We start from the raw sequence: 57,671 nt of genomic DNA on the forward strand, positions 1-57,671 counted from the left end.
CGCAGGCTTTTCTCCATCCTTTGTTGGCCAATTGAATTGCGTAAGGCAAAGTCGCATTGGTCAATGCTAAAGTTGAAGTGTAAGGCACTGCACCTGGCATATTGGCCACACAATAGTGAACAATATCATCAATGATGAACGTTGGGTCTTCGTGAGTGGTTGGTTTACAAGTTTCGATACAACCTCCTTGGTCAACAGCTACGTCTACTACTACGGTTCCAGGGCTCATTAATTTTAGCATATCGCGAGTGATTAAGTGAGGCGCTTTCGCTCCAGGAATTAATACACCACCAATTACTAAATCGGCAGTTTTGATCGCTTCGCAAATGTTGTAATGATTTGACATTTGAGTTACTACGTTAGCTGGCATTACATCAGACAAATATCTCAAACGTGGTAAGCTTACGTCCATAATGGTTACTCTTGCTCCGAAACCAGCGGCCATTCTAGCTGCTTGAGTTCCTACGATTCCACCACCTAAAACTACTACGTTCGCTGGAGGAACACCTGGTACACCACCTAAAAGGATTCCTTTTCCTTTCATTGGTTTTTCTAAATATTTAGCTCCTTCTTGGATAGACATACGTCCCGCTACTTCAGACATTGGCACCAATAAAGGCAAGCTACGATCTGCTTTTTCTACCGTTTCGTAAGCCAAACAAACTGCTCCACGCTCTAACATTGCGTGTGTTAAAGGCTCAGAAGAAGCAAAGTGGAAATAAGTGAATAATAATTGGTCTTTTTTAATCAAAGGATATTCAGAAGCGATTGGCTCCTTTACTTTTATGATCATTTCAGCAATGTCATACACTGCTTCGATAGTTGGAAGAATGGATGCTCCTGCATCTATATAAGATTGATCAGCAAAACCGCTGTTGATTCCAGCATTGGTTTGTACATATACAGTATGCCCTTGTTTTTTGAATTCGGCTACACCAGCTGGTGTAAGAGCTACGCGGTTTTCGTTATTTTTGATTTCTTTTGGAACACCAATAATCATATGAGAGAGATTTAAATTACTACTTGTTTGAAAGGATAAAAGTAATTTAAAAAGAAAAAGTTTTTACATACTACCATTAAATAGGAAAAAATTAATTTATTTGTGTAATTTAGCCTTAAATATTTCTTTACGAAAACGTTTTTTTGGATTTAAAAAGAAAAATTATCTAAAGAATCCCATCTAGAAAAAATACCTTGATTATGAATATAGATGAAACCGACAAAAAAATCTTACGGCTTTTGCAAGCGAACGCGCATTTGACGCTAAAAGACATTGCAAACCAAATTAATTTGTCTTTAACACCAGTTCACGACCGAGTGAAACGTCTTGAAAAAGAGGGAGTTATTGATAAATATGTTACGGTGCTCAATAAGAAAAAGTTAGGGAAGAACTTGACCGTTTTTTGCCAAGTTACTCTTGTAAAACAAACGTTTGATATCTCGGAAGCCTTTAATGAAGCGATTCTGAATTTACCTGAAGTAGTGGAATGTGATTTTGTTTCGGGTAGCTTTGATTATTTGCTAAAAGTGGTCTTGCCTGATATGGAAAGTTACCATCATTTTCATCAAAAGAAGTTATCGGTGTTGCCCGAGGTTAGTTTGATCAATAGTTTCTTTATCATCTCTGAAGTGAAAAGTACAACGGTATTACCGATTTAAAAAATTGTTTGTTGTTTATTGTTTGTAGTTTATAGTTGTTGTCTTGGCCTTTGCGAACTTTGCGTAAATCTTTGCGAACCTTGCGGTTAAGTTAACTGTGTATTGTTGAATTGCTACTTTCTTTCATCTTAGTTAAAAAAAACCATCAAAAGTTGCCTCTTGATGGTTTGTTGAATTATAATTAACGTTGGTTTTATCTACTAATAGTAAGTATAACGTCTTACTTTTGAAATGTATTTGGCCAAACGAATTACTTGATGGCTGTAGCCGTATTCGTTATCGTACCAAATGTACAATACTATGTTTTTTCCGTCTTTAGAAACAATAGTGGCATTGCTATCATAGATTGAAGGGGCTGTAGTTCCCACAATATCCGAAGAAACCAATTCGTTGTTCAACGAGTATTTGATTTGCTCTACCAATTCGCCTTCTAAAGCGTATTTTTTCATAATGTTGTTAATACCTTCGACAGAAGTTGCTTTGTTAACTTCAAGATTCAAAACCACTAAGGAGCCATTTGGAACAGGAACACGAATCGCGTTTGAAGTTAATTTTCCTTCTAATGATGGTAAGGCTTTGGCAACCGCACTACCAGCACCTGTTTCAGTAATTACCATATTTAAGGCAGCAGCTCTACCACGACGGTATTTTTTATGCATGTTGTCAACCAAATTCTGATCGTTGGTGTAGGCGTGAATGGTTTCTAAATGTCCTTTTACAACTCCCAAAGTATCTTCGATAGCTTTCAAAATTGGAGTGATGGCATTAGTTGTGCAAGAAGCCGCTGAGAAAATAGACACTTCGTCTGGATTGTATTCGTTTTGGTTTACCCCGTGCACAATATTTGGTACTCCTTTTCCAGGTGCTGTAAGCAATACTTTATCGGTTCCTTTTGAAGTCAAGTGACGACTCAAAGCTTCTTGAGTAGTGAATGCTCCCGTGTTGTCGATTACTAAGGCATTGTCAATATTGTAAGCAGTATAATCAATTTCTTCTGGAGTATTGGCAGTAATCATATGAACGGTAGTCCCGTTGATGATTAAAGCATTGTTGGCTGGATCGGCAATAACAGAACCATTAAAATCGCCATGAATGGAATCGTAACGCAATAAAGAAGCTCTTTTTTCTAAGCTAGTAGCATCGTTTTTATCTCGAGTTACAATGGCTCTCAAACGCATTTGGTCTCCTTTGCCTGTTTTAGACATCAATTCTCTAGCCAATAAACGCCCAATTCTTCCAAAACCATACAATACAACATCTTTTGGTTGAATTTCATCACTTGTTTTGGCTTCTTTTAATTTGTCAATGACAAAATGTCTAGCATCTGGATATTTTTCGTCCAAAAGACCGTATTCGTAAGTCAATTTTCCGATATCTAATTTAGAAGGTGGTAAGTCTAAAGATAGAATTACACTAGCGATTTCTACAGAATCAGAAATTGAAATGGGTTTTCCAACAAATTCTCCTGCATATTCGTGCAAGTTTAGAATTTCGCTCACATTTCTGTCAATCAAATGGTTTCTGAATAAAACCAATTCGATGGATTTGTCATACCATAAGTCGCTAATAATTTTGATTAATTCTACTCCAGACCGTCTTCTGTCGGCTTGTAACGTAACTTCTTTTTCGTATAATTGTGTTGTACTCATATGGGTTTTTTGTAAAAAAATAAAGTTGTGTTTTTTAAATTTTTTGCAAAAGTACCCTATTTCAATCGATTTCGTAAACTGTTTTGCAATTTTTTTTTATAAAAAAAAGCCATCATGCTTTGGAGCGTGATGGCTATTGGATTTCTGCTATGTAGTGTTAGATAATTATTCTGAAAATTTCTCCATTTCGGTTAATCATTTCAATTCGGATGCTTTGTTGCTCCTCTTTGTTTTTCATGATTTTTGAAACAGTTTCAACATTCGTAGCTTTTACATTGTCGATACTCAAAATGATATTGCCTTGTAATTCATCCGCATATTGTTGGTAACGTTCATTGGTGATGGCTTTGATTTTTACACCATAATCAATTTTGAATTTCTTTTTGTCGGCAGCATCAATATTTTCTACCTCGATTCCTTTGAACTCTGAACTAAAATATTCGTTTTTGCTCAAGGTTACTGTAGTCGATTTATTTTTACCCTCACGAATATAGTTGACAGCTACTTTGTCATTCGGGCGTTTAGTATTAATGTATCCTGACAAATCCGCAAATGTTGCTATGTTTTGGTTGTCAATTTTTACAATGATATCTCCTTTTTGCAAACCAGCTTTTTCAGCTCCCGAGTTTTTACTTACTTTATTAATGTAAAAACCTTGAGTTTCATTTACGCCTAAATCTTTTGAAGTTTTGCTGTTCAATTCGCCACCTTCTACACCAAGAATGCCTCGTTGCACGTTACCGAATTCCATTAAATCTTCAATGATTTTTCTAGCATTATTAGAAGGTACAGCAAAAGAATAACCCGTATAACTTCCAGTTGGTGAAGAAATCATCGTATTGATTCCGATTAATTCTCCTCTTGCATTTACCAACGCACCACCTGAATTTCCTGGATTTACAGCGGCATCGGTTTGAATAAACGACTGTATGCCTCTTGCGTCTAAGTTTCTAGCTTTGGCGGAAACAATCCCTGCAGTTACTGTTGAGTTTAAGTTGTAAGGATTACCAACAGCCAAAACCCATTCACCTACTTTTACGTTATCAGAGTTAGCAAAAACCGTGTAAGGCAATTTTTCATCGGCAGTGATTTTCAACAAAGCAATGTCCATTTTAGAATCGGTTCCGATTAATTTGGCAGGATAGGTCTTTTTATTGTTCAGTGTGATTTCGATTTCTGAAGCGTCTTTGATTACGTGATTATTCGTCACGATATAACCATCTTCAGAGATTATTACTCCTGAACCTGTTCCTACTTGTTCTTGTAATTGTCCGCCTCCATAGCCGTAGAAAAATTCCATAATAGGATTACTTACGGTTCTACGAGATACATTTTTTACGTGAACTACTGAGTGAACGGCTTTGTCAGCTGCTTCAGTAAAATCGACTGCTTCTGCTGAGAGACCTACATTTCTTCCGTAATTTTCTGATGCGACTGTTACAATGCCTTTTTTGTCATTAGAAAAATACCCATTGCCCTCAAATAAAAGCTTGTAAGCTCCCAAAGTGGTAGCACCACTAAGTAACGATACCAAAAATAAGGATGAAAATTTTTTCATAATACAATTTAGTTTTATTAGTTATTTGGTCACAAATTTAATAGATGTCTTTTTGCTAAAAAAGTAGTTTAACGCACTTTAACAGTGTTTAACTTTTCATTATTAATCGTACTTTTGTGCATTAAAATTACTAAAAAATGCTACTAGATTTTTATAAGTACCAAGGAACAGGAAACGATTTTGTGATGATTGATAATCGCTCTCTTTTTTTTCCAAAAGAGGATGTTACTCTAATTGAGCGTTTATGCGATAGACGATTTGGAATTGGTGCGGATGGTTTGATTTTACTCGAAAATGATAGCGATACGGATTTTCGTATGGTTTACTATAATTCTGATGGGAACGAAAGTTCGATGTGCGGAAACGGAGGCCGTTGTTTGGTGGCTTTTGCAAAACAATTGAACGTTATAAATAATGCCACAACTTTTATCGCTACCGATGGGCTACATCATGCTACCGTTGCTGCAGATGGATTGGTTTCTTTACAGATGATAGACGTAAATGAATTAAAAATCACTCCAGAATTTTCTTTTTTGAATACAGGTTCACCGCATCACGTTCAAATTGTAGATGACCTTGAGCATTATAATGTAAAGGAAAATGGTGCCGCAATTCGTTACAGTGATTTGTATGGCAAGGCGGGTAGTAATGTTAATTTTGTTTCTCAAATAAACGAAGATACGTTTGCAGTTCGCACATACGAACGCGGAGTAGAAGATGAAACTTTGGCTTGTGGTACAGGGGTTACAGCAGTCGCGATTGCTATGAATGCAACGGGAGTTACCGCTTCTAATGCGATTCATTTGAAGGTAGAAGGAGGAAAGCTTGAAGTATCTTTTGAGCAATTAGGAGGTCAGTATACCAATGTATTCTTAAAAGGACCTGCACAATTCGTCTTCAAAGGTCAAATCGAAATCTAATTATTCTAACATCTTGATGAATACATTAAAAGGGAAAACAGTTTATTTACGAGCTTTAGAACCCAATGACTTGGAGTTTGTATATGCTATGGAAAACGACCAAAGTATTTGGGAAGTGAGCAACACGCAAACGCCCTACAGTCGTTTCTTGGTCAAGCAGTATTTAGAAAATGCCCATCAAGACATCTACGAAGCCAAACAATTGCGGTTAGCAATATGTAAAGACCAAGATTTTCCAGCTGTTGGACTCATTGATTTGTTTGAATTTGACCCCAAAAATAATAGAGCAGGAATTGGAATCGTTATTCAGTCAGCAGGGAATAGAAATCAGCAAATAGGTTCTGAAGCTTTAGAACTTTTGATTCGGTATTCTTTTTATGACTTGAATTTACATCAGCTTTATGCAAATATAAGCGTTGAAAACACCGCTAGTATTGCTCTTTTTACTAAATTTGGCTTCGAAAAAATTGGAACAAAAAAAGATTGGATTTTAGTAAATGGTTCCTACAAAGACGAGGCTATCTTTCAGTTAATTAATCATAAATTTTAAAATTTTATATTTTGAACGTAAAAAAAATCATTTCAATCGGAGCTGTAGTAGTTGCCGCTGTGTTATTAGTGTACGGTTTTGTATTGATTCGTCAAATTTTTAGTGCCAATACTAAATTCACAGAAGAGAAAGTATATGTTTATGTTCCAACGGGTTCTGATTATGAGGCAGTCAAAAAACTCATTTCACCTTATGTTGAAGACATGCAACGATTTGAATTGGTAGCTGGGAAAACGAGTTATCCAGAAAACGTGAAGTCAGGGCGATTTTTACTTAAAAACGGAATGAGTAGTTATGATTTGGTAAAAACCATGCGAATCAATGATCCTGTGAAATTGGCTTTCAACAACCAAGAGCGTTTAGAAAACTTAGCAGGTCGTGTGGGCTCACAAATCGAACCAGATAGTTTGTCTTTATTGACTACGTTCAAAGATTCTACTTTTCTTAAAGAAAACGGTTTTACAGAGGATAATGTTTTTGTAATGTTTATTGCCAATACTTATGAAGTATATTGGAATATTACAGCTGAAAAGTTCCGTGATAAAATGATCAAAGAATACCGTACTTTTTGGAATGAAAAAAGAACCCAACAAGCGGCTCAACAAGGTTTAACTCCTGTTACAGCAACGATTTTAGCTTCTATTGTTCATAAAGAATCGGTTAAAAAAGACGAAAGACCTCGTATCGCAGGAGTCTATTTGAACCGAATGAAACAAGGAATGCCTTTGCAAGCAGATCCCACTGTGATTTTTGCTTTAAAAAAGAAAAGCAATGATTTTAATCAAGTAATTAAGCGCGTGTTTTACAATGATTTGTTTTTAAACTCGCCTTACAATACCTATAAAAATATAGGTTTACCCCCAGGTCCAATTGCTATGCCTGATATCACAGCACTTGAAGCGGTTTTGGCACCTGAAAAGCACAATTACCTTTATTTTTGTGCAAGTGTAGATCGTTTTGGATATCATGAGTTTGCTGCTACCTTGCCAGAGCATAATATTAATGCTAAAAAGTATTCAGATTGGATCAACAATCAAGGAGTAAAACGATAATCAATTCCTTTCGAAATACGATGTTTCGATTGCTACTTTTTTTTTGGAGCACTTTTGGGCTTTTTGCACAAGAGGCTCCAAACTCTTTTTTTACCCCATCCGATTCTTTAAATATTCAAAGAAGAAACGCTGTTATCATTACCGAAACGGTGTTGGGAGGTGCTACTTTGTTAGGACTGAATCAACTCTGGTACGCGGATTATCCTAAATCAAATTTTCATTTTATTAATGACAATGCCGAGTGGTTGCAGATGGACAAAATAGGACATTTGTATTCTGCTTATCATTTGGGACGTTTTGGTGCCGAAGCTTTACATTGGAGTGGCGTTCGAAAACAAGATCAGCTGATTTATGGTGCTACTTTAGGTTTTGCTTTTTTGTCTATAGTTGAAGTGATGGATGGCTATTCTGCTGAATGGGGAGCTTCATCTGGAGATATTATAGCCAATGCACTTGGCACTGGATTTTATGTTTCGCAAGAGTTGCTTTGGAAGGAACAACGAATTATCCCAAAGTTTTCTTTTCACACGACTTCATTTGCAGCACAAAATCCCAATAAATTAGGGAGTACTTTTTCAGAGCAGTTACTGAAAGATTACAATGGACAAACCTATTGGTTATCGGCGAATATGCATTCTTTTTTCAAAGGATCTAAAATTCCAAAATGGTTGAACCTAGCATTTGGATACGGGGCTGACGGGATGCTCTCAGGAATTGATCCAAAAGATCAACGATACAGACAGTTTTATCTTAGTTTTGATATTGATTTAACGAAAATTACTACTAAAAATTCTTTTTTAAAGACCCTTTTTTCGGTTTTTAACACCATAAAAGTACCTGCTCCAACTTTGTCATATAGCACTCACACTGGCTTTAAGGTACACTCCTTGTACTTTTAACAATTTTTAACTTACTGTTTTTCAGTCTCCTTTTTTAAAGTGGTATCTTTGCGTGTAGAAATTTCACAAGGTGACAGCGCGTGAAGAAAAACAATTTATGATAAAGAAATGGTATTTTTTCTTGAGTTTAATGGGTATTGTTGCCTTTTTAAGCTTAGGTTTTAAAAACGAAAAAAAGAGCCTCAGTCCAGTGGTTCAACCTGTAGAAAAGGAAACTACAATTTCAGCTTTTCCTTCCAACGAAACGTCTATTGCAGACATTCCCTTTACCAAGAATTTATTTGTAGGCTTCAAAGAAGCTATTGCTCACAAAGAATCTAGAGGTAAATATCAAAAAGTAAATTCTTTTGGTTACTTAGGGAAATATCAATTTGGTGTGCAAACACTTCGAGCGATTGGTGTACAAAATCATCACCATTTTTTAAACAATCCAGCATTACAAGAAAAAGCCTTTATTGCGCTTTTGTCCAAAAACAAATCCTTGTTGCAATCGGTTATCGAGAAACACGAAGGAAGCGTTATTGATGGAATTTTAATTACCGAGTCTGGTATTTTGGCTGCTGCACATTTAGCAGGAGCTGGTACGGTAAAGAAATTTTTTAGACACAAAGGAAAAAGGTATTTCCGTGATGCTTATGGTACTTCATTGCGAAGTTATTTAAAAGCTTTTGGAGGCTATGACACCTCGGTTATTGTTGCTAACAGTAACGCAACGGTACATTCGATTTAAGTATTTTACAATTATTTTAAAGAAAGCTATGATTCAATTCATAGCTTTTTTTGTTGTAAATCACTGTCAAATAATATTTTTTTTGATTTTAATTAACTGTTTGTTAATGTCTTAGTGTTTTTTATTGCTTAAAAAATAGAATTTATTAGGAAAATTGAAAAATAAAAATAAATCTTTGTGCCAGAAAATTAGTAACCTTTTAACAGCGAAGAAAATGTTTGTATTTAAATCATTACCTCAAAGCGACGCATCAGTTGGAACTGGTGTAGCTTTTCTTCGTGGCTTCTCACAATCATAGATAAAACAACATATATGAAAAAGCCCGAAGACATTTAGTTTCGGGCTTTTTTTTGTTTATTCTAGAACCTTCAAAAACTTTCCCGAAACGTATTCAAAAAAAATGCAATGTGCTATTGCTTTGCCTTCTTGGTAAGTTTTTGCGCATTGTTATGAATCATTTTTAAAATAATCATGGGAAATAAACTATCCGGGAAAGACTTAATCAAATTAGGCTTCCCAAAAAATAATGCCATAAATATTGCCTTAGGGCAAATCAACAGATATCGAAAAAAAGAGAAAAAGGAAAGTATTTTAACTGAAGCTAAACAAGTATTGCTACATCCAGAAAAATTCAAAGGAGACGGTACTTGGGGAAAAGTAGCTGAAGGTTTAGTCAATCCCGTTCAAGTAAAATTCAATCAATTGAAAACGACTCGAGCCCCTTTTTCCATCTTTGGAGAAAACGAAATTGACGAGCAAGCAAAGTTTCAATTGTATGACGCTTTAAAATTGCCTATTTCGGTAAAAGGTGCTTTAATGCCGGACGCACATTCTGGTTACGGATTGCCAATTGGGGGTGTTTTAGCCACAGATAATGCGGTAATTCCGTATGGTGTAGGAGTAGATATTGGTTGTAGAATGAGTTTATCGATTTTCGATTTGCCTGCGTCTTTTCTTAAAGGGAAAGACCATCAATTGCAAGCCATTTTGAAAGACAATACCAAATTTGGAATGAGTGAAACGCATAAGATTAAAGCCGATAATGAAGTCTTTTACCGAGACGAATTCAAAACCATTCCAGTTGTGAAACAGTTGTTAGACAAAGCGTACAAGCAATTGGGCTCATCTGGTGGAGGAAACCATTTTGTGGAATTCGGAATTGTGAAATTAGACAATCCCTTACCTGAATGGAAGTTGGAAGCCAAAGAATACGTGGCAGTTTTATCGCATAGCGGTTCACGCGGCTTGGGTGCCAATATCGCCAAACATTACACGTATTTGGCAAGTAAACAATGTCCGTTACCCAAAAATGTACAGCATTTGGCTTGGTTGGATTTGAATACACATGATGGTCAAGAGTATTGGTTGGCTATGAATTTAGCAGGCGATTATGCCAAAGCTTGTCATGAAGATATTCACAGAAGATTGGCTAAAGCGCTAGGAAAACGCATTGTGGTAACCATTGAAAATCATCACAATTTTGCTTGGAAAGAAATGGTTGATGGCAAAGAATGTATAGTGCACCGAAAAGGAGCCACGCCTGCTGCTAAAGGACAATTAGGAATCATTCCGGGTTCGATGACAGCGCCAGGATTTATTGTATTGGGTAAAGGAAATGAAGAAAGTTTGCAATCGGCTTCGCACGGAGCGGGACGTTTGTTTTCGAGAGCGAAATGCAAAGCTACTTTTACACAAAGTCAGATTAAAAAAGTTTTGGCTGACAACGATGTTTCTCTAATCGGGGGCAATATTGACGAAGCACCAATGGCGTATAAAAACATTCATACGGTGATGAATTTACAAACGGAATTGGTGGATGTGTTAGGCACTTTTACACCAAAAATTGTTAGAATGGACCGATAAGATGGAAAAGATAATACAAATAACATCGGGAAGAGGACCAGCAGAATGCACTTGGGTAGTGGCTCAAGTCCTGAAAAAAGTGTTGCAAGAAGCGGAAGCTTTACAAATGAAAGCAACTGTTTTGCAACACGAAGCAGGTTCCGAAAATGGAACAGTAGCTTCGGCAATGGTCCAAATTATTGGAAAAGATGCTTCTGAATTTAAGGATTCATGGGTGGGAACCATTCAATGGATTGGGAAAAGTACCTTTAGAAAGTTTCACAAACGTAGTAATTGGTTTATTGGAATTTTCGAAATAGATACGATTCCATCTCGTGCTTTTTCTGAAAAAGACATTCAGTATCAAGCGATGCGAAGCTCGGGAGCTGGTGGACAACACGTGAATAAAGTAAGTTCGGCGATTCGAGCGACACATGTACCAACGGGAATTAGTGTAGTAAGCATGGATTCACGTTCGCAACATCAGAATAAAAAATTGGCTATGGAGCGTTTGTTGCTTAAACTAAATGAAGTCCAATTGCAGCTTTTGAAACAACAATTTCAAAGTCAATGGACAAATCAACTAGCAGTGGAACGCGGAAATCCAATTCGAACTTTTGAAGGTTCTGATTTTAAAAAACTCAAAACTGAGAAGAAATTTAAAGCTGTACGACAGCAATTAAAAAACGAATTAAAAAATGAAAAATACAGATAAATATTTGTTTCAGGCCTTGGATAACTATCCTTATTCTTTAGAAGAAACAATTGAATCTTTGGATTATGCAATGTCATACGATGCAAAAAACACAACTGCTTTGTGTTTGTATGCTAGAATTCAGACAGAGCAATTGCAAAATTATGAAGCTGCTAAGACTTATTTTCAAGAAGCATTGGCTATTAATATAGATGCCGTAACGGTGTATCCATATTATTTAGAAACCTTGCTTTTGAATGAAGATTATGAAGAAGCTTCTAAATTAATTGATTTTGCCTTAACGATTAAAGGGATTAATAAAATGTCGATTTTATTAAAAAAAGTGCAATTGTTGGAACGTCAACACAAGATAGAAGAGGCAATAAAAGTAATGAAGGAGGTAAAATTAGCCTCTTTTGCAAACGATTCTTTTGAAATAGATGAAGTGGACAATCGATTGAAAGCCAAAAAGGACTTGCTAAAGCCAAAGAAGAAATCGAAGAAGAAATCGGATAAAATTGTCAAGAAGAAATGAAAGAACCAGCTTTAGAGCTGGTTTTTTTATGATTCATGCAATAGAATCAGATTTCATAACTAAAAAGTTGGGCTTTAGTACATCTAAGATTATGATGCATTTTGCATTTGTTATATTTGATATAGCGTTAATGATGTACTTATGAATACCAATCACTTACTTGTTGCTTTCAGAAATCGAGCCTTAGGAGTCAAAGAAACGACTGGAAACTGGACACATGAAATAGAATATTTATACAAAAGAGGAGTCGGAATTGATGAAGCTTTGCATTATTTGTACTTTGAAAAAGCTTCTATTGAAGAATTTGAAAGTTGGGTGCAAGAAAAAGAAGGAAAACTTATTCAATCGGTCACTCAAGAAACTTCAGTTTTAAGTGATGACGAATTGCAGTTTTTTGAAACCAACGGGTATCTTATTTTACCTAATGCGATTTCAAAGGCGGATTGTGTTGCAACCCAACAGCTGATTTGGGAGTTTTTGGGAATGCATCCAGAACAACCCGAAACTTGGTACCAAAGCCATCCCCAACAACGCGGAATGATGGTTAATTTTTTTGACCATCCGTTGTTAGAAAAAAACAGAGCTTCGGCGAGAATCAAGAAAGCTTTCGAACAACTGTATCAGTCTGAAGCTATTTACAAAACCATCGATAAAATAAGTTTTAACCCACCAGTGACTCAGAGTTATTCTTTTAAGGGTAGTGATTTACATTGGGATGTGAGTTTGCAATTACCCATTCCGTTCCGATTGCAAGGCTTGATTTATTTATCTGATTGTGGGCCACAAGATGGCGCTTTTCGTTGTGTGCCTGGTTTTCATCATCAGATTGCTTCTTGGATGGAGCAGGTTCCAGAGGGTGTTCATCCGAGAGCACACGCTTTAGCAACACTCAAACCCCAAGCCATTACCGCCTCTGCTGGCGATATGGTGATTTGGCATCAAGCACTGCCACATTGCGCAACACCAAATTACGGTACTTCACCACGTATGGTGCAATACCTAAGTTATATTAGTGAAGCGTATGTAGAAGCTAAAGAGTGGGTTTAGAATTGTTTAAACCTGACTGGTTTAATCAAAGAAAATAACACAGTTTCTTCTTTAAACCTGACAGGTTTTTAAAACCTGTCAGGTTTGAATCCAATTTTCAATTTCAAAATAATTACCTTTTTGTAGGTGAGTGTTTTTAAAATTATCTAAATCATTAAAAATTTCTATTACTTCTTTTCTTTTAATTTTTGTTGGCTTTTCTGATAAACAACTGAGATATGAACTCCATGAATATTCAATTGGATGGTTGCAGATTTTATGATGTACAGGATTATTATGTATGTAAGCAATTACATTTTGTAAATAGGGATTATAATTAATTTGTTTTCTTTTAAAAGGTCTCTCAAATAAGGCACCATGTCGATTATATCTTTTGTTATAAGCTTTGGTGTAAGCATTAAATAAATTTGAAAAGGATTGAGAAGGTAAAATACTTTTCTCTGTATTTTTTTCAGAAAGTTCTTTTATTCGAACTAAAAAATGAAAGTGATTCTTCATTAAACACCAAGCAAAGGTTTCTGCAATTGGGTTTATATGAGTTTCGAATAGTCTAAGGAAATGTTCGTAGTTTTCTTTTTCGTTAAACAGTGTTGTGCTATTTATTCCACGATTATAAATATGGTAATACTTACCATGTTCTAAGGCTTGAAACATAATTAATTGGCTTATATATACTTACAAATATATAAAAAGATTTATATAACCAAAAAAATTAAACCTGACAGATTTTTAAAACCTGTCAGGTTTAATTATGTTTTATTCCTCCATCAAAATCTCCAAAATACTAATCGCAGCCTCACTAATTTTGGTTCCAGGACCAAAAACGGCAACAGCTCCTGCGTCAAAAAGGAATTGGTAGTCTTGCACTGGTATGACGCCACCCACTACGACCATAATATCTTCACGACCGTATTTTTTAAGTTCTTCAATCACTTGTGGGACTAAGGTTTTGTGACCTGCTGCCAAGGATGAAACGCCAAGAACATGTACATCGTTTTCAACGGCTTGTTTGGCTGCCTCTTCTGGCGTTTGAAACAAAGGGCCAATGTCTACGTCAAAACCTACATCGGCATAACCTGTGGCTACAACTTTGGCTCCACGGTCGTGTCCATCTTGCCCCATTTTGGCAATCATGATTCGGGGTCTTCTTCCGTCTTGTTTGGCAAAAGCATCGGCAAGTTGCTTGGCTTTTTCAAAACTTTTGTCGTCTTTAATTTCTTTGCTATACACGCCACTAAAGGATTTAATTTGTGCTTTGTAACGTCCAAAAACCGTTTCTAAGGCATCGCTTATTTCGCCAAGTGTTGCTCGGTTTCTTGCGGCTTCTACGGCAATTTCTAACAAATTGCCTTCATTGGTTTTGGCACAATGAATCAATTTTTCGAGACTACTTTTTACTTTTTCGGAGTCTCTGTTGGCTTTGATTTTTTCCAATTGCGCTAACTGTTGTTTTCGAACCATTTGGTTGTCTACATCCAAGATTTGCAAAGGGTCTTCTTTCTCCAATCGGTATTGATTGACACCTACAATAATATCTTGTCCGCTGTCGATTCGCGCTTGTTTTCTAGCGGCAGCTTCTTCAATTCTCAATTTTGGAATACCGGCCTCAATGGCTTTGGTCATTCCACCCAAGGCTTCCACTTCTTGAATCAATTGCCAAGCTTTTTCGGCAATTTCATTCGTAAGACTTTCTACATAGTAACTGCCTCCCCAAGGGTCTACGGTTTTGGTAATTTGGGTTTCTTCTTGTAAATAGATTTGGGTATTTCTTGCAATTCTTGCGGAGAAATCAGTTGGTAGAGCAATGGCTTCGTCTAGTGCGTTGGTATGTAATGATTGAGTGCCTCCAAAAGCAGCTGCAGCCGCTTCGATTACGGTTCGTGCTACGTTATTAAAAGGGTCTTGTTCGGTTAAACTCCAGCCAGATGTTTGACAATGGGTTCGCAAGGCCAATGATTTTTCATCCGCAGGGTTGAATTCTTTTAGCAGTTTAGCCCAAAGCATTCTACCCGCACGCATTTTGGCAATTTCCATAAAATGATTCATTCCAATGGCCCAGAAGAAGGATAATCTTGGTGCAAATTCATCAATTTTCATTCCGGTTGCTAAACCTGTTCTGATGTACTCTAAACCATCGGCTAGGGTGTAAGCCAACTCAATATCTGCGGTAGCTCCCGCTTCTTGCATGTGGTAACCAGAGATGGAAATCGAGTTAAACTTTGGCATTTTCTTGCTGGTAAATTCAAAAATATCAGCAATAATTTTCATAGAAGGAGTAGGAGGATAGATGTAGGTATTTCGCACCATAAACTCCTTTAAAATGTCATTTTGTATCGTTCCAGAAAGTTGTTCTGTAGCTACGCCTTGTTCTTCTGCTGCTACAATATAAAAAGCCATAATTGGCAAAACTGCACCATTCATAGTCATCGATACCGACATTTCTTGCAGTGGAATTTGGTCAAATAACACCTTCATGTCTTCCACGGTGTCAATGGCTACACCTGCTTTTCCAACGTCTCCAACCACACGTTCGTGATCAGAATCATAGCCTCTGTGCGTAGGAAGATCAAAAGCAATGGACAATCCTTTTTGACCCGCAGCTAAATTGCGTCGGTAGAAAGCATTGCTCTCTTCTGCAGTAGAAAAGCCCGCATATTGGCGTATCGTCCACGGTCTACGAACATACATAGTCGCATATGGTCCACGTAAGTTGGGCGCAAAACCAGCCCCAAAGTCCAAATGCTCTAAGGTTTCAATGTCTTTTTCGGAATAGGTAGGGGGAATCGTAATGCCTTCCGCTGTTAGGAAAGGCTCGTGACTAGGTAAACTAGCACTTTTTGTGGAATGGTCTAAGGTAATATGTTGAAGGTCTTTTCTTTTCATGGCTCGAATAGTAATGGTGAATCGTTTTGGTTGGAATAAGCTTACTCTAAGGCGAGTCGTTCTTGTTCGATTTTTTCGGCCAAACGTTTTTCGATTATTGGGGTAATCAGTGTTTTTCGTGGATTGATTTTTACAAAAGGAAACAATTCCAAATCGTGCTTCATTCGGTCAGCTTGGTTGGGATGTTTGTTGGTTCCTAATAATATTTTTTTACCAGTATCAAATAAAGCTTGTTCCTTGTCGGCACTTTCTTGGATTTTTCTTTTGACGGTACCTTCTTTCAATTGCTTTAAGAAACCTCCGTTTTTTTCGATGTCTTTAAACAATTGAAGTGCTTTTTCTGCTAACTGTTGTGTGATGCTTTCTATATAATAACTTCCGTCAGCTGGATTGTTGACTTTGTCGAAATACGATTCGTTTTTCAGAATCAACAATTGATTTCTAGCAATACGATCTCCAAATTCGTTGTCTTTGTGATACAAGGCGTCATATGGCAAATTAGCAACTGCATCTGCTCCTCCCAAAATGGCACTCATGCATTCTGTAGTAGTTCGTAACATATTGACATTGTAGTCGTAAATTGTTTTGTTTCTTTTAGTTGGAGTGGCTAGAATATGACAATCTATATCCAATTCATAGGCATTGGATACGATTTCAAAAAGTTGACGTAAGGCTCTTAATTTTGCAATTTCGAAGAAATAGTTACTACCTATGGCGACTTGAAACACCACACTTTTCTTGCCATTCGGGATATGGTTGAAATACTCATTGGCATGCGCTAAACCATAGGCTAATTCCTGAACCATAGTGGCTCCTGCATTTTGATACAATCCCATATTGACACTCAATAATGAGCAATTTTGGGTACTTTTAAAAAGCGATTTAAGGGTTTCGAAATTGTCTTTTTCTGCTGATGAAAACCAATTGCCGTCTTGGGCTAATTGTCCGATAGGATCCAATAAGCAGAAAATAGTAGCTTCTTTTTCTTTTGCAATTTGGTCAATTTTTGCAACGAAATCGATTGAAAGAAATTGGAAATGAAAATAAAGAGTTGTTGTTGCTAAAGGAAGTGCTGCAAGTAATTTTTCTACAGCAATATTTTCATTAGGAATCGTAAATCGGAGGCTAGTTGCTCCGCGTTGTAGTGTATCTAAAGCTCTTTCGATGGATTTGTCTAAATCGTGTACAAAGATGTTTTGGCAAATACTGAAGGCAGTTGCTTGGGTACTAATGCTAGCACTACCTTTTAAATCTTCTTTGTCGTAGAATGGTTTTACTTTTATTTCCTCTGGGGAATTCCAAATCACTGTTTCGTTGTAATCGGCACCTTTGAGTTCAAATTGGATTTTTTGTTTCCATTGTTTTGCCGAAACAGGATTGAAATCTTCAAATAGATTGTTCGCCATTGTAGTTGTATTAGTTTGGGTCGTTTTTAGTAATGCTATCGCCTTCAAATTCTATGATATAGATGTCTTCGCTATCTTTTTTCATATAGTATTTTTCGCGAGCATATTTTTCTACTTGCTCAGAATTATGCAATTGTTGGATGTGTTCTTTGTCTTTTTTGATTTCTTGTTGATAGTATTCTTTGTTTTCTCTTAACTCGTTTATTTCTTTATCAAGAATTCGGTGATCAAAATAGGAATAATTGTCTAGAAAAGTCATCCAAACAATAAAAAACAAAGAAACCCAAATGTATTTGTTACTGAGTATTTTGAACCATCTTTTGTCTTTGTAAGGATTATTCATTGTTAAGGTTTTATGTAAGAAATTAAATTTTACAAGATACGTTGGTTAATAACCGCACGAACGACATCAATAGCTACGGTGTTGAACTTGTCATTAGGGATAATGATGTCTGCGTAGGCTTTTGTCGGCTCGATAAATTGTTCATGCATCGGTTTTAGCGTGTGTTGGTAGCGGCTCAAAACTTCTTCCATATCACGTCCACGCTCAGAAATGTCTCTGCGTAATCTACGAATTAATCGCTCATCAGAATCTGCATGCACAAAAACTTTGATATCAAACAAATCCCTAAGTTCTGGATTGGTAAAAATTAGAATACCTTCAACAATCATTACTTTTCGTGGATGAGTCACTATGGTGTCGTCTGTTCTGTTGTGTTTGATGAATGAGTAAACAGGTTGATTAATGATGTTGCCTTGTTTTAGTTCTTTTAAATGCGTAACAAGCAGTTCAAAATCTATAGCTCTAGGATGGTCAAAGTTAATGTTGGAACGCTCCTCGTAACTCATGTTTTTGTTCTCTTTGTAATAAGAATCTTGAGAGATAATACCTACTTCAGCATCAGGTAGTTCGTTCATGATTTGATGTACTACTGTTGTTTTTCCACTTCCGGTTCCTCCCGCAATTCCTATAATGAGCATACTAACTTTACTTTTAAAATTTGTTACAAAAATAAGAATTAAAAGAGATACCTATTTGTTTTTGCGGACTATTTTTGAAAGACTTGCTATTTAAATGATTAGTAAATAAATTGTGAAAGAGTGTTTTTTTACTGCTTGCAAGAATGCCTTTTTTTTGCCTTTTAGCCCCGGGAGGAGTGGCATCCTTTGCTGACATGGTTTGGCAGCAAAGATAGAACGGATCACGGGACGATGTTTCCTGATAAGCCTATTTTTTCTGCTCCTAATACAAACAAAACTACTAGATATGTTGGCTTATTTACATTTTGTGCACAATAAAAATAGTAGGGCGTTTGTGTAAGTCTACTTTTTCTTTTTTCCAAGCCGCTATTTTTTTTGTTTTGATGTATTCGGTGGGCAAAGTGATATCGGTGGCTACGCAAAGATGGGTCTCTGGATGTAGGATTTGAATTAAATCTTCGAGTAGTTTGTTGTTGCGATATGGGGTTTCGATGAAAATTTGCGATTGGTTTTTGTCGAAAGATAATTTTTCTAAAAACTTTAATGCCGATTTTTTCTCTTCTTTTTCAATAGGTAAGTAGCCGTTGAAGGTAAAGCTTTGACCGTTCATTCCAGAAGCCATAAGGGCTAGTAGGATAGAGGACGGGCCAACCAACGGAACGACTTGTATGCCTTTGTCGTGTGCGATTTTTACAATGACTGCTCCAGGATCAGCTACGCCAGGGCAACCGGCTTCACTCATTAATCCCATATTTTTTCCCTCAAGCAAGGGTTGAATCATAGCCAAATGTTCTTTGTTTTCGGTATGCTTGTTTAGGGTAAAAAGCACCAACTCGGATTGCTTTTTTTCAGGCTGTACCATTTTGATTGATTTTCTGGCCGTTTTTTCGTTTTCTACGATGTAATGGTCAATAAAATCGATACTTCTTTTGATGGTTTGCGGCAAAACATCCATAGGGTCGCAATCGCCCATAGTGGTTGGAATTAAATACAGTTTGCCGAAAGAAGAAGTTGTAGTCATGGCCTTTTTGCTAATGGTGATAAAAGGGAATTTGAGAAAGTGTTAACCGTGTTTTGCGAGCAATTTAGTAGCAATTACGTCGCAAACTTCGTCTAGCATTTGGTATACATTTTCAAAACCATTGGCTAAGCCGTAGTAAGGATCGGGTACATCGACATTTTCTCCTGGAAATAATTCGTTCAAAATCATTTGAACTTTGTTTTTCTGGGTGTCGTTTTTGGCCATTTCAATCACAGTGTCATAATTGGAGGCGTCCATTACATAGATATAATCGAAGGTGTCGAAATCTTTTGTGCTAAATTGTCTCCCTTTTTGGTGAGCAATCGAAAGGTTATGGTGCTCTGCTACTGCAATGGAGCGTTTGTCTGGCGAATGGCCGATGTGCCAAGAGCCTGTTCCGGCAGAATCAACAAGGAATTGATCCTCTGGTAGTTTTGAGGCTAATATTCCTTCTGCCAAGGGAGAACGGCAAATATTGCCTAAACATACCATTAAAATCTTTACAGGCATAATCCGCGTTTATAGCGTTAATTTTGAATTGATATCGTCAACAAATTTTTTGAATTGTTTGTCTGTCGCTACTAAGTTGTCTACTGTTTTACAAGCGTGTAAAACTGTAGCGTGATCGCGATCGCCTATTTGTGAACCAATATTCGCTAGTGAGGCTTTAGTGAATTTTTTGGCAAAAAACATTGCTAATTGGCGGGCTTGAACCACGTGTCTTTTTCTGGTTTTAGATTGTAGGGTTTCTAAGTCCAGTTGGAAATAATCCGAAACAATTTTTTGAATATAATCGATAGAGATTTCTCTTTTGACGTTTTTGACAAATTTCTCCACCACACTTTTAGCCAACTCGATGGTTACTTCTTTTTTGTTGAAAGAAGATTGTGCGATTAACGAAATGATAGCGCCTTCTAATTCACGAACGTTTGATTTGATATTTCTAGCAACATACTCAATGATGTCATCAGGAATGTCAACACCGTCACGATACAAAATGTTTTTAAGAATTGAAATTCTAGTTTCGTAATCTGGTTGGTGTAATTCTGCGGATAATCCCCATTTGAAACGAGACAACAAACGTTGCTCAATATCTTGCATATCAACAGGAGCTTTGTCCGAAGTCAAAATTACTTGCTTACCGTTTTGGTGCAAATAATTGAAGATGTGGAAAAATACATCTTGAGTTCCTGATTTTCCAGATAAAAACTGAACATCGTCTATAATTAACACATCGATTAATTGATAGAAGTGAATGAAATCGTTACGGTTGTTTTTCTTAACCGAGTCGATATATTGTTGTGTGAAAATTTCGGCTGAAATGTATAGAACCGTTTTTTCAGGATATTTGTCTTTAATCTCTACACCAATAGCGTGAGCTAAGTGTGTTTTTCCTAATCCAACGCCACCAAAAATTAATAACGGATTGAAAGATGTTCCACCCGGTTTGTTAGCAACAGCCATACCCGCAGAACGAGCCAATCTATTAGAATCTCCTTCTAGGAAATTGTCGAAGCTGTAGTTAGGATTTAATTGTGATTCAATTTTTAAATTACGAATACCAGGAATCACAAAAGGATTTTTTAATTCTGGATTCAAATTTTTGATAGGAGCATCTACTTCCTGTGGTTTCATAACCACACGATTGGCACTTGGTAACTGTTCTGTAAACGGTTGCTTGTTGCCATAAGTGTTCTCCATTTTGATTTTGTAAAGCAATTTGGCGTTCTTACCTAGTTCTTTGGTAAGGGCAACTTTTAATAATTTCACGTAGTGTTCTTCTAGCCATTCGTAGAAAAATTTACTAGGTACCTGAATGTATAAAGCATTGTCGGTTAGCTCAACTGATTTAATAGGCTCAAACCAAGTTTTGTATGCTTGCTCTTGGATATTGTCCTTTATAAAAGATAAACAGTTTTCCCATACCGATTGTGCAGTTTTATTCATAGATTTGGCGAAATTATTTTAGCTTTAATTGTTATTTTGAGCAAAAAAACGTGTCTGTTTTTTGCATTTTTCAGGTTAACAAAAGTGTGAATAATTTTTTGTATAAAAAAATATATTGGACAATTATTTTAGAAAAAAATGTCGTAAGGGGCATTTTAAAATTTAAATTTTTTAAAGCATAACTAATGAAAGATCACCAAGTAGAAGTACGTGTTCGTTATTCAGAAACCGATCAAATGGGAGTCGTTTATCACGGCAATTACATCCCTTATTTTGAGATAGGACGCGTGGAATGGCTTAGAAATAAAGGGGTTTCGTATAAAGTCATGGAAGAAAATGGAATTGCACTTCCAATTGTTTCTATGAATATTAATTACAAAAAATCGGCGCGCTATGATGATTTACTAACGGTACACACTCGTTTCAAAAGTCAGACGTCTGTGAAGATAGAATTTGATTGCGCAATTTATAACGAAGCACAAGAGTTATTAACAACTGCCGAATTTGTGTTGGTTTTTGTGTCCTTAAAAACGGGTCGTCCAGTCGCTCCTCCAGATTATATTTTGGAATTATTGAAAACCATCGATTAACGACAAAAATCATCGACGAAAAACACTATTTTATCCTTTTTTTGCGATTTGTATTTCAAACATATTTTCAAAAATGTCGAATACCATTTCGGCATTTTTTTTTCGAATACAGCATTCAATTTTGCCAATCGGTAAATTTGTTTCGGCATCGATTTCCATTTCTTGATTTACAATTTGAAGTTGCTTTTCTTTAATAACGCGCATGACTTTGTTCATGTTCTTATAATCGAAAGTGATTTCGAAAAAAACATCAATGGTTTTCTCTACAATTTCACTCGCTTCTATCGCTAATTGAGCTGTGGTTTTGTAGGCCGCAATCAATCCGCCAACTCCCAATTTGGTGCCGCCAAAGATGCGAACCACCACAATCAATATATTCGTTAGACCAAACGATTGAATTTGCCCATATATTGGCGTGCCAGCTGTGTTACTCGGTTCCCCATCGTCATTGGCTCTAAAAATCACCGATTCGGTCCCAATTTGATACGCATAGCAATAATGCACCGCATGCGGATGTTCTTTTTTGAGTATTTCAATGATGGGTTTTACTTCCTCCTCGCCGCTAATCGGAAACGTATAGCCAAAAAACTTACTGTTTTTCTCCTTAAACAATATGGGTTCGTTCGGTGCAGCAATGGTTTGGTAGGTGTCTTTCATTAGGTGTACTTCTCCAAAAGGGATATTTTTTGATGCAAAAGTAGTTTTTTTTGGAGCCCAACCCAAGGCATTTTTAGTAGGCAAGGGTTCCCGCTATCCGCTATATCTTTTTTTATACCCTTGTCGGAAGTATTGTCATTGGTCAAGGGTATAAAAAAAGGATGCCGCTACTATCGGGGCTAAAGGAGCAGCAGTTGGCTTTTTTGGATACATTTTAAAGTTTTATCCCAAGCTATTCTTTTCAAATAAATCGACTACATCTTCTTTTCCTACTTGCAGGTTCCAGACCTGAAGTCCGAGAGCTTGAGCTGCATCAGTGTTTTCTTTTTTATCGTCTACAAACAAGGTTCTTTTGGGTGACAAATCATTTTGTTGCAAAACGTGCAAGTAAATTTCAGCATCGGGTTTTCGCATTCCTACTTCAAAAGAAAAATACACTTTTTCAAAACATTGGTAAAAAGCGCCATAAAACGAACTTCCTGTTTTTTGCTCAAAAGTGTCAATATGAATAGCATCAGTATTGCTCAACAAAAACAAGCGGTATTTTTGCGACAATAATTGTAAAAATTCTAAACGATACAAGGGAAAATCAAGTAAAACTGCATTCCAAGCTGCAAGAATTTCTTCGTGACTCGCATTGGGAATTTGTTTTTGAAAACCGTTTAAAAAAGCTTCTTGTGTACAATCGCCTTTTTCAAAAGCAATATTTAAAGCGTCCAATTCTTCATTCCAAGCTTTGAGACCCAATGCTTGTAATTGGTCTTGCGTGGCTTGCTTGTCTAGATTGATAAATACATCTCCAAAATCAAAAATGATGGCATTAATCATGATTGCTAAGTATTAAAAGTTCGTCAGTTGCAATAGTAGACTTATTTGGATTCTTTTTTTGGAGTATCGGTGCTTTTATTCCAGAATGAAAAGAAATCGCTCCAATAAAAATCCGTGCTTCATCCCACATATTCAAATCGATAAAATGCTGAATGGTAGTGGTGCCACCTTCAATAATAACAGATTGAAGACGGTGCTCGTATAACCTTTGCAGGAGTTGTGGTACAATGTTTTGATTGAAATCTAGGATTTCAAAAGTACAATTCTCCTTGTTTTCATTGTGTTTGTTTGCTGTGAAAATCAGTGTAGGAACACTTTGGTCCAAAACAAAACTTTCCTTAGGTAGGCGTCCTTCTCGGTCAATAATTACTCGAGTTGGATTTTGTCCGTGCCAATCTCTAGTGTCTAACTTTGGATTATCAGCAAGCACCGTTTGTGTTCCCACCAAAATTGCCTGCTCTTCGCTGCGCCATTTGTGCACCAATTGACGTGAATAGGTATTGGTAATCCAAATCGGGGCGCGTTCTTGATTTGGTTTTGGCGATGGAGCGATGAAACCATCTTGGCTTTCGGCCCATTTTAAGATAATGTAGGGGCGTTTTTGGTTGTGAAATGTGAAAAAGCGTTTGTTGAGTTCTTGGCATTCTTTTTCGAGTACACCAACAGTCACTTCAATACCAGCATTTTTCAAACGTTCTATGCCTTTACCTGCCACTTGATGGTTGGGGTCAACGGTTCCTATAACCACTCTAGGAATTTCACTTCGAACAATTAAATCAGCACAAGGCGGTGTTTTTCCGAAATGACTGCAAGGTTCAAGACTTACATAAATAGTAGCGTCTTTCAATTGCGATTTGTCTTTTACGCTATTAATGGCGTGCACTTCTGCGTGAGGTTCTCCGGCTTTTCTGTGCCAACCTTCGCCAATAATTTTTCCATTGGCAACAATTACGCTGCCTACCATCGGGTTAGGGTATGTAGTGCCTAAACCATTTTTGGCTAGTTCGATGCAACGTTTTATATAAGTTTCATTTGTGTTCACTATGCAAAAGTACTATTTTTTGGGAGTTAGATTTCGCTAATTTGTCAATTAACAATGCTATTTTTGTCAGACTAACCAAAGAAGATAAAGTACAATGACATCTTGGACTATTAGAAAAATTGAAAAGAAAGACAATCCTGCCGTGGCCCAGTTAATACGAGCTGTTTTTGATGAATTGGAAATTCCAAAAGTAGGCACTGCTTACGAAGACCCTTATTTGGATTTGATGTTTGAGGAATACAACAAGCCACGTTCTGTTTATTTTGTGGTGGAGCAAGAGGGAGAAGTAGTAGGTTGTGCAGGCATTGCACCTTTGGCTAATGAAAAGGAAACCATTTGCGAATTGCAAAAAATGTACTTTTTGCCTGCTACCCGAGGGAAAGGAATTGGAAGCGAAATGATGGCTATTTGTTTGCAAGCCGCCAAAGACTTTGGGTTTGAGCAATGTTATCTAGAAACGATGCCGTTTATGCATTCAGCTCAAAAGTTGTATAAGAAAACAGGCTTTGAGTACTTGTGCAGTGCTATGGGCAATACGGGGCATAGTAGTTGTCCGGTTTGGATGCTGAAAGATTTGTAACAGCTCAATAATATGATTCGATATTTAGTACTATAAATTATGACAATAAGAGCCTACAGAACTCATTTTATTCAGGAACTTTCTTCTATTTATGAGGAAGGCGAGGCCGAAAGTTTTTTCTATCTGATTTTGGAAGCCAAGCACCAACTCAAACGAATCGATTTGGCATTGCAACCTGATTTGACTTTTTCGGAGGTCGAACTCGTGGTTTGGAACAGCATTTTAGAAGATTTAAAAAAAGAAATCCCGATTCAGTATCTTTTAGGAAAAACCAGTTTTTACGGATTGGATTTTGAAGTCAATGAAAATGTGTTGATTCCAAGACCCGAAACCGAAGAGTTGGTCGAATGGATTCTTGAGGATTGTGGTAAAACAGATACAACAGCAGAATTTTCAATTCTCGATATCGGGACGGGAAGTGGCTGCATTCCGATTAGTTTGAAAAAACAGTTGCCTCAGGCCAAAGTTTCAGCTATTGATGTATCGGAAAAAGCATTGGAAGTCGCTAAAGGCAATGCGAAGTTAAATGGAGTGGAAGTGCATTTTATGCTGCAAAACATTTTAGAAACAGCCGATTTGTTGGAAAGTTATGATGTGATTGTCTCGAATCCACCCTATGTTCGGAATTTGGAAAAGCAAGAAATCAAGAACAATGTATTGGAATATGAACCGCATTTGGCTTTGTTTGTAGCCGATGATGATGCTTTGATTTTTTACAGAAAAATTGGTGAGTTGGCATTGAAAAGTTTGTGTCCCAACGGGAAGTTGTTTTTTGAAATCAATCAGTATCTCGGTAAAGAAACGGTTGATTTATTAAAAGATTTAGGCTTTCAAAACGTAGAGTTGAAAAAAGACATTTACGGAAATGATAGGATGATTTTGGCTTCTTTGTAAGTCGAGTTGTTGAACTGTATTTTGATTTTCGAAGGAGCACAATGTTGTTAAGTGTCATTTCGATGAAGGAGAAATCACATAAGTTGTTTACATTATTTGATTCTTCGTTCCTCAGAATGACAAAAAAAGTCATGATGTAGTAGGATTTCGCGTGAGGGATAGCAGCTAACTACCGAAGTAGTGCGTATAGCCCGACCGCATAAAAAAAGGGACCGACTAGCACGATTGCTGAGTAGGTCCCTTTTTTTATGGGGTCACGCCCAAATACTTATTCATATCGCAACGCCTCAATTGGGTCGAGTTTGGAAGCTTTTACGGCAGGATAGAGTCCAGAAACAATGGCGACCATAAAACTTGTAGCAAAGGCAGCGAATATGGCGCCCCACGGAATAACAAAGGCAAAATCCATTGCGCTAGCGATACCAAAACCTATTAGGATTCCGAAGATAATACCCACTAGTCCGCCAATTTGTCCAATGAGTAGCGTCTCTATAAAAAACTGAAAAGCAACGGTCGATTTCTTGGCGCCTAAGGCTTTTCGAACGCCAATTTCTCGGGTTCTTTCGGTTACGGAAACAATCATAATGTTCATCAAGGCGATAGAAGAACCCAAAATGGTAATTACCCCAATGAGCCACGATGCCAATCCAAGATATTGCGTGATACCTAGAATACGGTTAATCAAATCATCGCTTCGTACCACGCCAAAGTTGTTGTCTTTGACAGGGCTTAGTTTTCGAACGCGGCGCATTACGCTAGTGGCGTTGTCTATTGCTTGGTCTAGCAATTCTTTTTTGCCCACCATTACACTCACACTGTAATTGATATTGGGAGCGCTGAAAAGCGAACGCGCGACTTGAATCGGTATCAACACACGTAAATCCTGACTGTTACCAAAAGTTGAACCTTTTTCTTTAAGTACACCAATGACTCTGAATTTGGCTCCGCGAATCGAAATAATTTTATCAATAGGGTTGACATCTTTTAAAAGTCCTTTTTCGAAATCCGAACCTACTACACAAACAAACGCATTGTTGTTGATGTCGAAACTCGTAAAATTACGCCCAGCACTGAATTCCAATCCCGAATTCACGGCATACATTTCGTCGACGCCTACGATTTTGTTCTCGGGGTCGGTTTTGGTATTCAAATACTTGATTTCGGCGGTAGAGGTAGCCGTAAACGAAAGCGAAGTCTCGGTAAATGGATATTTGTATTTGTTTCTAAACGCCACCGCATCTGGGTAGGAGATAATCGGGTTGATGATTTCTCGTTCGCCGCCGCCACGGTTTCGCGTTACATTTTCGTATTGATTGATGTTGAAGGTATTGGCTCCCATCGAGGCAAAATCGGATGAAATGGTGTTCTCTAAAGCCGCCACCACGGTCAAAATTCCCACCAAAGCCGTGATTCCAATAGCAATAATCAGTACCGTAAGAATGGTACGCAGCAATTGCGTTTTGATAGAACCCAACGCAATCTTGATATTTTCTTTTAATAATTTTAGCATCATACAAGTTTGTCACGAAAATACAATTTTTGTTACAAGTTTGGTTTTCAAAAAACACTAAATTTCAAATCCACAAACCTTCTGTTTTTTTTAAAACCATATAAGGCATATTAGGATATTTAGTTTTTTCTTTCCTAACTCGGCTGACATCCTTGTGTGCTTTGCGGTTAAATTTTACAGCTTCAAAATAAAACTTATATGCCCTTACATTCCTTTATGGTTCAAAATAAAACTTCAAAAAAAAATCCCTATTTCTAGGGATTTCTTATCATTTTGCAGCAAAAATAGCGTTTAGATTTTGAGTAAACATTTTCGCATTGTTTTCTGGTATTATGTAAACAACTTCTTTACCCGCGTGAAGAATAATTTTCTTTATTGATAACTTGACAGGAGCTTTTATCAAATCCATTTTTAGGGTACAGGCGCCATCAAAATAGCCATCATTTTCAATTGTTTGTTTTTGCGTGGTGATTGTTCCGTCCGATAATTCTGCAGAAATAGACATTTCACTATTCAATACATTAGTATAAAAACCATCCATAACCATTAAAATTCGGTATATATTTTTTGGATTAGCATCTTTGAACTCATGTCGGGTAATAGTGTATCGCAACCCTTTAGCTAGAATTGGAAAGTTTTGACTACAGTCGAGTTCATAACTAGTAACATCTCCTGCATCGTTAGTATGTTTGATAACTTTTTTTACTTGTCCTTGCATTTGAAAAAAAGAGATAAAAAAGAATAGCAATAAAAATTTTTTCATAATGTGATTTTCTTTAATAAATTAGGATTATATGCATTAAATTTAGTCATAATTTATTTATTTTTTGGGCACTTAACTCTTTTTTAGGTATTTATTATTGTTTTTTTAATCATGCTATTTATGAGACAATCCTAAAAAGGATTCGTTTTCTAGAATGATGACCTAATTTTAAGAAGTTCTGCCAATGAGGCTAGAGCAGTAGGAGTACCAAAACGTTTGGTTGGAATTATAGCCCGACAAGGTATTATTTTTATCAATTTTTGTAAGGGAATAGTGTTATATTTGGGGAAATATAGCGAAGCAAACTTTCGATTATTTAACCGATTATCGGTGTGTAGCTAAAATTTGTTTTGCCTAACATACTTTGATATTCGTCATTTCAGAACCAAAATCCAACCAAATGTCACACGTACGACTCAAACCTTCAAAAGAATTTGAAATAGATTTTCATCCATCTGAATTGGATTACTCAAATATTCCAAAAGAAAGTAAAAAATATAGCCAAGAGTATTTGAGTTCGAATAAATTGGCCGAGCACGAAAATTTCGATATTATGATAATGTTGGAAAGTAAGGTAATTTATGGCTATGATTATATATACCAAAACAAAAAGCTTATACTTCCCGAGGTAGATCCAATTACAATTTTCTTCTCAAATGCTGTAATGTCTTATGGACGGCTACAACATTATAAGATTAAGCTTTTAGAAGAATCATCAAAAGCTGATGAAACTGGAATGAGTTTAGATTTAAATTTATCAGGAGATTTTTTTCAGCCAGCCATTAATTGTATAATAAATCTTCAGGCCTCATTGGAAAGTTTTGCTAATAGGATAATTCCAGAAGATTATTTGTTTATCGATAAAACCGGAAATAAAATTTTTCCTACTGTTAGTTACAAACTTTATAATGTTGTTCCAAAAATTAAACTTATCGATTTCAAGCAAGCTAAAAATAAAAAACATAATAAAGCCATAGACAAGTTAATACAGTTAAGAAATGATATTATACATCTAAAGCCCGCAGAAAAAACTAATACTGGTTATAAAGGAACTTATAGAGAAATCCTAGATTTTGATTTTATTAGAGCATTTAATGCTGTGAAATCTTATATCAATTTCTATCAAGAAAACCTAGTTTCAGAATGTCCTTGTGGGAACGATTATTTTTTTGACAAATTTAAAAGTGAATAGAAATGGCTTATAAAATCTACAACGGATTTGGGCAATTGACTTAATTGAAAGTTTGTTTTGTTTCCCTAAAGCTAGTGTTAAAAAAGCTAAATAAGTTAGAATTGAAAAAAAAGCAATTATTTTATTTACAGTATTTTATATTTTTAGTTCTTTTAAAATTCCATCAGGATTTTTATAATCATTAGTATTAGTTTTTATGAAAAGAGAAATTTTATTGAGCATCTCTATAATTAAATTATTATATTCATACATGAAATAATTGTTTTCGGTTTTGCGAGTTACTAACATTATAAACGTATTGTTAATAATGTTACCTTGAGGATATAAATGAAAAATTTTAGTTGCTTCTTTTTCATTTATTCGATAATCAGAGACCCATTTTTGGAACTTACTAAAAATATATTCATTTTGAAAAACTAATAGTTTTAAATTAGTTTTTTTTAATCTTGTTTGGTCGATGTAATTTAAAGGAATCAATAAGTTGTCATAATTTATTTTTAAAATTTCTTCAAATTGATCATTGTTGTAATTTTCAGTAATGTAAGATCCTTTGGCTTGTAATTCAGAAAATAATTGTCTCATATTTAGTTTTTTATTGTTTTATTTCTGCTAAATTAACCAGAATAGTTCGTTTAGCCAATTTACTTAAATTTCAGTTCCATTAATTAATTATTAGTTAAGACTCTAGTATTCACACCAAAACAAAATGACACCACCCACCCAAAAAAAAATACAATTCGACAACTTTGTTTGGATAGACATTTGCCAACCCAACCAAGAAAATCTAGACCAAATCGCCAAAGAATACCAGTTGGATTATTTTCAAATTAAAGACAGTTTGGAGCGAGGGCATTTGCCCAAATTTGAAAAACAGCCCAATTATAATTTTTTAATTCTGAGAGCTTTTACGCCAAGAATGGCTAGTAAGGCGACTACTATCAATGAATTGTCTCATAAAATCGCCTTTTTTTACAACGGACACAAAATCATTACGGTGCATCGCAGTCCGTTTGCGTTTTTGGAAACCGTAAAAAAAGACCACAAAACGCCCGAAGCCATTTTGATTTATCTCATCCACAAAATGGTTGAAACCTATCAAGTGCCTTTGAACGACTTGGACGAAAAAATCATTCAAATCGAAAAGACGATTTTCCTGCAAGACTATTCCAAAATATCCTTGGAAGAACTGTATTTCTTGAAAGCGCAAACCCGTATCACCAAAAAGTTATTGCAGATTTTTCAAAATGTCATTCACCAACTCGAAGTGAGTGAGTCTTCCAAAACCGCTTTGCAAGACATCAAAGACAAGTTGCTGAGTTTGCTGCTCAATTATGACGAAGTGCTTGAAAACGCCAACAATTTACTGAATACCTATCTTTCGGTCAACGCACAAAAAAGCAATGATGTAATGAAATTGTTGACCATCTTTTCGGCTTTCTTTTTGCCGCTGACTTTTATCGCAGGTATCTATGGAATGAACTTTGAAAATATGCCCGAATTACAATGGCCTTTGGGCTATTTTATGACCTTGGGCGTGATGGCGGTCATTGCTTTGGTCATCTATTTTTGGTTCAAAAGAAAACGCATTCTTTGATTTAGTAGTAAGAAATCAAAAGTTGACCTGATAAAACCCACTTTTTTTGGATAGGATTTCTTTTAAAAAGTAAGATATTTGCAAACCTAATTGAAAATTCATTTTACAATGGCTTCAAAACCCAGTATACCCAAAGGAACGCGCGATTTTTCGCCAGCCGAAGTGGCCAAAAGACAATACATTATTCAAACGATAAAAAGCAATTTTGAAAAATTTGGCTTTCAACCTATAGAAACTCCATCCTTCGAGAACTCAGATACTTTGATGGGAAAATATGGTGAAGAAGGCGACCGCTTGATTTTTAAAATCTTGAATTCTGGAGAATATCTAAAAAATGTTCCATTACATTTTTTAGAGTATAAACAAGAAAAAGCTATAACTCCACAAATTTCTGAGAAAGCCTTGCGTTATGATTTGACCGTTCCTTTTGCGCGTTACGTGGTACAACACCAAAGTGAAATCGAGTTTCCGTTTAAAAGATATCAAATCCAACCTGTTTGGCGCGCCGACCGTCCTCAAAAAGGGCGTTTCAGAGAATTTTTTCAATGCGATGCCGATGTGGTAGGTTCCAAATCATTGTGGCAAGAAGTGGAGTTGGTACAATTGTATGATACGGTTTTTACGGCTTTAGGATTAGAAGGCGTGACCATCAAAATCAATAATCGTAAAATTTTATCTGGAATTGCTGAGGTGATTGGCGCTTCGGATATGCTGATTGATTTTACCGTGGCATTGGATAAACTGGATAAAATTGGCGAAGACGGCGTAAAGAAAGAAATGATTGAAAAAGGCATTTCTGAAGAAGCGATTGCTAAGGTGCAACCTTTGTTTAGTTTTACAGGAACGATTACAGAGAAAATCAACCAATTGTCACAATTGCTTTCTGCTTCGGTAGAAGGAATGAAAGGTGTTGAAGAATTGCAATTCATTTGCGAAAAAGTGACCCAACTTGGATTGGCTACAGCTCAGTTGGATTTGGATGTGACTTTGGCAAGAGGATTGAACTATTATACGGGTGCTATTTTTGAAATTGCTCCACCCAAAACTGTTGCTATGGGTTCCATCGGTGGCGGCGGAAGATATGACGACTTAACGGGTATTTTTGGCTTGAAGAATATGAGTGGTGTGGGGATTTCTTTCGGCTTGGACCGCATTTATTTGGTAATCGAAGAATTGGGATTGTTCCCAGATACGGTTGCTGCTACTTCAAAAGCGTTGTTTGTGAATTATGGCGAAACCGAAGCTTTTGCTGCAATGCAAACCATTCAGAAATTAAGAGCCGAAGGCATTAAAGTAGAATTGTATCCCGATGCTGTCAAGATGGGGAAACAATTGCAATATGCTGACAAAAGAGGCATTCCGTTTGCAGTCATTATTGGGACACAAGAACTAGAATCGAATACTTTTTCAGTCAAAAATTTAGTGTCTGGTGAACAATTAGTACTTGATTATGAGTCTCTTAAGTCTTATTTATCATAAAGAATACCAACAAAAAAAGCTTCGTTTTGATAAACGAAGCTTTTTTTATTATAAACAATGCTGAATTAATAATTAACTAAAAACGGGAATAATTCTCTGTATATAAATTATTAGGTTGAAATAATAGATTGACAAATTTAGGCAAACTATTTCGTGATAGTCTTAAAATTATATTAAATTTTTAAGAAGTTCGTAAAATCGTTAGAAGCTGTATTTGTTTGATGCTAAAATCGTTTTGTTTTATATATGACAATTTGACATTTTATTAGTTTTGGCAACACTTTTGACAATAGATGAAAAGAATCAAAAATAATGTTTAAAAAATTTTTTAAAAATAAAAGCAATATGACTACTGAAAATACAGAGTTCGATCAAGAAATAGATGATGCAACGTTGGAGAATAATGCAAATGGAGAGCAACTAATCATTGAAGAATTAAGTGTTGAGGAACAATTAGCACAAGATTTAGCCAAAGAAAAAGATAAATTCTTGCGCTTATTCGCTGAATTTGAAAATTACAAAAGACGTACAACAAAAGAGCGTATTGAGTTATTCAAAACAGCTAGTCAAGAAGTTTTATTGGCTTTGTTACCTGTTTTAGACGATTTTGATCGTGCTATGGTTGAAATCAACAAATCTGAGGATGAATTATTAGCTAAAGGTGTGGAATTGATTCACGAAAAGCTAAAAGGAACTTTGGTAACCAAAGGATTAGAGGTAGTTGACGTAAAAGCTGGAGATGCTTTTGATGCTGATTTTGCTGAAGCCATCACTCAAATTCCTGCGCCATCAGACGACTTGAAAGGTAAAATTGTAGACGTATTGGAAAAAGGATACAAATTAGGCGATAAAATTATTCGTTTCCCAAAAGTGGTAATTGGACAATAATCAGAATTCAAAGTAGCGCATTTATAGCTAAATGTAATAGCACCATATAAAATGAAAAAAGATTTTTACGAAATATTAGGGATATCTAAGAGTGCTTCGGATGCTGAAATCAAAAAAGCGTACCGAAAAAAGGCATTAGAGTTCCATCCTGACAAAAACCCTGACAATCCTGCAGCCGAGGAGCAATTCAAATTGGCTGCTGAAGCCTATGAAGTGTTAAGCGACCCACAAAAGAAAGCCAAGTATGACCAGTATGGTCACCAAGCTTTTGATGGAGCTGGCGGATTTGGTGGTGGTCACGGCGGTATGAATATGGATGATATTTTTAGTCAATTCGGAGATATTTTCGGAGGTGGCTTTGGTGGTTTCGGAGGCGGAGGCGGAGGTCCTCGTCGTGCCAAAGGAAGCAACATGCGAATTAAAGTCAAATTGACATTGGAAGAAATTGCCAATGGTGTTGAGAAAAAAGTAAAAGTAAAACGTAAGGTACAAGCGCCTGGCGTTTCCTATAAAACCTGTTCAACTTGTAACGGTCAAGGTCAAGTGATGCGTGTGACCAATACTATTTTGGGTCGTATGCAATCGGCGTCTACTTGTCCGTCTTGTGGAGGTTCTGGACAAATTTTGGATAAAAAACCAAACAATGCCGATGCGCAAGGAATGATTTTAGAAGACGAAACAGTTTCTATCAAAATTCCAGCAGGTGTAGTTGACGGTATGCAATTGAAAGTTTCTGGAAAAGGAAATGATGCTCCTGGGAATAGTATTCCTGGCGATTTGATTGTAGCGATTGAAGAGTTAGAGCACGAGTTCTTGAAACGTGAAGGAGAGAATTTACACTACGATTTGTACATCAGTTTTGCTGAAGCGGTTTTGGGTATTTCTAAAGATATCGAAGCGGTAAATGGCAAAGTGCGTATCAAATTAGAAGAAGGAATTCAATCTGGAAAAATATTGCGTTTAAAAGGAAAAGGAATTCCAAGTATCAATGGTTACGGAAGTGGTGATTTATTAGTTCACGTGAATGTTTGGACACCAAAAACATTGACCAAAGAACAAAAACAATTCTTTGAAAATGCGTTGAATGACGATAATTTCACGCCGCATCCTGAAAAATCAGACAAATCATTCTTTGAGAAAGTTAAAGATATGTTTTCTTAATTTTTTTAATCTTATTTTATACTAATCCCTGTGTTTTTGTAGCACGGGGATTTTTTTGTCGTTTAGTTTTTTAAAATTGGATTAGCGCAAATTCGCAAATTATTTTTTTTAAGTATATTTTTTGATTACCGCAGATTCGCAAATTTTGAAAGTGTTGATGGAGTAAGACCTTTTATAGTTGAGGTAATTTGCGAATTTGCGGTTCAAATCTGGTTGGTATTAAAAAGGTAATTGAAATAGTAAAAAGTACTTTTTAGCCCCGATTGTAGTGGAAATCCTTTGATGCCGGGGTTCGGCAGCAAAGATTGTAGCGGAAAGCGGGACGACTCGTGCTTGAAATATCGACTCGTGCTGCTCCTAAAAAATTGGAAACGACTTCAAGTTTAGAGTTGAAGTTCGTCTAGTTTTATTGCTGTAAAAAGCGGCATTTTCTGTAACAATTGGGCGTTGTTGACTACTAATTACCTATTTTTGCAATTCTAAAAATTAAGCTATGAGTAGTATTCTCGAGGTAAAAAATGTAGTGAAGCAATATGGCGATTATGTGGCGCTTAATTCCGTTTCGCTTTCGATACCCAAAGGCAGTATTTATGGTTTATTAGGACCTAACGGAGCCGGAAAAACCTCTTTAATTCGTATCATTAATCAGATTACGTTGCCCGATAGTGGTGAAGTGCTTTTGGATGGCGAAAAATTACAACCCCATCATATTCAACACATCGGGTATCTTCCCGAGGAGAGAGGTTTGTACAAATCGATGAAAGTAGGCGAGCAGTGTTTGTATTTGGCACAACTGAAAGGGCTTTCTAAAAAAGAGGCTAAAATTCAGTTGGATTATTGGTTTGAGAAATTAGACATCAAAGGCTGGTGGAACAAGAAAATCGAGGAGTTGTCTAAAGGAATGGCACAAAAGATTCAGTTTGTGGTGTGTGTGTTGCATCAACCCAAATTGTTGATTTTTGATGAGCCGTTTTCAGGTTTTGACCCTGTGAATGCGAATATTATCAAAGATGAGATTTTAGGATTAAAGGAAAAAGGTACGACCATTATTTTCTCGACCCATAGAATGGAAAGTGTAGAGGAATTGTGTGACCATATCGCTTTGATTCATAAATCGAATAAACTCATAGAAGGAAAATTAGAAGAAGTAAAACGCCAATACCGCTCTAATAGTTTTGAAGTGGGCATTTTGACGGATAATGTCGAAGGCTTAATGTATGATTTGACGCAAAAATTTACCGTGGGTCCAGCCAATTTCAAGTCTTTGAATCAAGAATTAAAATTAGAAATTCAGCTAGGTACAGGTACACCCAACGAATTGTTGCAAGTCCTTACGCAACGTGGTCAAGTGACGCATTTTGTGGAAAAAATTCCAAGTGTGAACGATATCTTTATTAAAACTGTAACCGAGTAAATTCTATAAAAATAATGAGCAAATTATCCCTTATCATAAAAAGAGAATTTATAGCCAAGGTGCGCAACAAATCGTTTATCGTAATGACTTTTTTGAGTCCGTTATTATTTGTTGGAATTGCTGTTTTTGTTAGCTATTTGGCGTCTATGAAAGCCGATACTAAGCAAATTGCGGTTCACGACGAAACAGGTTTGTTTGTTGCCGATTTTATGGCTAAAAATAAAAAAGATAGCGAATACCAGTATTTGGATTTGTCGGTTTTGGACGTAAAAGCCCTTAAGGATAGCATTACACAAGAGCGTTTTGAAGGCGTGTTGCAAATTCCTAAAACGGCATCTATTGCCGAGTTGGATAAGAAGATTCAATTCATATCCAATGATAGTCCAAGTATCACTTTTATTGAGGAAGTTCAGGATATTTTGGATAAAAAAATCACCCAACTCAATTTTCAATCCGCAAAATTGGATACTGTGGCGATACATAAAGCGCAGTCCAATATTAGCATCAGTTTGAGTAAAGCCTCAGGCGAGGAAAGTTTGAAAGGATTGAATGAAATTAAAATTGCTATTGGCGGTGCCTTTGGGTATTTGATTATGATGTTTATCGTGATTTATGGCAATATGGTGATGCGAAGCGTAATCGAAGAAAAAACCAATCGTATCATCGAAATCATTATTTCTTCGGTAAAACCTTTTCAGTTGATGATGGGGAAAATCATTGGAACTTCATTGGCAGGTATTCTTCAGTTTTTAATTTGGGCGATTATAGGTTTGGGATTGTTTTTGGGTGCTTCGCTGTTTTTCGGTGTCAATTTAGGGCCTACTTCCAAAGTTCCACCCGAAGTGATGCAAGCAGCACAACAGGAAATAGCAAGTACGGCGCAATTGTATTTGGCTGAATTGTGGAATCTTCCGATTGGGACTTTACTGACTTGTTTTGTGATTTATTTCATTGGAGGCTACTTTTTATACAGTTCCTTTTATGCTGCCATCGGTGCTGCGGTTGACAACGAAACCGATTCACAACAGTTTTTGCTACCGATTATTATGCCTTTAATTTTGGGCGTTTACATCGGGTTTTTTACGGTAATCAATGACCCTCACGGCACGGTAGCCACCATTTTCTCGATTGTGCCTTTGACATCGCCAATCGTGATGCTAATGCGTATTCCTTTTGGCGTACCTTTGTGGCAAATTTTACTTTCAATAGTACTTTTATTCGGAACGTTTTTATTGGTAGTTTGGTTTGCTTCCAAAATTTATCGCGTGGGTATTTTGATGTACGGTAAAAAACCAAGTTGGAAAGAATTGTATAAGTGGTTGAAGTATTAAATTCCAAAAAGTAAATCCCAAAATCCAACTATTGGAATTTGGAATTTTTAAAATTTGAAAATTGTTAAGAATGAGTAAAATATTAATTATAGAAGACGAAGCAGCGATTCGTAGAGTTTTGGTCAAAATTCTTTCAGAGGAGAATGATTCGTATCAAGTAGACGAAGCTGAAGACGGCGCTGTAGGTTTAGAGAAAATAAAAAATACCGATTATGATTTGGTGCTTTGTGATATCAAAATGCCAAAATTAGACGGAGTTGAAGTGTTGGAAGCTGTCAAAAAAATCAAACCTGAAATTCCAATGGTGATGATTTCAGGACACGGCGATATGGAAACGGCCATCAATACGATGCGTTTGGGAGCTTTTGATTATATCTCAAAACCGCCTGATTTGAACCGATTGTTGAATACGGTTCGCAATGCTTTGGACCGAAAAAAATTAGTAGTTGAGAATAAAATTCTAAAGAAAAAAGTCAGCAAAAACTACGAAATGATTGGCGAGAGCGAAGCCATTAATCATATAAAAATGATGATTGATAAAGTAGCTCCTACCGAAGCTAGGGTGTTAATCACAGGACCTAACGGAACTGGAAAAGAATTAGTAGCCCATCAATTGCACGAGAAAAGCGAACGCGCAAGTTTCCCTTTAATCGAAGTGAACTGTGCTGCTATTCCGTCAGAATTGATAGAAAGTGAGTTGTTTGGACACGTCAAAGGCGCTTTTACATCAGCTGTAAAAGACCGTGCAGGAAAGTTTGAAGCAGCAGATAAAGGGACAATTTTCTTGGACGAGATTGGCGATATGAGTCTTTCGGCTCAAGCCAAAGTGTTGCGTGCATTGCAAGAAAGTATGATTACGAGAGTGGGAGCCGATAAAGACATTAAAGTCGATGTTCGTGTGGTTGCTGCAACCAACAAAGACTTGAAACAAGAGATTGCCGAAGGTCGTTTTAGAGAAGATTTGTACCACCGTTTGGCGGTTATTTTAATCAAAGTTCCTGCATTGAATGAACGTCGCACCGATATTCCGATGTTGGTTACACATTTTGCAGAGAAAATTGCTTCAGAACAAGGGAATGCTGTTAAGAAATTCTCAGAGGCAGCCATTAGCTTGCTTCAAGAATACGATTGGACAGGAAACATACGAGAGTTACGCAATGTAGTGGAACGCTTAATAATTCTGGGAGGAAGTGAAATTTCAGAAACCGATGTGAAGTTATTTGCATCAAAATAAATGTAATGATTTAATGATTGATGCAAAAAGAGATTAATAAATGTTTCAATCATTCAATTTTTTAATAACGACAAATGAAACTAAAAAAAATAAACGAGAATCTTCAAAAAGCCTTGATAGAAAATGGTTTGGTAGAAGCCAATGCTATGCAACAGGAGACTTTTTCTACGCTAAAAAGTGGTGCAGATTGTTTGATTATTGCACCAAAAGCAAGCGGAAAAACAACGACTATTGTTATCAATGTAATTCAGCGTTTGGCGGGAGCCAATGAAGAATCTCCAAGGGCTTTGATTGTAGTTGAAGACAAAGCCAAAGTGTTGGCAATGGAAGAGCTTTTTGATAAATACAATCAATACACCAAGTTAGAAGTATACGGTGTACACGATAAAGGCGATATGGACTATGATAAAAATTACATATCCACAGGTATCGATGTTTTGATTGGTACACCTAGTCGATTGAATGAAATGTTCTCTTCTGCAGGTTACAATGTCAATCGTTTAAAAATGTTCATCATTGATGACACTGACCCTATATTGAAATTACGTCACGAAACCAAAATTATGCGTATTTCAAACAGTATTGCCAAAACGCAGCGTATCATTTTTGCAGAACAAATTACGGAACGAATTGATTTGTTGGCAGAGAAAATGCTAATCGAACCTTTTGAGTTTGATTTCGATGAAGAAGAGGAAGAGGAAGAGGACGAAGAAGATACAGAATAGATTTTAGACGTTAGATTTTAGAAAGCAGCCCTCAGAATTGAGTCTTTGCGGTTAAATTTAACTCAACAACAACCCTCAACAACAACCAACTAACTAACTAACTAACTAACTAACTAACTAACTAACTAACTAACTAACTACAAACCATAAACCACAACCAATCAACAACCAACCCTCAACAACAAACATAAAACAGTATGGGATTAATGAAAGTGTTTTCAGGCAGTGAAATATTAGCACTAGCCTTACAAGAAAAATTAGAAACAGCGGGAATCGATACCGTAAAAAAAGACAATATTCAATCGGCTCGTTTGGGTGGATTTGGTGGTTCCGATTTGGCCATTGAAATTTTTATTCAAGAAACAGATTTTGCTAAGGCGAATCCAGTTATCGAGGATTTTAGAATGAGTATTTAAATTGTTTCCATAAGTTATGAAATACAAAATGCTAGTTTTAGATATGGATGACACGCTGTTGACAGACAATCATACCATTTCTAAAGAGAATCGAGCCATGATTGCTATGGCACAAGAAAAGGGTGTTGAAGTGGTTTTGGCATCAGGAAGACCTACGCCAGCGATGACACATTATGCAAAAGACTTGCAAAATAGTTATATGATTTCGTTCAATGGTGCTGTAGTTACCGATTTAAAAAAGGATACCGTAATTTTTGAGCAATCGTTGACTAAAGAGCAAATTCATGAGCTACATGATTATAGTTTGAAAATGAAAACGCATATCATTACGTATATTAATGATACGATTGTAAGCGAAACCCACTCTGAATTTATTGAGGTAGAACGAAGCATAACGGGTATGCCGCACGAACTAGTTCCTGATTTTAAAGCAGCTGTAACTTCTAATGCAGTAAAATGTATTTTACTTGAAGACCCTTCTTATTTGAAAACGGTAGAAACCGATTTGAAACAAGCAATGCCAGATTTAAGTGTGTCCATGTCGAAACCTTTCTTTTTGGAAGTTGCACCTAATGGCATCGACAAAGCCGCAAGTATTGCATTTTTGGCGAAGAAATTAGACATTGACCAAAGCGAAATTATAGCAGTAGGAAATGCAGGAAACGATTTGACTATGATTCAATATGCGGGATTAGGCGTTTGGGTGGATAATGTAACTCCCGAATTGAGAGGTTTTGGAGATGTTATTGTAGCTTCGAATAATAATCACGGCGTAGCCGAGGTTATCGAACGATATATATTGAGTTAAAACTTTTTAACCGAAAAAAAACGGGAAAGTATTCATTGTACTTTCCCGTTTTTATTTTTATAGCTAGTGATTATATTTTGGCTACTGATACAAAATATTTGTTTCCGTCACCCATTGTTAATTTTACGCGTTCATCACAAAGGTCAATAGCGTGTGTCTTGCTTTCATAACAATTGCAAGAGGTGTTTTTGTCTTTTGCCATTGGGGTTTCACATTTTACATTTTTAAAAGCTGTAAGTTGTGGGTTGTATAACGTAACCAAATCGGTAGAGGCGGTAACCAAAGTAATGATACTCGCACTGTTATCGTTGGTAATTCTATAGACAATTCTGTCGGTGTAGTTTACACCGTCAATCATCACTTTTCGGATGTAAGTGTACGCAATAGAGCTAGTTTCGGCTTCTTTTACTTCGAATTTAAATCCTAAAGCTCGAATTTCTAAATCAAATTTTTGTTGTGAGTTGTAATTGGCCCAATTGGTTAGGGTCGCAACTGTAGGAAAAGTGTTTGTTTTGCTAGTAGTATTTTGGCCGTAGCTGCTCAAAATAGCCAATAGCATGAAGTAGATTGTGGGGAAAAATGCTTTCATGTTGGTTGTACTAATTTTTTTGCCTACTCTAGTTGGTTTTCGGCTTACCCATTTTCTTAATTTATTGATTGTAAGTGCAATAGGTTTTTGTGTTTACTGCAATGCAATATAGAATTTAAATTATCATCTGCAAAATTTGAGGTAGGAAATATAGTATTCTAGTTAGGTATAGGAGAGGTGTACTTTTTGCTTAATATAAAGTATTGGTATTTAATGAGTAATGGTAATTTTTACTTTCAAAAAAAAATATTTGATTCGAAAATTATTCTAAAGCATTGTTTTTCATATCCTGATTTTTGTTTGTAATTTTGCAACCTCAATTTTTTGACAACGATTTCATTAATTGAGCTATCTTATGGAAAATAAAAAACGAGTTGCCTTCTATACGCTGGGTTGTAAACTGAACTTTTCAGAAACTTCAACCATAGCGAGAAATCTTCAGGAAGAAGGCTTTGAAAGAGTTGATTTTGAAGAAGTAGCAGATATGTATGTTATTAATACGTGTTCTGTTACAGAAAATGCAGACAAACAATTCAAGCAAGTCGTGCGTAAAGCGATGAAGCTGAACGACAAAGCTTTCGTGGCCGCCGTTGGTTGTTATGCACAATTAAAACCAGAAGAACTCGCCGATGTTGACGGTGTAGATTTGGTTCTGGGTGCCACAGAAAAATTCAAATTAGCAGATTACATTAACGATTTATCCAAAAACGATTTTGGTCAAGTGCATTCTTGCGAAATTTCCGAAGCCGATTTTTATGTAGGCAGTTATTCAATTGGCGACAGAACAAGAGCTTTTCTTAAAATACAAGACGGTTGCGATTACAAATGTACCTATTGCACGATTCCACTAGCGAGAGGAATTTCTAGAAGTGATGCTTTAGAAAATGTATTAAAAAATGCTTCCGAAATTTCAAAACAAGGGATTAAAGAAATAGTGCTTACGGGTGTGAATATTGGCGATTACGGAAAAGGAGAGTTCGGGAATAAAAAACACGAGCACACCTTCCTTGATTTGGTAAAAGCACTCGACGAAGTAGAGGGAATAGAACGCCTTCGTATTTCGTCTATCGAACCTAATTTATTGAAAAACGAAACTATTGATTTTGTTTCCAAAAGCCGAACATTTGTACCGCATTTTCATATTCCTTTGCAATCTGGAAGCAATGAAATTTTGGGTAAAATGAAACGTCGTTACCAACGCGAAGTGTATACTGATAGAGTAGCAAACATCCGTCAAGTAATGCCACACGCTTGTATTGGTGTGGATGTTATCGTTGGATTTCCAGGAGAAACCGATGAGCATTTCTTAGAAACCTATCATTTCTTGAATGATTTAGATATTTCTTATTTACACGTTTTTACCTATTCAGAACGAGATAATACCGAGGCAGCTGTGATGGAAGGTGTAGTTCCTAATAACGTTCGCGCCAAACGTAGCAAAATGTTACGTGGTTTATCGGTGAAGAAACGTCGTTCGTTTTACGAAAGTCAATTAGGAACCCAAAGAACGGTTTTGTTTGAGGGCGAAAATAAAGAAGGCTACATTCACGGTTTTACTGAAAATTATGTAAAAGTGAAAACCCCTTGGAATCCTGAATTAGTGAATACTTTACACGAGGTACAATTGACCCGAATGGACGAAGACGGAAGTGTTCGTATGGAGTTTTTGAATGTAACAGTGTAATTAAAGCACTTTTTTGTAATAGCATAAAGCGAGTAAGAATAATATCTTACTCGCTTTTTTTTAGTTCCAAATTGCTTTTGAAATTAAAAGCAACCCTTAATTTACAGCTTCTACCAAGCGAATGAATTCGGCTTTGTATCCTTCAGAGTCGTTCGCCAAGCCTTGTTTTGCCAAAGCAATAATGTCTTTTGAAGAAGAATTCCCAATCAGTTTTGAATCTCTTAATTTTAAACCGAACCAAGCAACGGCATTGCTAAATTTAAAATCATCGGTGGTGTTTTGTAGCAAGCTACTTTTGTTTTCTATGGTTTGTACCATTTCGATGCTTTGGTCTCCATCTGGTTTTTTGTAACGGAATTTTATGGTGGCTAACTCGTTAGTGTATTTATTTTCTGTTGGAGTAGTGGTGGTGTATTTTAGTTCATCCGCTTCTGTATAAAATTTACTTTTGCTGCCCGCTGGTATAATTTCATACAAAGCTGTTACCGAATGATTGCTTCCTAATTCTCCCGCATCAATGGCATCATTTTTAAAATCTTCGGGTCTTAGTTTACGGTTTTCATATCCAATCAATCGGTAAGCTTTCACTTGGTTGGGATTGAATTCAATTTGAATTTTTACATCTTTAGCAATTGCAAACATCGAGCCTTTAAATTCTTTACCCAAAAAACGATTCGCTTCTTGAATGGTATCAATGTAAGCATAATTGCCATTTCCTTTATTGGCTAAAATTTCCATTTTACTGTCTTTATAATTCCCCATTCCGTAGCCTAAACAAGTTAAGAATACACCAGATTTTCTTTTTTCTTCGATGAGGTTTTCCATATCAGCATTGGAAGAACTTCCTACATTAAAGTCGCCATCAGTAGCCAAAATCACTCTGTTGTTGCCTCCTTTGATGAAGTTTTCTGCCGCAATTTTGTATGCAAGCGTAATGCCTTCACCACCTGCTGTACTTCCTCCTGCGTTGAGTTTTTCTAATGCATTATTTATGGATTCTTTTTCATCTCCCGAAGTTGGAGGTAATACTAGACCTGCCGCTCCAGCATATACTACAATCGATACTTTGTCTTTGGCTCTCAACTCATTTACCAATATTTTCATAGACTGTTTTAGTAAGGGCAATTTATTAGCATCACTCATAGAACCTGAAACATCAATTAAGAAAACCAAATTCGAGGCTGGCAAATCAAGGGTCGGAATGTTTTTTCCTTGCAATCCAATTTTTAAAATTTTAGTATCGGTATTCCACGGACTGTGACTCAATTCGGTTTGAATAGCAAACGGATGTTGGTCATTAGGTTGTGCGTAATTGTATTTGAAAAAATTAACCATTTCCTCCACACGAACCGCATCTTTAGGTACTTTTTGTCCATTGTTAATCATACGTCTTACATTGGTGTAGGAGGCATTATCAACATCAATAGAAAAAGTGGAAAGCGGTGCTGTTTTAGGGCTTTCAAATGCATTTTCTACAAAACTTTCGTAGTCTTCATCATTGATTGGTTCTGGTTGATAAGGATGGAGTTGTTGTAGTCTTTTGTTTATTTCTTTCTCGCTTAAGTTTTTATAGATTTCATTTTTTGAGGTGATAATCAAGACACCATTTGCAGCTTTTGCTCCGTATATAGAAGTGGCAGCACTGTCTTTGAGTACTTTTATATCTTGAATATCGTTCGGGTTGATTTTAGCTAGAGCATTCGATTTTACAGGCACACCATCAATGATATACAGTGGCTCATTTTTAGAAGAACTACTTTTGACACCTATGATGAAATTGTTTTGCGGAGCGTTGGCAATAGCGTTAGTGTTAGACGAAATGGTCACTCCTGCGACACGACCTTCGAGCTTTTGAACGGATGCAGCGGTCGAGGCTTTCTTTTTTTCATAGAAAGTATTATCCGATTCGTATTCGGCGTTACTGCCGTAGCCTACTACGACTACTTCATTTAGGGACATTTGGTCTGCCACTAATTTTACATTAATGATGTTTTGTTCTCCCACTTTTTTAGTTTGCGGTTTATAACCAATGTAACTAAACACCAATTGGTCTCCTTTTTGCGCTTGAATGGTATACTTGCCATCAAAATTTGTACTGGCGTTTGCTTTTGAGTTTTTGTTGACAATGGTAACTCCAGGAAGCGGACCTGAGGTGTCAGAAACGGTTCCTGTGATTGTTTTTTCTTGTGCTTTTGTTACGAAACATATAAGCATAGCAAGGCCTAATGAAATAAGTTTTACGTTTTTCATAATCGTGTTTTTTTAAGATTAGTGTTAGGGTATTCCTATTTTTGGACTGCGGGTTTTCCTGTTTTTGTAGTGATAATTACGACTCCTTTTTTACCTTTTTCACCATATTTTGAAACGGCATCGGTGTCTTTGAGAATGACAATGGTCTTAATGTCTTGATGATTGAGAGGCGCGTAAGGACTCTTGGGCTGTGGACCAAACAAATCGTCTTCCGAGAAGTAATTGCCATCAATGATATAAAGCGGATTGTCTAAGACTATCACCGACTCTAAGTTCTCGGGTTTAAAATTAGAAAGTTCTTGTTGCATAATGCGTTCTCTTTTTGAGGCATTACTGTCCGAGAGCGCTGTGTTGTCAATCACAACCAACGGACTACTTTTTTTAGCACGCTCTTGACTTTTTTCAGCAAAAGCCATTTTGTAATTGGCTTTTTCTTTGGCTACTGAAGCAGGAGCCGCCAATTTTTGTTCTATTGCATTCGATTCAGCATCCTTTTCATCCGCTACTTCCAAATTTGCGTTTGCTGTAACGATTTCAGGAATACTAATAGCATTTGTAGCACTACTCATTATCGTGTCTTTGGATTGCGTGTTATGAACCGCAACTTCTTGCCCAATAATGTTATCGATGATTTCTTCCTCTTCCGCTTTTTGTATGATGATAGGAGAACTACTAGTTTTATTTTCGTTAGTTTCAACAGCCGATGGATTGTTTTTTGTGGTTGTAGTAACTACCTTTGGAGCTTCTTGAATACTTTTCGGGCTAGACGAATTCAAGAACTGAAATCCAATCGAAAGCACCAATAAAAGCGATGCGGCTACGGCGATTTTTTGCCATAAAGCGATAGTTTTTTTAGCTTCTTTTTTGTCTAGTTTCTCTTCTAAGCGCGACCATACTTTTTCCATTCCAGGAAAATCTTGGTTTTCAGCATTTCGCTCGGCTTCTTTTATTTGTTCGAATAATTTATCTTGATAGTCCATAACTATTTTGCTTTTTGATAATAGAGGTTGTTCACCAGTTCCTTTAGTTTACTTTTGGCGGCATTCAATTGTGATTTTGAGGTGCCCTCAGAGATTTGTAACAAATTTGCAATCTCTTTGTGTCCATAGCCTTCTATCACAAAAAGAGTGAAAATAGTTTTGCAACCCTCAGGAATATGATTCAAAAGTTCCAATAAATCGGCTTCTTCAAGCGCTGTGATTTCTTCGGTAAAAGGTTGCGAAAGCAATTTCACATCATCCAAATACATATTGAAATTGGTACTTTTTTTAATTGCTGCCAAACAGTGATTCACCGTTATTTTTCGGCACCAAGCCTCAAAAGCCAGCACCTCTTTCAACTGGTCTATTTTGGTGAAAATAGTATAAAAAGCGTCGGCCAAAACTTCTTCAATATCTTCCTCCTTTTTAAGATAGCGCTTGCAAGTGCGATACAGCTTGGGCGCCATATAGTCATACACCTCGCGCTGAGCATCACGGTGCATTTTTTTGCAGTTAGAGAGTAGGGTTTCGTTTATCACAATTGATGTCTTTATTACTAAAGAGCGATTAAAAAACAAAAAGGTTGGGAAGCCTATCAAAAAAACATTCTTTTTTTAGCACAATCATCATAAATTCTAGTTTTAAAAATGAATGAAGGAGCGCCAACACTAGGCTTTCTGGTTAGCAGGTTTCCCGCTGTACGTTATATCTTTTTTATAACTGTCAGGTCCAAAAACCTGCCAGTTATAAAAAAGGATGCCACTTCCATCCTTTAGATTTGCTAAATAAATTTAAAGTACTTTTAATCAACAACCAAACTGACAAAGTGAACCTTCTCTTCGATCAAAGTTAGCTACTTATGCCCCGATTAGGACTTTGTCAGTTTTATTGAATAATCTTCAGAATAGTAATTAAGGTTATAATGCCTATTATCAAGGATATGAATGTATTCAATAGCTGGTTGCTAATTTTAAAACATTATCTTATGAGCAAATTTAAACATTTTCTAGGCATCGATGTATCCAAAGAGTATTTTGATGTAGTTTTAATTATGAATGGAGAAAAAGAAAAACCAATTCATAATCAATTTGTAAATGATTCCAAAGGAGTAAAAACATTAAATCAATGGCTTAAAAAGCAAAGGGCTACAAATCTAGAAACCCTTGTTTGCTTAGAACATACTGGTATGTATGGGAAATTAATCATTAAATATTTAATGATTTTTAATTATTCTCTTTGGGTGGAGATGTCTTTAAAAATTATAAGAAGTATGGGACTTCAAAGAGGTAAGAATGATAAAATTGATGCAGAAAGGATTGCTATTTATGCAATGAAAAATCTGCAGGATGCCGTAATTTATAAAGCTCCCAGTAAAACTGTTGAAAAAATCAGAAGTCTAATGTCATTAAGGGAAAAGTTGATTCTTACCAAATCTACTTTGATGCGAAATTCAAAAGAAATAAAATCTTTAGATCCCGAATTATCAAAACTCTCTGAGAAGTTTCAAAAGAAAACCTTAAAAGGGATTACTTCGGATCTAAAAGAAATAGAGAAACAATTAGATGTATTCATAAAGGGAGATGAAAACTTAAACAAAATTTATTCGCTAGCCATTTCGGTTCCTGGAGTTGGTAAAGTAACGACTTTATATTTAATCTGTTTTACTAATGAATTTAAAGCCTATTCATCGCCACGACAACTAGCTTGTTACGCGGGTGTGGTTCCTTTTGAGTATACTTCAGGAAAAAGCATAAGATCAAAACCGAGAGTTCACCATATGGCTAATAAAAAACTTAAAAAGCATTTGCATATGTGTGCGCTATCAGCAGTGAATCACGACCCCGAGATGAAAGAATATTTTAAAAGAAAAGTGGCTGAAGGAAAAAATAAAATGCTTGTAATTAACAATATACGAAACAAATTAGTACATCGTATATGTGCTTGTATTAGAGAGAATAAAACATTTGAAGTTAGAAAAGCAGCATAAAAAAATGTTCGTTTTTTACAGTTTTACATTGATTAGGGTAAGAGCAAACAGGTTTATTTGAAAAGAAACTTGTCTTGATAAAATTTATGATGTTTACGAATAAAAATAACTTATGAAAGGCACAAAAACCTTTGTGTAATTCTTATTCGAAGGTTTGTTATGTCTTTTTTTAAACTAAAAAATAAATAATTTTTTAGTTTGTATATGTCATAGTAATCGGGGCTATGAGCCAACATAGTGCTTTTTTGGAAGCAATTTAAGTTGCTACTTAAAGCGTACTCTTGTCAAGTACTAATTTATAAATATTCGTTTCCAATACCTCTGAGTCTTTGTCTTCGCATAACAAAAACTCCACTGTTTTGTCCGAATTTTGATAGAGAGTAAGACCTTCAAATTTATGCGTATCGCTTATTTTTTGGGTAAACTCTAGTTTCATCGTTTCTATATCTATTATCCCAATCAAGCTTCCCTTCACTTCTCCATCATTATACGTCGATTGTGTATCTTCGGCGGTAGCCAAAAAATAAATTTTAGCATCCACCAAAACGGCATCGGTAAAACTGCTACGCACGCCATTAATTTTAGGCAACTTATACTCGTTGCTAATCATATTGAATTCATTGATTAGGTTTTTACCATAAATCGTAAAAATCACATTTTTGCTCTTTTTCCCGTTCCCCCGATTAAAAAGTAGCCATTCTTTTCCAGTATAAATAGCCCCTTCCAGATTAAAATCATCGGGTTTGATTTGACCAAAGCTTTGCATTACGCCATACAAATCGGTCAAATCATTGGTTTTAATCTCTTTTTCGGTGGTATTAATTTCCACCATTTTGTTGCGTTTAGGAGTAGAACCAGAACCAAAAACATACAACTTGTCTTCAAAACTCGTTATGGCTTCAAAATCGGGTTTGTCTTTTTTAGCAATATTTACGCTGGCGTTTTCAATAATAGCGTGTTGCTGCAAGTCTTTGGCTTCCATATTGTATTCGTATAGATACCCGCTGTTATCACCAATAACATATAAGGAAGGCGATTTATAAATAAGACCAGAAGCAGAACCAATTCCTATGATTTGAAATAAAAGCTCGAGTGTGAATTTTTCCATTGCATTATAATATTTGTATCCAAATTCCATTTAAGTGCGGTATCCAGATGAATTAAAAAGCAACTAAAGTAGTGATTTGTCAGCAGAATCTTTTCGTTTAGGCGGACTTTAAAAGTTTCTTAGTATACTTTTTTAGGACAACTGCTTGGGTCTGGCTTCTCATTGTTAATTCAATTTAAACCCTATATGTACTCATTGTTACGTTGTAAATTTTAGATTAAATTATACTATAAAATCTTACGGATTGATAGCTGTTTCTTAATCCCAACGTGATAATGTGTTTAAATTCATACTCTTATTTTGTGGGTATAAAAAAAACATATAACAATGAAAAAACTAATTTTACCCTTATTGTGTTTGGTTTCACTTATTTCTTGTGAGAACGACTCTAATGACGCTAAACCAACTAGTGTGGTATTGGCAAATCAATCAGTAACTCCAGTATTGCTTACTAAAAAAGCAGGTTTTGAAAACGTGGAGTTATTCTCTTTAATTTCTTCTGATGATGTATTGGCTGGAAGTCCAAAATTCGTTTTTGGAGGTTCTGCTGACGGTTCTGGTTTGTTAAGAAACGAAGACGGAACATTTACTTTTTTGGTAAATCACGAAGACAATTTTGCGGTTTCTAGAGTTACTCTTGATAAAACCTTCAAACCTTTGAAAGGAGAATATTTATTAAACTCAGACGGAGGATTCTGGAGATTATGTAGTGCAACAATGGTGACTCCATCAGAACACGGATTTGGACCACTATTCTTAACTTCTGGAGAATCAGGAGAAGAGTCACTTACGCACGGTTTAGACCCTTTCGCTAGTGTGACTGAAGCATCTAGAAACAGAGGTTTAGAAGCTTTAGGAAGACTAAATGCCGAAAATGCAGTGCCATTAAATGCAAAGGCTTACCCTGGAAAAACAGTTATTCTATTAGGTGATGACGATTCAGATACTTACGGTGGTCAAGTTTTTATGTATGTTGCTGATAAAGTGGGCGATTTGCAAAATGGTTCTTTGTATATGATGAAGCGTAATGACGACAATCAAAGAGAAAAAGATATTGCTGTTAACCAAAAATATCCTGTTTCATTTGTAAAAATAGAAAATCATAAAAGTTTGACGGGAGCTGCCATCAATGCTTCAGTGAACACACTAAAAGCGCTAAAGTTTGGTCGTGTTGAAGATTTGGATTACAAAAAAGGAAGCGTTGAAGGAACTAGAGAAATTTATTTTAACGTAACGGGACAAAATACTACAGGTACCAATGCTGATGCTTCTAGAACCAAATACGGTCGTGTGTATAAATTAAATTTAGATGCTAAAAATCCATTAATCGGAAACTTAGAAGTGATTTTAGATGGCGATGACCGTAACGGGGTGGCAGGGAAATTTCAAAATCCAGACAATATATGTGTAACTAAAAATTATGTATATATTCAAGAAGATTCTAATGGTTACGGTGATGAAACGCACGATGCTTATATTTATCAATACAATATGGCTACCAAACAATTAAAAGTAGTTTTCGAATTAGACCATCGTCGTACTGCTTCCGATGCTGCTACTTATAATGTTGGTACTGCTTCAAAATTTGGAAGCTGGGAATATGGTGCTATGATTGATGTATCGGAGCAATTAGGCATCGATGATACCTTTTTATTATCTGTACAACCTCATACTTGGAGAGGTGATAAATACAAAGGCGTAGACGGAGGAACAAAACGTCCTTCAGAAAATCAAGCCAGTCAAATAGTACTAATCAAAGGATTAGCTAGATAATACCTTTTTTTGTTTCAACTTAACCACGATTGTTTGTAAGCAATCGTGGTTTTAGTTTATAATGTATCCGCTTTTATATGAGATTGTAAATGCAACAACCCTTTTATTTATGAAAAGATATTTTTTCTTATTGCTACTATGCTCTTTTTTTTCTTGTGAAAAAAAGGAAAACACACATAGCCTCATTTCATCCAATTTTACACGAAACGTAACTGAATTAATTCAAGAAGTCAATCAATTAAAAGCTTTAGTTGCCTCAGATGCCAAGCTTTCAGCGATTCAAAATCAATTTTTAAAAGCTAGAAATAGCTACAAAAAATTGGAATGGATGAGCGAGTACTATTACCCAACAGTTTCTAAATCAATTAACGGACCTGCAATTCCTGAGTTTGAAGAAAATGATGGCATAACAGTTCCTCCTGAGGGCTTTCAAGTAATAGAAGAATTTTTGTTTCCTAAATATGATGTAGCTACTAAATCAGATTTAGAAATGGAAATAGGCGTATTGAGGTCTAATTTGAATCGATTACAAAAGGTTTCGGAAAAAACCACCTTAGCGGATACTTATATTTTTGATGCGTTGCGACTATCCATTTTTAGAATGATTACCCTCGGAATTACGGGCTTTGATTCTCCAGTTGCACTGCATTCCATACCAGAAGCAAAAGTAGTTCTAGAAAGCATAGGGGAAAATGTAACTTTTTATAAAAACACTTTGGATGCTAAGTCATTTCAAGCCCTTTCAGCTACTCTTTCTCAAGGAACAAAATACCTAGCAACTCATACCAACTTCAATGCTTTTGATAGAGCGTATTTTATAAAAAATATAGCTAATCCATTGAGTAAACAGTTATATCAATGTCAAAAAAGTGCTTCGATTCCGTTTGTAAAAGAGACCAGAGCACTAAAAACTACAGCGCAAACGCTCTTTGATAAAGAGGCTTTTGATATAGAAGCTTTCAATGGTTTTCCTGATTATAAAACCACTCCAGAAAAAATTGCCTTAGGAAAAAGATTGTTCAATGACCCTATTTTGTCAGGCAACAATTCACGTTCTTGCGCTTCTTGTCACCATTCTGATATTGCTTTTACAGATGGTTTAGAACAAACCATTTCTTTAGATGGCAAAACCAAAGTCAAGCGAAACACCCCCACTTTGATGAACATTGCTTTCCAACGTGCTTTCTTTTATGATTCTAAAGTAAGTTATCTCGAAGACCAAGCCGTGGCTGTCATTACAAACGAAATCGAAATGCACGGTTCTCTTGAAAAATCAGTAAAAGCCTTGCAAAAAGATAAAAAGTACGTAGCCGAATTCAAAAAAGCATTTCCTAAAAATGAGATTAACGAATTCGGAATCAAAAATGCCTTGGCTTCCTACGTTCGCTCTTTGAGCAATTATAATTCAAAATTTGATGCATATATGCGTGATGAAGTCGAATATTCGACAGATGAAAAAGCAGGTTTTAATCTATTTGCTGGCAAAGCCAAATGCGCTACTTGCCATTTTATTCCTTTAACCAACGGGACAGTCCCACCTAATTTTATGAAAACAGAAAGCGAAATTTTAGGAGTACCCAATAGGCATAATTATTTAGATGCCGATTTAGGAAAATATGAATTGACCCAAGCCGAAATTCATAGAAATTCATTTAAAACACCCACCATCAGAAACATTGAGCTAACGGCTCCGTATATGCATAATGGTGTTTTCAAAACTTTAGAAGAAGTCATTGATTTTTATAACAAAGGTGGTGGAATTGGACTTGGATTTAAAGTGCCTAATCAAACCTTGCCAGAAGATGAATTACTGCTTTCAGATAAGGAAAAGAAGCAGTTAATTGCTTTTATGAAAACCCTTACCGATAAGCGAAATTAAGAAAGTTCTTTGGTCTGTAGTGCTTTATTCAAGGTCGATTGGAAGGTTTCAAAAATGATTTTTTTTAAACTAATTTCTATTCAAAGAATCGATTTCTTCTGATTACCTTTGCCGACCTAAAAAGCACTATAATGAACTTGTCACAATACACCAAAGAGTTTTCACAGAACATAAAATTGGCCTATCCTGTAGTTTTAGGAATGCTAGGTCACACCTTAATTGGTATTGTGGATAACTATATGGTGGGCAATTTAGGTTCTACAGAATTGGCAGCGGTTTCGTTAGGCAATAGTTTTATATTTTTGGCGCTCTCTGTAGGTATTGGTTTTTCTACAGCCATTACTCCATTGATTGCAGAGGCAGATGCGGAACAAAACACCAAAAAAATCCGAACGACTTTTCATCACGGATTGTTGTTGTGTACAATTTTAGGCGTTGTCTTGTTCGTTTTGACCGTCTTGTCCAAGCAACTGATGTATTTTATGAACCAGCCCGAAACAGTTGTTGTTTTGGCAGCTCCATACATTGACTGGGTGGCTTTTTCGTTGATTCCTGTAATCATTTATCAAGGGTACAAGCAATTTGCCGATGGATTGTCTCAAACCAAATATTCTATGTATGCCATATTTTTTGCCAATGTGGTACACGTGTTTTTTAACTATGTCTTGATTTATGGTGTTTGGTTTTTTCCAAAGTTAGGTATTGTAGGTGCTGCTTTAGGAACCGTTATTTCTAGAATCTTGATGGTGATTTTTATGCATTATATTATGAAGCATAACTCCATTATGAAACGCCATTTTAAAAATTTCACCTTCAAAGAAATCAAAAAATCGATTTTAAAAAAAATCATCAATCTAGGATTGCCCTCAGCGATGCAAATGTTGTTCGAGGTTACTTTATTTACCGCTGCGATTTGGCTTTCTGGAACTTTGGGTAAAAACAATCAAGCGGCCAACCAAATTGCGTTAATTTTAGCCTCTTCTACTTTTATGGTAGCAATGGGATTGAATGTAACGGCAATGATACGTGTAGGTCACGCCAAGGGAGCCGCCGATTTTAAAGGATTAATTGTGGTAGCACGTTCTATTTTTTTATTGGCAATCCTTATTGAATCGCTATTTGCCATTTTATTTATTGTATTCCATAATTATTTGCCACATTTATTTTTGAATACTGCTGATGTTTCTCAATTGGCCGACAACAATGAAATTATAATGATAACGGCCAAATTGTTATTGGTTGCAGCAGTTTTTCAAATTTCAGATGGGGTTCAAGTGGTTGTTTTGGGAGCCTTGAGAGGACTTCAAGATGTCAAAATTCCAATGTACATTACCTTCGTAGCTTATTGGATGGTTGGGTTTCCAGTATCCTTTTACTTAGGGAAATATACCGAACTTCAGGCGGTAGGAATTTGGATTGGATTATTAGCGGGATTGACGGCAGCGGCAGTATTTTTATACATTCGATTTTCTCGATTGACCAAGAAACTGGTTCTTTTGAACACAGCCGAATAAAGTTTTTCTTATAAATGTAACTTCTGTTTTATTTCCTCGTATAATAAGCATATCAACTAAACCAAAAAAAATGATAGTATTTATTATTCTCGGAATAATTTTGTTAGTCGTTAGTTTTACTTTAAACAACAACGCTAATCCTTTATCTAAATTTTCTAATCTTTTAAAAATTATTGGTGTTCTATTACTCCTAATCGGAGTTTTTTCTTCGATGTTCAAGCAAATCGACGCGGGTAAAGTAGGCGTAAAATCGCTTTACGGTAGTGTACAGCCCGATGTTTTAGAAAGTGGACTTCACGTAGTTAATCCACTTTTGGATATTACTGTTTTTGATGTGCAAACACAAAACTATACTATGTCAGCTGTTCATAGTGAAGGGGCTCAAGAAGGTGATGATGCGATTAGAGTATTATCTAATGACGGATTGGAAGTTGTTATTGACTTGACGGTTTTGTATCGTGTAATCCCAAATGAAGCACCTAAAATTTTGAAAGGAATTGGAGAAAGCTACACCGATAAAATTGTACGCCCAGTAACGAGAACCCGTATTCGCGACAATGCTGTTTATTATGATGCAGTGGCCTTATATTCGACCAAAAGAAATGAATTTCAGCAACGTATTTTCAAAAGTATTGAAGCCGATTTTAAATCTAGAGGATTGGTGTTAGAGCAATTGTTGATTCGAAATATCAATTTGCCAGAATCTGTAAAGAAAACCATCGAAAGTAAAATTAATGCCGAACAAGATGCTCAAAAAATGACCTTTGTTTTGCAAAAAGAAAAGCAAGAAGCGGAACGTAAAAGGGTAGAAGCACAAGGTATCGCAGATTACCAACGTATCATTTCTTTAGGTTTAACAGACAAACAATTGCAATACGAACAAATCAAGGCACAAAAAGAAATTGCTACTTCACCCAACACTAAAATTATTTTTATGGGAAAAGGAAGTGCGCCAGTGATTCTTTCGGATAAATAGTTTTTTGAGGTTAATCGGTTATTTGTTTAATCGGTTAACTGTTACGAACTGAATGCTTAAATTTGTAAAAAGTTATACGCTTAGCATAGCTTTGAAGTAAAATATAGTCAATAGACAACAAACAATAAACAACAAACAAAAATGGAATTACCAAAATTTTTACTAGGCGACAATACCGACTTTCCAGACGATATTTTTATCATTCATATGGATTATCCTCGATTTATCATTAATCTTAAAGATGATGAGGTAGAGTTTTTAGAAGAACCCGAAGATTTAGACGAAGCCGAATTGAACGCCGAAATGGAAGGTTTAATCGAACAAGCGAATGCGTTTTATGACCGCGAAATAGCACGATTCGAAGAGGAATAAGCTGTCCTTATGAAGAAGTTATTTGTAATAATGCTCGTTTTTACAGCCATTATCGCTATCATTGATGGTGTAATGGACTTTGGTGATTTAAATTTCAAACCTGTAACGGGAAACACCATTACTGATTGGTTGAATGGCCTCAGACATAATTATGGATTAATTATCAAAAAATTACTCCAAATAGGGATTGGAGTAGGAGTGATTAAGTTTTGCTACGATTGGTTTTGTGATGAAGAAGCTTTAGCAAATGAAAAGGAATCTGCTTAAAAAGTACAAACTAAGTTATTAACTAGTAGCAGATAAAATAGTAAGAGATATAGCGGCAGTTAATGGAACAACAACTCCATTAACTGCCTTTTTTTATTTCTGGGTTGAGTATTTGCTCTTTTTGTATAAATACGAAGCCGTAATCACGTGACTCAACGCATCCTTTGCCAGCTCTTTGTTCAGAGGTACTGGCGTAAAAATGGTGTCTTTTGAAACTTTAAATTGCAATGGTTCTTTGTTGGGTTGCATAATAACCACTTGGTCTTCTACTCGGAAGGCATTCACATCGTGAAACTGCATAATCGCTCTTCCTTGGGTTGTAGCAGGCAAACGGAACAGATTTCGACCTGGCATTGGCGTGATAACATTCATTCCAATTTTACTCAATGTGGTAGGTTGGATGTCAATTTGGCTACACAATTTTTCATATTTGGCATTTTTTGGAATGTTGGGACCAATCAACAAAGCGGGTATATGAAATTTATGAATAGGCACTAAATGTTTTCCGTAAGTTCTAGTATTGTGGTCGGCAATGACCAAGAAAATGGTGTTTTTGTAATAGGCCTCTTTTTTGGCTAATGCAAAAAACTTTCCAATCGCATAATCGGCATATTTCATTGCATTATGGACGGTGTTTTTAGGCTTTTCGTACAACTGAATTCGGCCATCAGGGAACTCAAATGGTTCGTGATTCGAAGAGGAGAAAACCAGCGACACAAAAGGTTTGTCTTTTAGTGTTTTGAAATACGCATTGGCTTTGACCATTACATCTTCGTCGGACCAACCCCAAGTACCGTGAAAAGCACTGGTTTTAGGGTCATATTGCGGTTCGTCAATGATGGTGCTAAAGCCGTTTCCGTTAAAAAAAGCGCCCATATTATCAAAGTTGGCCATTCCTCCATAAATAAAACTGGTGTCATATCCTTTTGCTTTCAATAAACTAGCAATGGTATAAAAGTCTTTTTGAGAGTTATTCAGTTTGACCACACTTTCTGAAGGCGAAGGCAGAAAACCAGTGACAACGGCTTCAATCCCGCGAACACTTCTAGTACCTGTCGAGTACATATTGGTAAACAGCGTTCCTTCTTTCGTCAATTTATCAAATTCTGGTGTTAGTGGTAATCCGCCCAAACTTCCCACATATTCGGCGCCTAAGCTTTCTTCCAAAATAATAACAATATTGTAAGGCTTTTGTAGCATCGTATCGGATTCACTTTTGTGAAGTAATGGAAAATTGGCATCAACAAAATCTTCTGGTTTTGCATCCATATATTTTTTTACGCGAGTAATGGCTTCTTCGGGTTTCATTTTTCCGTACATCTTATCGGAGTTTCCTTCATTCTTTAAAGAATACACAGCAAAACCAAGCGTGTAAAAGGAGTTCAATCCCAAACAATTCGTTAACTGGTCAGTAGAGAAAATAGCGTTACTAGCATTTATCGGTCTTTTGGAAGTCAAACTTGAACGCGCACCAAAAAACAACAAAAAAGCGACTAAAGGGAATAGAAGTAATTTGGTTTTATAAGACGCTTTTCCAACTCCAAAAAGCTGTTTTCTAAACCGAATTAATGCATAAATAAAGGCCGATAAGAAAACGATGGTAGCCAAAATCGAAGGCAAATAGCCTTTGTATAGCATCCCAATTACTTCTTTTGGGTAAATCAAATACTCAATGAAAAGTTGGTTAGGTCGCGTGTCGTATTGCGCAATAAAATTGGGAGTAGCCAATTCAAAGAAAAGCAACAAACTGAGAAAAAAGATAAAGTAAACCGTCAAAAAAGATTGAATTTTGAGTGCCCATTTTTCTGGAAAG

55 protein-coding genes (2 of these 55 cut by a window edge) are annotated in these 57,671 nt (G+C 36.1%); 32 read left to right on the plus strand and 23 right to left on the minus strand.

What is annotated here, in order from left to right:
- On the minus strand, positions 1 to 1,000 hold the 5' portion of the coding sequence (gene ald / locus ACSVH9_RS00840; RefSeq protein ID WP_300978446.1) for an alanine dehydrogenase. 131 nt of this gene lie to the left of the window's left edge; 1,000 of the gene's 1,131 nt are visible here — the first part of the coding sequence; the start codon lies at positions 998 to 1,000; the stop codon falls past the left edge of the window.
- A gap of 200 nt (positions 1,001 to 1,200) precedes the next feature.
- Here ald and ACSVH9_RS00845 point away from each other — a divergent pair, with 200 nt between their 5' ends.
- Entirely contained in the window at positions 1,201 to 1,659 is a 459-nt protein-coding gene (locus tag ACSVH9_RS00845) for an Lrp/AsnC family transcriptional regulator (protein WP_159682727.1), read from the plus strand.
- Between the two features lie 200 nt (positions 1,660 to 1,859).
- On the opposite strand, the gene ACSVH9_RS00850 is transcribed toward ACSVH9_RS00845, so the two are convergent.
- Positions 1,860 to 3,308, minus strand: coding sequence for a glyceraldehyde-3-phosphate dehydrogenase (locus ACSVH9_RS00850; protein ID WP_315171731.1), 1,449 nt, complete (start codon positions 3,306 to 3,308; stop codon positions 1,860 to 1,862).
- 157 nt (positions 3,309 to 3,465) lie between these two features.
- Positions 3,466 to 4,866: a Do family serine endopeptidase gene (locus tag ACSVH9_RS00855; protein WP_438062060.1), complete on the minus strand. Its 1,401-nt coding sequence runs from the start codon at positions 4,864 to 4,866 to the stop codon at positions 3,466 to 3,468.
- A 137-nt stretch (positions 4,867 to 5,003) separates the two neighbouring features.
- On the opposite strand from ACSVH9_RS00855, the gene dapF reads away from it, so the two are divergent.
- The 9 genes from dapF (at position 5,004) to ACSVH9_RS00900 (ending at position 13,135) form a co-directional block, all read left to right on the plus strand.
- Positions 5,004 to 5,786, plus strand: a complete 783-nt coding sequence (dapF, locus tag ACSVH9_RS00860; RefSeq protein ID WP_438062061.1) for a diaminopimelate epimerase — start codon at positions 5,004 to 5,006, stop codon at positions 5,784 to 5,786.
- 16 nt (positions 5,787 to 5,802) lie between these two features.
- Positions 5,803 to 6,336, plus strand: coding sequence for a GNAT family N-acetyltransferase (locus ACSVH9_RS00865; RefSeq protein WP_438062062.1), 534 nt, complete (start codon positions 5,803 to 5,805; stop codon positions 6,334 to 6,336).
- A gap of 11 nt (positions 6,337 to 6,347) precedes the next feature.
- The gene (gene mltG, locus ACSVH9_RS00870) at positions 6,348 to 7,388 is read left to right on the plus strand and encodes an endolytic transglycosylase MltG (protein WP_438062063.1); all 1,041 of its coding nucleotides are present in this window, start codon (positions 6,348 to 6,350) and stop codon (positions 7,386 to 7,388) included.
- A gap of 20 nt (positions 7,389 to 7,408) precedes the next feature.
- On the plus strand, positions 7,409 to 8,287 hold the full coding sequence (locus ACSVH9_RS00875; protein WP_438062514.1) for a DUF2279 domain-containing protein: 879 nt from the start codon (positions 7,409 to 7,411) through the stop codon (positions 8,285 to 8,287).
- A gap of 97 nt (positions 8,288 to 8,384) precedes the next feature.
- Positions 8,385 to 9,017, plus strand: coding sequence for a peptidoglycan-binding protein LysM (locus ACSVH9_RS00880; RefSeq protein WP_438062064.1), 633 nt, complete (start codon positions 8,385 to 8,387; stop codon positions 9,015 to 9,017).
- A 471-nt stretch (positions 9,018 to 9,488) separates the two neighbouring features.
- Positions 9,489 to 10,880 (plus strand): RtcB family protein, encoded by a 1,392-nt coding sequence (locus ACSVH9_RS00885; protein WP_438062065.1) that lies wholly within the window; start codon positions 9,489 to 9,491, stop codon positions 10,878 to 10,880.
- A gap of 1 nt (position 10,881) precedes the next feature.
- On the plus strand, positions 10,882 to 11,574 hold the full coding sequence (prfH, locus tag ACSVH9_RS00890) for a peptide chain release factor H (protein WP_438062066.1): 693 nt from the start codon (positions 10,882 to 10,884) through the stop codon (positions 11,572 to 11,574).
- Entirely contained in the window at positions 11,558 to 12,088 is a 531-nt protein-coding gene (locus tag ACSVH9_RS00895; protein ID WP_438062067.1) for a hypothetical protein, read from the plus strand. The genes prfH and ACSVH9_RS00895 overlap by 17 nt, the downstream gene beginning before the upstream one ends.
- A gap of 141 nt (positions 12,089 to 12,229) precedes the next feature.
- A complete protein-coding gene (locus ACSVH9_RS00900) occupies positions 12,230 to 13,135 on the plus strand; it encodes a phytanoyl-CoA dioxygenase family protein (protein WP_438062068.1) in 906 nt (301 codons plus the stop codon).
- 78 nt (positions 13,136 to 13,213) lie between these two features.
- On the opposite strand, the gene ACSVH9_RS00905 is transcribed toward ACSVH9_RS00900, so the two are convergent.
- The 8 genes from ACSVH9_RS00905 to dnaA all read right to left on the minus strand — a co-directional run bounded on the left by ACSVH9_RS00905 (position 13,214) and on the right by dnaA (position 21,373).
- Complete coding sequence (locus ACSVH9_RS00905; protein WP_438062069.1) at positions 13,214 to 13,789, minus strand: transposase; 576 nt, start codon at positions 13,787 to 13,789, stop codon at positions 13,214 to 13,216.
- A gap of 102 nt (positions 13,790 to 13,891) precedes the next feature.
- On the minus strand, positions 13,892 to 16,018 hold the full coding sequence (gene scpA, locus ACSVH9_RS00910) for a methylmalonyl-CoA mutase (protein WP_438062070.1): 2,127 nt from the start codon (positions 16,016 to 16,018) through the stop codon (positions 13,892 to 13,894).
- Between the two features lie 41 nt (positions 16,019 to 16,059).
- Complete coding sequence (locus tag ACSVH9_RS00915) at positions 16,060 to 17,424, minus strand: methylmalonyl-CoA mutase subunit beta (RefSeq protein ID WP_438062071.1); 1,365 nt, start codon at positions 17,422 to 17,424, stop codon at positions 16,060 to 16,062.
- A 10-nt stretch (positions 17,425 to 17,434) separates the two neighbouring features.
- A complete protein-coding gene (locus tag ACSVH9_RS00920) occupies positions 17,435 to 17,767 on the minus strand; it encodes an FtsB family cell division protein (protein WP_438062072.1) in 333 nt (110 codons plus the stop codon).
- A gap of 29 nt (positions 17,768 to 17,796) precedes the next feature.
- Positions 17,797 to 18,405, minus strand: a complete 609-nt coding sequence (gene udk / locus ACSVH9_RS00925) for a uridine-cytidine kinase (protein ID WP_438062073.1) — start codon at positions 18,403 to 18,405, stop codon at positions 17,797 to 17,799.
- A 298-nt stretch (positions 18,406 to 18,703) separates the two neighbouring features.
- The gene (locus ACSVH9_RS00930) at positions 18,704 to 19,426 is read right to left on the minus strand and encodes an SAM-dependent methyltransferase (RefSeq protein WP_438062074.1); all 723 of its coding nucleotides are present in this window, start codon (positions 19,424 to 19,426) and stop codon (positions 18,704 to 18,706) included.
- A 42-nt stretch (positions 19,427 to 19,468) separates the two neighbouring features.
- Entirely contained in the window at positions 19,469 to 19,936 is a 468-nt protein-coding gene (locus ACSVH9_RS00935) for a low molecular weight protein-tyrosine-phosphatase (RefSeq protein ID WP_438062075.1), read from the minus strand.
- Between the two features lie 9 nt (positions 19,937 to 19,945).
- Complete coding sequence (dnaA, locus tag ACSVH9_RS00940) at positions 19,946 to 21,373, minus strand: chromosomal replication initiator protein DnaA (RefSeq protein WP_064714545.1); 1,428 nt, start codon at positions 21,371 to 21,373, stop codon at positions 19,946 to 19,948.
- A 185-nt stretch (positions 21,374 to 21,558) separates the two neighbouring features.
- Here dnaA and ACSVH9_RS00945 point away from each other — a divergent pair, with 185 nt between their 5' ends.
- A complete protein-coding gene (locus ACSVH9_RS00945; protein ID WP_064714546.1) occupies positions 21,559 to 21,963 on the plus strand; it encodes an acyl-CoA thioesterase in 405 nt (134 codons plus the stop codon).
- Positions 21,964 to 21,993: 30 nt separating this feature from the next.
- Here ACSVH9_RS00945 and ACSVH9_RS00950 read toward each other — a convergent pair whose 3' ends face one another.
- The 3 genes from ACSVH9_RS00950 to ribD form a co-directional block, all read right to left on the minus strand.
- Entirely contained in the window at positions 21,994 to 22,620 is a 627-nt protein-coding gene (locus tag ACSVH9_RS00950; protein WP_438062515.1) for an IMPACT family protein, read from the minus strand.
- Positions 22,621 to 22,842: 222 nt separating this feature from the next.
- Positions 22,843 to 23,448: an HAD family hydrolase gene (locus ACSVH9_RS00955; protein ID WP_438062076.1), complete on the minus strand. Its 606-nt coding sequence runs from the start codon at positions 23,446 to 23,448 to the stop codon at positions 22,843 to 22,845.
- A complete protein-coding gene (ribD, locus tag ACSVH9_RS00960; RefSeq protein WP_438062077.1) occupies positions 23,441 to 24,490 on the minus strand; it encodes a bifunctional diaminohydroxyphosphoribosylaminopyrimidine deaminase/5-amino-6-(5-phosphoribosylamino)uracil reductase RibD in 1,050 nt (349 codons plus the stop codon). The genes ACSVH9_RS00955 and ribD overlap by 8 nt, the downstream gene beginning before the upstream one ends.
- Positions 24,491 to 24,584: 94 nt before the next feature.
- Here ribD and ACSVH9_RS00965 point away from each other — a divergent pair, with 94 nt between their 5' ends.
- Both ACSVH9_RS00965 and prmC read left to right on the plus strand, forming a co-directional pair.
- Positions 24,585 to 25,070: a GNAT family N-acetyltransferase gene (locus ACSVH9_RS00965; protein ID WP_159682820.1), complete on the plus strand. Its 486-nt coding sequence runs from the start codon at positions 24,585 to 24,587 to the stop codon at positions 25,068 to 25,070.
- A 39-nt stretch (positions 25,071 to 25,109) separates the two neighbouring features.
- Positions 25,110 to 25,964, plus strand: coding sequence for a peptide chain release factor N(5)-glutamine methyltransferase (gene prmC, locus ACSVH9_RS00970; RefSeq protein ID WP_438062078.1), 855 nt, complete (start codon positions 25,110 to 25,112; stop codon positions 25,962 to 25,964).
- 268 nt (positions 25,965 to 26,232) lie between these two features.
- Here prmC and ACSVH9_RS00975 read toward each other — a convergent pair whose 3' ends face one another.
- Together ACSVH9_RS00975 and ACSVH9_RS00980 are read right to left on the minus strand one after the other, a co-directional pair.
- Positions 26,233 to 27,477 (minus strand): ABC transporter permease, encoded by a 1,245-nt coding sequence (locus ACSVH9_RS00975; RefSeq protein ID WP_315171695.1) that lies wholly within the window; start codon positions 27,475 to 27,477, stop codon positions 26,233 to 26,235.
- A 265-nt stretch (positions 27,478 to 27,742) separates the two neighbouring features.
- Positions 27,743 to 28,237 carry a hypothetical protein gene (locus ACSVH9_RS00980; RefSeq protein ID WP_315171693.1) on the minus strand — a complete coding sequence of 165 codons (495 nt, stop codon included), beginning with the start codon at positions 28,235 to 28,237 and terminating at the stop codon, positions 27,743 to 27,745.
- 400 nt (positions 28,238 to 28,637) lie between these two features.
- On the opposite strand from ACSVH9_RS00980, the gene ACSVH9_RS00985 reads away from it, so the two are divergent.
- Positions 28,638 to 29,429 carry a hypothetical protein gene (locus tag ACSVH9_RS00985; protein ID WP_438062079.1) on the plus strand — a complete coding sequence of 264 codons (792 nt, stop codon included), beginning with the start codon at positions 28,638 to 28,640 and terminating at the stop codon, positions 29,427 to 29,429.
- 135 nt (positions 29,430 to 29,564) lie between these two features.
- Here the strand turns inward: ACSVH9_RS00985 and ACSVH9_RS00990 are convergent, their stop codons facing one another.
- Positions 29,565 to 30,011, minus strand: coding sequence for a hypothetical protein (locus ACSVH9_RS00990; RefSeq protein ID WP_438062080.1), 447 nt, complete (start codon positions 30,009 to 30,011; stop codon positions 29,565 to 29,567).
- Between the two features lie 124 nt (positions 30,012 to 30,135).
- Here ACSVH9_RS00990 and ACSVH9_RS00995 point away from each other — a divergent pair, with 124 nt between their 5' ends.
- From ACSVH9_RS00995 to ACSVH9_RS01040, 10 genes are all read left to right on the plus strand, one after another.
- Complete coding sequence (locus tag ACSVH9_RS00995; protein WP_438062081.1) at positions 30,136 to 31,023, plus strand: CorA family divalent cation transporter; 888 nt, start codon at positions 30,136 to 30,138, stop codon at positions 31,021 to 31,023.
- A 108-nt stretch (positions 31,024 to 31,131) separates the two neighbouring features.
- Positions 31,132 to 32,502: a histidine--tRNA ligase gene (gene hisS, locus ACSVH9_RS01000; RefSeq protein WP_438062082.1), complete on the plus strand. Its 1,371-nt coding sequence runs from the start codon at positions 31,132 to 31,134 to the stop codon at positions 32,500 to 32,502.
- Positions 32,503 to 32,814: 312 nt separating this feature from the next.
- Complete coding sequence (locus ACSVH9_RS01005; RefSeq protein WP_159682855.1) at positions 32,815 to 33,390, plus strand: nucleotide exchange factor GrpE; 576 nt, start codon at positions 32,815 to 32,817, stop codon at positions 33,388 to 33,390.
- 51 nt (positions 33,391 to 33,441) lie between these two features.
- Positions 33,442 to 34,551, plus strand: coding sequence for a molecular chaperone DnaJ (gene dnaJ / locus ACSVH9_RS01010; RefSeq protein ID WP_438062083.1), 1,110 nt, complete (start codon positions 33,442 to 33,444; stop codon positions 34,549 to 34,551).
- A gap of 493 nt (positions 34,552 to 35,044) precedes the next feature.
- Positions 35,045 to 35,965, plus strand: coding sequence for an ABC transporter ATP-binding protein (locus ACSVH9_RS01015; RefSeq protein ID WP_300976801.1), 921 nt, complete (start codon positions 35,045 to 35,047; stop codon positions 35,963 to 35,965).
- Positions 35,966 to 35,979: 14 nt separating this feature from the next.
- On the plus strand, positions 35,980 to 37,296 hold the full coding sequence (locus ACSVH9_RS01020; protein WP_438062084.1) for an ABC transporter permease: 1,317 nt from the start codon (positions 35,980 to 35,982) through the stop codon (positions 37,294 to 37,296).
- A gap of 70 nt (positions 37,297 to 37,366) precedes the next feature.
- Entirely contained in the window at positions 37,367 to 38,530 is a 1,164-nt protein-coding gene (locus tag ACSVH9_RS01025; RefSeq protein ID WP_024981191.1) for a sigma-54-dependent transcriptional regulator, read from the plus strand.
- A 74-nt stretch (positions 38,531 to 38,604) separates the two neighbouring features.
- Complete coding sequence (locus ACSVH9_RS01030; protein WP_438062085.1) at positions 38,605 to 39,255, plus strand: DEAD/DEAH box helicase; 651 nt, start codon at positions 38,605 to 38,607, stop codon at positions 39,253 to 39,255.
- Between the two features lie 197 nt (positions 39,256 to 39,452).
- Positions 39,453 to 39,671 (plus strand): putative signal transducing protein, encoded by a 219-nt coding sequence (locus ACSVH9_RS01035; RefSeq protein ID WP_159682878.1) that lies wholly within the window; start codon positions 39,453 to 39,455, stop codon positions 39,669 to 39,671.
- Positions 39,672 to 39,687: 16 nt separating this feature from the next.
- Entirely contained in the window at positions 39,688 to 40,479 is a 792-nt protein-coding gene (locus ACSVH9_RS01040) for a Cof-type HAD-IIB family hydrolase (protein ID WP_438062086.1), read from the plus strand.
- 70 nt (positions 40,480 to 40,549) lie between these two features.
- On the opposite strand, the gene ACSVH9_RS01045 is transcribed toward ACSVH9_RS01040, so the two are convergent.
- Positions 40,550 to 41,068 carry a hypothetical protein gene (locus ACSVH9_RS01045; RefSeq protein ID WP_159682884.1) on the minus strand — a complete coding sequence of 173 codons (519 nt, stop codon included), beginning with the start codon at positions 41,066 to 41,068 and terminating at the stop codon, positions 40,550 to 40,552.
- Positions 41,069 to 41,423: 355 nt separating this feature from the next.
- Between ACSVH9_RS01045 and mtaB the strand changes: the two genes are divergently transcribed.
- Positions 41,424 to 42,752, plus strand: coding sequence for a tRNA (N(6)-L-threonylcarbamoyladenosine(37)-C(2))-methylthiotransferase MtaB (gene mtaB, locus ACSVH9_RS01050; protein ID WP_438062087.1), 1,329 nt, complete (start codon positions 41,424 to 41,426; stop codon positions 42,750 to 42,752).
- A 96-nt stretch (positions 42,753 to 42,848) separates the two neighbouring features.
- Here mtaB and ACSVH9_RS01055 read toward each other — a convergent pair whose 3' ends face one another.
- The 3 genes from ACSVH9_RS01055 to ACSVH9_RS01065 are packed head-to-tail and all read right to left on the minus strand — an operon-like array spanning position 42,849 to position 46,485.
- Entirely contained in the window at positions 42,849 to 45,002 is a 2,154-nt protein-coding gene (locus ACSVH9_RS01055; RefSeq protein ID WP_438062088.1) for a YfbK domain-containing protein, read from the minus strand.
- A 35-nt stretch (positions 45,003 to 45,037) separates the two neighbouring features.
- On the minus strand, positions 45,038 to 45,982 hold the full coding sequence (locus ACSVH9_RS01060; protein WP_438062089.1) for a hypothetical protein: 945 nt from the start codon (positions 45,980 to 45,982) through the stop codon (positions 45,038 to 45,040).
- A gap of 2 nt (positions 45,983 to 45,984) precedes the next feature.
- Positions 45,985 to 46,485, minus strand: coding sequence for an RNA polymerase sigma factor (locus ACSVH9_RS01065; RefSeq protein ID WP_438062516.1), 501 nt, complete (start codon positions 46,483 to 46,485; stop codon positions 45,985 to 45,987).
- A gap of 482 nt (positions 46,486 to 46,967) precedes the next feature.
- Here ACSVH9_RS01065 and ACSVH9_RS01070 point away from each other — a divergent pair, with 482 nt between their 5' ends.
- Positions 46,968 to 47,969, plus strand: coding sequence for an IS110 family transposase (locus ACSVH9_RS01070; RefSeq protein WP_438061994.1), 1,002 nt, complete (start codon positions 46,968 to 46,970; stop codon positions 47,967 to 47,969).
- Positions 47,970 to 48,237: 268 nt separating this feature from the next.
- On the opposite strand, the gene ACSVH9_RS01075 is transcribed toward ACSVH9_RS01070, so the two are convergent.
- Positions 48,238 to 49,077, minus strand: a complete 840-nt coding sequence (locus tag ACSVH9_RS01075) for a DUF6929 family protein (RefSeq protein ID WP_438062090.1) — start codon at positions 49,075 to 49,077, stop codon at positions 48,238 to 48,240.
- 327 nt (positions 49,078 to 49,404) lie between these two features.
- Here ACSVH9_RS01075 and ACSVH9_RS01080 point away from each other — a divergent pair, with 327 nt between their 5' ends.
- From ACSVH9_RS01080 to ACSVH9_RS01105, 6 genes are all read left to right on the plus strand, one after another.
- Positions 49,405 to 50,850 (plus strand): hypothetical protein, encoded by a 1,446-nt coding sequence (locus tag ACSVH9_RS01080; RefSeq protein WP_315140126.1) that lies wholly within the window; start codon positions 49,405 to 49,407, stop codon positions 50,848 to 50,850.
- A 109-nt stretch (positions 50,851 to 50,959) separates the two neighbouring features.
- Positions 50,960 to 52,729, plus strand: a complete 1,770-nt coding sequence (locus ACSVH9_RS01085) for a cytochrome-c peroxidase (protein WP_438062091.1) — start codon at positions 50,960 to 50,962, stop codon at positions 52,727 to 52,729.
- A 131-nt stretch (positions 52,730 to 52,860) separates the two neighbouring features.
- Positions 52,861 to 54,243, plus strand: coding sequence for an MATE family efflux transporter (locus ACSVH9_RS01090; RefSeq protein ID WP_438062092.1), 1,383 nt, complete (start codon positions 52,861 to 52,863; stop codon positions 54,241 to 54,243).
- Between the two features lie 70 nt (positions 54,244 to 54,313).
- Entirely contained in the window at positions 54,314 to 55,219 is a 906-nt protein-coding gene (locus tag ACSVH9_RS01095) for a prohibitin family protein (RefSeq protein WP_438062093.1), read from the plus strand.
- A gap of 141 nt (positions 55,220 to 55,360) precedes the next feature.
- Positions 55,361 to 55,591, plus strand: coding sequence for a hypothetical protein (locus tag ACSVH9_RS01100; RefSeq protein ID WP_024982332.1), 231 nt, complete (start codon positions 55,361 to 55,363; stop codon positions 55,589 to 55,591).
- 9 nt (positions 55,592 to 55,600) lie between these two features.
- A complete protein-coding gene (locus ACSVH9_RS01105; RefSeq protein WP_438062094.1) occupies positions 55,601 to 55,858 on the plus strand; it encodes a hypothetical protein in 258 nt (85 codons plus the stop codon).
- A 93-nt stretch (positions 55,859 to 55,951) separates the two neighbouring features.
- Here ACSVH9_RS01105 and ACSVH9_RS01110 read toward each other — a convergent pair whose 3' ends face one another.
- On the minus strand, positions 55,952 to 57,671 hold the 3' portion of the coding sequence (locus ACSVH9_RS01110) for an LTA synthase family protein (RefSeq protein ID WP_438062095.1). 209 nt of this gene lie beyond the right edge of the window; 1,720 of the gene's 1,929 nt are visible here — the last part of the coding sequence; its start codon lies off the right edge, out of view; the stop codon is at positions 55,952 to 55,954.

The sequence above is a fragment of the Flavobacterium sp. RSSB_23 genome (genome assembly GCF_051547145.1).
Lineage (GTDB): Bacteria > Bacteroidota > Bacteroidia > Flavobacteriales > Flavobacteriaceae > Flavobacterium.

What these genes read in the sequence shown, in the direction of transcription:
- ACSVH9_RS00845 (WP_159682727.1), top strand. Translation starts at nt 1,201, where the DNA reads ATGAATATAGATGAAACCGACAAAAAAATCTTACGGCTTTTGCAAGCG.
- ACSVH9_RS00850 (WP_315171731.1), bottom strand. Translation starts at nt 3,308, where the DNA reads ATGAGTACAACACAATTATACGAAAAAGAAGTTACGTTACAAGCCGAC.
- ACSVH9_RS00855 (WP_438062060.1), bottom strand. Translation starts at nt 4,866, where the DNA reads ATGAAAAAATTTTCATCCTTATTTTTGGTATCGTTACTTAGTGGTGCT.
- dapF (WP_438062061.1), top strand. Translation starts at nt 5,004, where the DNA reads ATGCTACTAGATTTTTATAAGTACCAAGGAACAGGAAACGATTTTGTG.
- ACSVH9_RS00865 (WP_438062062.1), top strand. Translation starts at nt 5,803, where the DNA reads ATGAATACATTAAAAGGGAAAACAGTTTATTTACGAGCTTTAGAACCC.
- ACSVH9_RS00875 (WP_438062514.1), top strand. Translation starts at nt 7,409, where the DNA reads ATGTTTCGATTGCTACTTTTTTTTTGGAGCACTTTTGGGCTTTTTGCA.
- ACSVH9_RS00880 (WP_438062064.1), top strand. Translation starts at nt 8,385, where the DNA reads ATGATAAAGAAATGGTATTTTTTCTTGAGTTTAATGGGTATTGTTGCC.
- ACSVH9_RS00885 (WP_438062065.1), top strand. Translation starts at nt 9,489, where the DNA reads ATGGGAAATAAACTATCCGGGAAAGACTTAATCAAATTAGGCTTCCCA.
- prfH (WP_438062066.1), top strand. Translation starts at nt 10,882, where the DNA reads ATGGAAAAGATAATACAAATAACATCGGGAAGAGGACCAGCAGAATGC.
- ACSVH9_RS00895 (WP_438062067.1), top strand. Translation starts at nt 11,558, where the DNA reads ATGAAAAATACAGATAAATATTTGTTTCAGGCCTTGGATAACTATCCT.
- ACSVH9_RS00900 (WP_438062068.1), top strand. Translation starts at nt 12,230, where the DNA reads ATGAATACCAATCACTTACTTGTTGCTTTCAGAAATCGAGCCTTAGGA.
- ACSVH9_RS00905 (WP_438062069.1), bottom strand. Translation starts at nt 13,789, where the DNA reads ATGTTTCAAGCCTTAGAACATGGTAAGTATTACCATATTTATAATCGT.
- scpA (WP_438062070.1), bottom strand. Translation starts at nt 16,018, where the DNA reads ATGAAAAGAAAAGACCTTCAACATATTACCTTAGACCATTCCACAAAA.
- ACSVH9_RS00915 (WP_438062071.1), bottom strand. Translation starts at nt 17,424, where the DNA reads ATGGCGAACAATCTATTTGAAGATTTCAATCCTGTTTCGGCAAAACAA.
- ACSVH9_RS00920 (WP_438062072.1), bottom strand. Translation starts at nt 17,767, where the DNA reads ATGAATAATCCTTACAAAGACAAAAGATGGTTCAAAATACTCAGTAAC.
- udk (WP_438062073.1), bottom strand. Translation starts at nt 18,405, where the DNA reads ATGCTCATTATAGGAATTGCGGGAGGAACCGGAAGTGGAAAAACAACA.
- ACSVH9_RS00930 (WP_438062074.1), bottom strand. Translation starts at nt 19,426, where the DNA reads ATGACTACAACTTCTTCTTTCGGCAAACTGTATTTAATTCCAACCACT.
- ACSVH9_RS00935 (WP_438062075.1), bottom strand. Translation starts at nt 19,936, where the DNA reads ATGCCTGTAAAGATTTTAATGGTATGTTTAGGCAATATTTGCCGTTCT.
- dnaA (WP_064714545.1), bottom strand. Translation starts at nt 21,373, where the DNA reads ATGAATAAAACTGCACAATCGGTATGGGAAAACTGTTTATCTTTTATA.
- ACSVH9_RS00945 (WP_064714546.1), top strand. Translation starts at nt 21,559, where the DNA reads ATGAAAGATCACCAAGTAGAAGTACGTGTTCGTTATTCAGAAACCGAT.
- ACSVH9_RS00950 (WP_438062515.1), bottom strand. Translation starts at nt 22,620, where the DNA reads ATGAAAGACACCTACCAAACCATTGCTGCACCGAACGAACCCATATTG.
- ACSVH9_RS00955 (WP_438062076.1), bottom strand. Translation starts at nt 23,448, where the DNA reads ATGATTAATGCCATCATTTTTGATTTTGGAGATGTATTTATCAATCTA.
- ACSVH9_RS00965 (WP_159682820.1), top strand. Translation starts at nt 24,585, where the DNA reads ATGACATCTTGGACTATTAGAAAAATTGAAAAGAAAGACAATCCTGCC.
- prmC (WP_438062078.1), top strand. Translation starts at nt 25,110, where the DNA reads ATGACAATAAGAGCCTACAGAACTCATTTTATTCAGGAACTTTCTTCT.
- ACSVH9_RS00975 (WP_315171695.1), bottom strand. Translation starts at nt 27,477, where the DNA reads ATGATGCTAAAATTATTAAAAGAAAATATCAAGATTGCGTTGGGTTCT.
- ACSVH9_RS00980 (WP_315171693.1), bottom strand. Translation starts at nt 28,237, where the DNA reads ATGAAAAAATTTTTATTGCTATTCTTTTTTATCTCTTTTTTTCAAATG.
- ACSVH9_RS00985 (WP_438062079.1), top strand. Translation starts at nt 28,638, where the DNA reads ATGTCACACGTACGACTCAAACCTTCAAAAGAATTTGAAATAGATTTT.
- ACSVH9_RS00990 (WP_438062080.1), bottom strand. Translation starts at nt 30,011, where the DNA reads ATGAGACAATTATTTTCTGAATTACAAGCCAAAGGATCTTACATTACT.
- ACSVH9_RS00995 (WP_438062081.1), top strand. Translation starts at nt 30,136, where the DNA reads ATGACACCACCCACCCAAAAAAAAATACAATTCGACAACTTTGTTTGG.
- hisS (WP_438062082.1), top strand. Translation starts at nt 31,132, where the DNA reads ATGGCTTCAAAACCCAGTATACCCAAAGGAACGCGCGATTTTTCGCCA.
- ACSVH9_RS01005 (WP_159682855.1), top strand. Translation starts at nt 32,815, where the DNA reads ATGTTTAAAAAATTTTTTAAAAATAAAAGCAATATGACTACTGAAAAT.
- dnaJ (WP_438062083.1), top strand. Translation starts at nt 33,442, where the DNA reads ATGAAAAAAGATTTTTACGAAATATTAGGGATATCTAAGAGTGCTTCG.
- ACSVH9_RS01015 (WP_300976801.1), top strand. Translation starts at nt 35,045, where the DNA reads ATGAGTAGTATTCTCGAGGTAAAAAATGTAGTGAAGCAATATGGCGAT.
- ACSVH9_RS01020 (WP_438062084.1), top strand. Translation starts at nt 35,980, where the DNA reads ATGAGCAAATTATCCCTTATCATAAAAAGAGAATTTATAGCCAAGGTG.
- ACSVH9_RS01025 (WP_024981191.1), top strand. Translation starts at nt 37,367, where the DNA reads ATGAGTAAAATATTAATTATAGAAGACGAAGCAGCGATTCGTAGAGTT.
- ACSVH9_RS01030 (WP_438062085.1), top strand. Translation starts at nt 38,605, where the DNA reads ATGAAACTAAAAAAAATAAACGAGAATCTTCAAAAAGCCTTGATAGAA.
- ACSVH9_RS01035 (WP_159682878.1), top strand. Translation starts at nt 39,453, where the DNA reads ATGGGATTAATGAAAGTGTTTTCAGGCAGTGAAATATTAGCACTAGCC.
- ACSVH9_RS01040 (WP_438062086.1), top strand. Translation starts at nt 39,688, where the DNA reads ATGAAATACAAAATGCTAGTTTTAGATATGGATGACACGCTGTTGACA.
- ACSVH9_RS01045 (WP_159682884.1), bottom strand. Translation starts at nt 41,068, where the DNA reads ATGAAAGCATTTTTCCCCACAATCTACTTCATGCTATTGGCTATTTTG.
- mtaB (WP_438062087.1), top strand. Translation starts at nt 41,424, where the DNA reads ATGGAAAATAAAAAACGAGTTGCCTTCTATACGCTGGGTTGTAAACTG.
- ACSVH9_RS01055 (WP_438062088.1), bottom strand. Translation starts at nt 45,002, where the DNA reads ATGAAAAACGTAAAACTTATTTCATTAGGCCTTGCTATGCTTATATGT.
- ACSVH9_RS01060 (WP_438062089.1), bottom strand. Translation starts at nt 45,982, where the DNA reads ATGGACTATCAAGATAAATTATTCGAACAAATAAAAGAAGCCGAGCGA.
- ACSVH9_RS01065 (WP_438062516.1), bottom strand. Translation starts at nt 46,485, where the DNA reads ATGCACCGTGATGCTCAGCGCGAGGTGTATGACTATATGGCGCCCAAG.
- ACSVH9_RS01070 (WP_438061994.1), top strand. Translation starts at nt 46,968, where the DNA reads ATGAGCAAATTTAAACATTTTCTAGGCATCGATGTATCCAAAGAGTAT.
- ACSVH9_RS01075 (WP_438062090.1), bottom strand. Translation starts at nt 49,077, where the DNA reads ATGGAAAAATTCACACTCGAGCTTTTATTTCAAATCATAGGAATTGGT.
- ACSVH9_RS01080 (WP_315140126.1), top strand. Translation starts at nt 49,405, where the DNA reads ATGAAAAAACTAATTTTACCCTTATTGTGTTTGGTTTCACTTATTTCT.
- ACSVH9_RS01085 (WP_438062091.1), top strand. Translation starts at nt 50,960, where the DNA reads ATGAAAAGATATTTTTTCTTATTGCTACTATGCTCTTTTTTTTCTTGT.
- ACSVH9_RS01090 (WP_438062092.1), top strand. Translation starts at nt 52,861, where the DNA reads ATGAACTTGTCACAATACACCAAAGAGTTTTCACAGAACATAAAATTG.
- ACSVH9_RS01095 (WP_438062093.1), top strand. Translation starts at nt 54,314, where the DNA reads ATGATAGTATTTATTATTCTCGGAATAATTTTGTTAGTCGTTAGTTTT.
- ACSVH9_RS01100 (WP_024982332.1), top strand. Translation starts at nt 55,361, where the DNA reads ATGGAATTACCAAAATTTTTACTAGGCGACAATACCGACTTTCCAGAC.
- ACSVH9_RS01105 (WP_438062094.1), top strand. Translation starts at nt 55,601, where the DNA reads ATGAAGAAGTTATTTGTAATAATGCTCGTTTTTACAGCCATTATCGCT.